The organism is Pseudophaeobacter sp. C1-32P7 (genome assembly GCF_041008775.1).
In the GTDB taxonomy this organism is placed as follows: Bacteria; Pseudomonadota; Alphaproteobacteria; order Rhodobacterales; family Rhodobacteraceae; genus Phycobacter; species Phycobacter gallaeciensis_A.
The window spans coordinates 1-57,671 of the sequence record NZ_JAXGFR010000006.1; the positions used below are offsets into that span (position 1 = coordinate 1).

General features: G+C 60.4%; 47 protein-coding genes (1 of these 47 running past the window's edge). 20 read left to right on the forward strand and 27 right to left on the reverse strand.

Annotated elements, in window-relative coordinates; genetic code table 11:
• The coding region (locus SM763_RS09995; RefSeq protein WP_490363258.1) for a transposase domain-containing protein at positions 1–93 on the forward strand (93 nt) is incomplete at its 5' end.
• Positions 94–126: 33 nt separating this feature from the next.
• On the forward strand, positions 127–1,710 hold the full coding sequence (locus tag SM763_RS10000) for a tetratricopeptide repeat protein (protein WP_368998421.1): 1,584 nt from the start codon (positions 127–129) through the stop codon (positions 1,708–1,710).
• Between the two features lie 196 nt (positions 1,711–1,906).
• On the opposite strand, the gene SM763_RS10005 is transcribed toward SM763_RS10000, so the two are convergent.
• The 13 genes from SM763_RS10005 to SM763_RS10065 form a co-directional block, all read right to left on the reverse strand.
• Entirely contained in the window at positions 1,907–2,185 is a 279-nt protein-coding gene (locus SM763_RS10005; protein WP_065272797.1) for a hypothetical protein, read from the reverse strand.
• 123 nt (positions 2,186–2,308) lie between these two features.
• Entirely contained in the window at positions 2,309–3,232 is a 924-nt protein-coding gene (locus SM763_RS10010) for a glycoside hydrolase family 26 protein (protein WP_368998422.1), read from the reverse strand.
• Positions 3,233–3,278: 46 nt separating this feature from the next.
• Complete coding sequence (locus SM763_RS10015; protein WP_368998423.1) at positions 3,279–5,099, reverse strand: glycosyltransferase family 2 protein; 1,821 nt, start codon at positions 5,097–5,099, stop codon at positions 3,279–3,281.
• Entirely contained in the window at positions 5,086–6,081 is a 996-nt protein-coding gene (galE, locus tag SM763_RS10020; protein ID WP_368998424.1) for a UDP-glucose 4-epimerase GalE, read from the reverse strand. The genes SM763_RS10015 and galE overlap by 14 nt, the downstream gene beginning before the upstream one ends.
• The gene (locus tag SM763_RS10025; protein WP_274833018.1) at positions 6,078–7,070 is read right to left on the reverse strand and encodes a UDP-glucuronic acid decarboxylase family protein; all 993 of its coding nucleotides are present in this window, start codon (positions 7,068–7,070) and stop codon (positions 6,078–6,080) included. The genes galE and SM763_RS10025 overlap by 4 nt, the downstream gene beginning before the upstream one ends.
• A gap of 791 nt (positions 7,071–7,861) precedes the next feature.
• Entirely contained in the window at positions 7,862–8,593 is a 732-nt protein-coding gene (locus SM763_RS10030; protein ID WP_065272802.1) for a proteasome-type protease, read from the reverse strand.
• Between the two features lie 36 nt (positions 8,594–8,629).
• Positions 8,630–9,427, reverse strand: coding sequence for a transglutaminase family protein (locus SM763_RS10035; RefSeq protein ID WP_368998425.1), 798 nt, complete (start codon positions 9,425–9,427; stop codon positions 8,630–8,632).
• Positions 9,428–10,369, reverse strand: coding sequence for an alpha-E domain-containing protein (locus tag SM763_RS10040; RefSeq protein ID WP_368998426.1), 942 nt, complete (start codon positions 10,367–10,369; stop codon positions 9,428–9,430).
• A 1-nt stretch (position 10,370) separates the two neighbouring features.
• Complete coding sequence (locus SM763_RS10045) at positions 10,371–11,795, reverse strand: circularly permuted type 2 ATP-grasp protein (protein WP_368998427.1); 1,425 nt, start codon at positions 11,793–11,795, stop codon at positions 10,371–10,373.
• Between the two features lie 259 nt (positions 11,796–12,054).
• Positions 12,055–14,112 (reverse strand): pyridoxamine 5'-phosphate oxidase family protein, encoded by a 2,058-nt coding sequence (locus SM763_RS10050; protein WP_368998428.1) that lies wholly within the window; start codon positions 14,110–14,112, stop codon positions 12,055–12,057.
• 48 nt (positions 14,113–14,160) lie between these two features.
• Positions 14,161–14,781, reverse strand: a complete 621-nt coding sequence (locus SM763_RS10055; RefSeq protein ID WP_274830219.1) for a glutathione S-transferase family protein — start codon at positions 14,779–14,781, stop codon at positions 14,161–14,163.
• 274 nt (positions 14,782–15,055) lie between these two features.
• A complete protein-coding gene (locus SM763_RS10060) occupies positions 15,056–15,907 on the reverse strand; it encodes a polysaccharide deacetylase family protein (protein WP_368998429.1) in 852 nt (283 codons plus the stop codon).
• Between the two features lie 44 nt (positions 15,908–15,951).
• Positions 15,952–16,569 carry a TetR/AcrR family transcriptional regulator gene (locus SM763_RS10065; RefSeq protein ID WP_368998430.1) on the reverse strand — a complete coding sequence of 206 codons (618 nt, stop codon included), beginning with the start codon at positions 16,567–16,569 and terminating at the stop codon, positions 15,952–15,954.
• 148 nt (positions 16,570–16,717) lie between these two features.
• On the opposite strand from SM763_RS10065, the gene SM763_RS10070 reads away from it, so the two are divergent.
• The 7 genes from SM763_RS10070 to SM763_RS10100 all read left to right on the forward strand — a co-directional run bounded on the left by SM763_RS10070 (position 16,718) and on the right by SM763_RS10100 (position 23,161).
• Positions 16,718–17,776: an ABC transporter substrate-binding protein gene (locus SM763_RS10070; protein WP_368998431.1), complete on the forward strand. Its 1,059-nt coding sequence runs from the start codon at positions 16,718–16,720 to the stop codon at positions 17,774–17,776.
• Between the two features lie 59 nt (positions 17,777–17,835).
• Positions 17,836–18,645: an ABC transporter permease gene (locus SM763_RS10075; protein ID WP_368998432.1), complete on the forward strand. Its 810-nt coding sequence runs from the start codon at positions 17,836–17,838 to the stop codon at positions 18,643–18,645.
• Positions 18,645–19,436 carry an ABC transporter ATP-binding protein gene (locus tag SM763_RS10080; protein ID WP_368998433.1) on the forward strand — a complete coding sequence of 264 codons (792 nt, stop codon included), beginning with the start codon at positions 18,645–18,647 and terminating at the stop codon, positions 19,434–19,436. The genes SM763_RS10075 and SM763_RS10080 overlap by 1 nt, the downstream gene beginning before the upstream one ends.
• Before the next feature lie 24 nt (positions 19,437–19,460).
• The gene (locus tag SM763_RS10085) at positions 19,461–20,228 is read left to right on the forward strand and encodes an SDR family NAD(P)-dependent oxidoreductase (RefSeq protein WP_368998434.1); all 768 of its coding nucleotides are present in this window, start codon (positions 19,461–19,463) and stop codon (positions 20,226–20,228) included.
• A complete protein-coding gene (locus SM763_RS10090) occupies positions 20,225–20,956 on the forward strand; it encodes an SDR family NAD(P)-dependent oxidoreductase (protein ID WP_368998435.1) in 732 nt (243 codons plus the stop codon). The genes SM763_RS10085 and SM763_RS10090 overlap by 4 nt, the downstream gene beginning before the upstream one ends.
• 15 nt (positions 20,957–20,971) lie before the next feature.
• On the forward strand, positions 20,972–21,943 hold the full coding sequence (speB, locus tag SM763_RS10095) for an agmatinase (RefSeq protein ID WP_368998436.1): 972 nt from the start codon (positions 20,972–20,974) through the stop codon (positions 21,941–21,943).
• A 234-nt stretch (positions 21,944–22,177) separates the two neighbouring features.
• A complete protein-coding gene (locus tag SM763_RS10100) occupies positions 22,178–23,161 on the forward strand; it encodes a cyclase family protein (protein WP_368998437.1) in 984 nt (327 codons plus the stop codon).
• A gap of 88 nt (positions 23,162–23,249) precedes the next feature.
• Here the strand turns inward: SM763_RS10100 and SM763_RS10105 are convergent, their stop codons facing one another.
• The 5 genes from SM763_RS10105 to SM763_RS10125 all read right to left on the reverse strand — a co-directional run bounded on the left by SM763_RS10105 (position 23,250) and on the right by SM763_RS10125 (position 31,412).
• Positions 23,250–23,816 (reverse strand): hypothetical protein, encoded by a 567-nt coding sequence (locus tag SM763_RS10105; RefSeq protein WP_065273753.1) that lies wholly within the window; start codon positions 23,814–23,816, stop codon positions 23,250–23,252.
• Between the two features lie 133 nt (positions 23,817–23,949).
• The gene (locus SM763_RS10110; RefSeq protein WP_065272813.1) at positions 23,950–25,284 is read right to left on the reverse strand and encodes an HlyD family type I secretion periplasmic adaptor subunit; all 1,335 of its coding nucleotides are present in this window, start codon (positions 25,282–25,284) and stop codon (positions 23,950–23,952) included.
• Positions 25,281–27,734, reverse strand: coding sequence for a type I secretion system permease/ATPase (locus SM763_RS10115; RefSeq protein WP_368998438.1), 2,454 nt, complete (start codon positions 27,732–27,734; stop codon positions 25,281–25,283). The genes SM763_RS10110 and SM763_RS10115 overlap by 4 nt, the downstream gene beginning before the upstream one ends.
• A 69-nt stretch (positions 27,735–27,803) precedes the next feature.
• Entirely contained in the window at positions 27,804–29,717 is a 1,914-nt protein-coding gene (locus tag SM763_RS10120; protein ID WP_368998439.1) for a hypothetical protein, read from the reverse strand.
• A 237-nt stretch (positions 29,718–29,954) separates the two neighbouring features.
• Positions 29,955–31,412, reverse strand: a complete 1,458-nt coding sequence (locus SM763_RS10125) for a hypothetical protein (protein WP_065272815.1) — start codon at positions 31,410–31,412, stop codon at positions 29,955–29,957.
• Between the two features lie 710 nt (positions 31,413–32,122).
• Here SM763_RS10125 and SM763_RS10130 point away from each other — a divergent pair.
• Positions 32,123–32,812 (forward strand): helix-turn-helix transcriptional regulator, encoded by a 690-nt coding sequence (locus tag SM763_RS10130; protein ID WP_082996106.1) that lies wholly within the window; start codon positions 32,123–32,125, stop codon positions 32,810–32,812.
• Positions 32,809–33,306 (forward strand): hypothetical protein, encoded by a 498-nt coding sequence (locus SM763_RS10135; protein WP_065272816.1) that lies wholly within the window; start codon positions 32,809–32,811, stop codon positions 33,304–33,306. Before SM763_RS10130 ends, SM763_RS10135 begins: the two co-directional genes overlap by 4 nt.
• Before the next feature lie 61 nt (positions 33,307–33,367).
• Here the strand turns inward: SM763_RS10135 and SM763_RS10140 are convergent, their stop codons facing one another.
• The 3 genes from SM763_RS10140 to SM763_RS10150 all read right to left on the reverse strand — a co-directional run bounded on the left by SM763_RS10140 (position 33,368) and on the right by SM763_RS10150 (position 36,156).
• Positions 33,368–34,516, reverse strand: a complete 1,149-nt coding sequence (locus SM763_RS10140; protein WP_368998440.1) for an aminotransferase class V-fold PLP-dependent enzyme — start codon at positions 34,514–34,516, stop codon at positions 33,368–33,370.
• A gap of 64 nt (positions 34,517–34,580) precedes the next feature.
• Positions 34,581–35,252 carry an amino acid ABC transporter permease gene (locus SM763_RS10145; protein WP_065272818.1) on the reverse strand — a complete coding sequence of 224 codons (672 nt, stop codon included), beginning with the start codon at positions 35,250–35,252 and terminating at the stop codon, positions 34,581–34,583.
• Positions 35,253–35,346: 94 nt separating this feature from the next.
• Positions 35,347–36,156 carry an ABC transporter substrate-binding protein gene (locus SM763_RS10150; protein WP_368998441.1) on the reverse strand — a complete coding sequence of 270 codons (810 nt, stop codon included), beginning with the start codon at positions 36,154–36,156 and terminating at the stop codon, positions 35,347–35,349.
• A 182-nt stretch (positions 36,157–36,338) separates the two neighbouring features.
• Here SM763_RS10150 and SM763_RS10155 point away from each other — a divergent pair, with 182 nt between their 5' ends.
• The 4 genes from SM763_RS10155 to SM763_RS10170 all read left to right on the forward strand — a co-directional run bounded on the left by SM763_RS10155 (position 36,339) and on the right by SM763_RS10170 (position 42,899).
• Entirely contained in the window at positions 36,339–37,001 is a 663-nt protein-coding gene (locus tag SM763_RS10155; RefSeq protein ID WP_274839757.1) for a GntR family transcriptional regulator, read from the forward strand.
• Between the two features lie 53 nt (positions 37,002–37,054).
• Positions 37,055–37,822 (forward strand): amino acid ABC transporter ATP-binding protein, encoded by a 768-nt coding sequence (locus tag SM763_RS10160; RefSeq protein WP_368998442.1) that lies wholly within the window; start codon positions 37,055–37,057, stop codon positions 37,820–37,822.
• 200 nt (positions 37,823–38,022) lie between these two features.
• The gene (locus SM763_RS10165; RefSeq protein ID WP_274839756.1) at positions 38,023–39,780 is read left to right on the forward strand and encodes a methyl-accepting chemotaxis protein; all 1,758 of its coding nucleotides are present in this window, start codon (positions 38,023–38,025) and stop codon (positions 39,778–39,780) included.
• 293 nt (positions 39,781–40,073) lie between these two features.
• Positions 40,074–42,899 carry a Hint domain-containing protein gene (locus tag SM763_RS10170; RefSeq protein WP_368998443.1) on the forward strand — a complete coding sequence of 942 codons (2,826 nt, stop codon included), beginning with the start codon at positions 40,074–40,076 and terminating at the stop codon, positions 42,897–42,899.
• A gap of 2 nt (positions 42,900–42,901) precedes the next feature.
• Here SM763_RS10170 and SM763_RS10175 read toward each other — a convergent pair whose 3' ends face one another.
• Positions 42,902–44,332 carry a sensor histidine kinase gene (locus SM763_RS10175; protein WP_368998444.1) on the reverse strand — a complete coding sequence of 477 codons (1,431 nt, stop codon included), beginning with the start codon at positions 44,330–44,332 and terminating at the stop codon, positions 42,902–42,904.
• A 3-nt stretch (positions 44,333–44,335) separates the two neighbouring features.
• Complete coding sequence (locus tag SM763_RS10180; protein ID WP_368998445.1) at positions 44,336–45,034, reverse strand: response regulator transcription factor; 699 nt, start codon at positions 45,032–45,034, stop codon at positions 44,336–44,338.
• 205 nt (positions 45,035–45,239) lie between these two features.
• On the opposite strand from SM763_RS10180, the gene SM763_RS10185 reads away from it, so the two are divergent.
• From SM763_RS10185 to SM763_RS10205, 5 genes are all read left to right on the forward strand, one after another.
• Entirely contained in the window at positions 45,240–46,496 is a 1,257-nt protein-coding gene (locus tag SM763_RS10185; protein WP_368998446.1) for an ABC transporter substrate-binding protein, read from the forward strand.
• A 112-nt stretch (positions 46,497–46,608) separates the two neighbouring features.
• The gene (locus SM763_RS10190; protein ID WP_065272826.1) at positions 46,609–47,481 is read left to right on the forward strand and encodes a carbohydrate ABC transporter permease; all 873 of its coding nucleotides are present in this window, start codon (positions 46,609–46,611) and stop codon (positions 47,479–47,481) included.
• A complete protein-coding gene (locus tag SM763_RS10195) occupies positions 47,474–48,361 on the forward strand; it encodes a carbohydrate ABC transporter permease (protein ID WP_274830197.1) in 888 nt (295 codons plus the stop codon). The genes SM763_RS10190 and SM763_RS10195 overlap by 8 nt, the downstream gene beginning before the upstream one ends.
• Before the next feature lie 10 nt (positions 48,362–48,371).
• The gene (locus SM763_RS10200) at positions 48,372–49,484 is read left to right on the forward strand and encodes an ABC transporter ATP-binding protein (protein ID WP_368998447.1); all 1,113 of its coding nucleotides are present in this window, start codon (positions 48,372–48,374) and stop codon (positions 49,482–49,484) included.
• Between the two features lie 440 nt (positions 49,485–49,924).
• Entirely contained in the window at positions 49,925–50,638 is a 714-nt protein-coding gene (locus SM763_RS10205) for a trypsin-like serine peptidase (protein ID WP_082996173.1), read from the forward strand.
• 165 nt (positions 50,639–50,803) lie between these two features.
• Here SM763_RS10205 and SM763_RS10210 read toward each other — a convergent pair whose 3' ends face one another.
• The 4 genes from SM763_RS10210 to SM763_RS10225 all read right to left on the reverse strand — a co-directional run.
• Positions 50,804–51,976: an HlyD family type I secretion periplasmic adaptor subunit gene (locus tag SM763_RS10210; protein ID WP_065272830.1), complete on the reverse strand. Its 1,173-nt coding sequence runs from the start codon at positions 51,974–51,976 to the stop codon at positions 50,804–50,806.
• Positions 51,973–54,417, reverse strand: coding sequence for an ATP-binding cassette domain-containing protein (locus SM763_RS10215; RefSeq protein ID WP_490363280.1), 2,445 nt, complete (start codon positions 54,415–54,417; stop codon positions 51,973–51,975). Before SM763_RS10215 ends, SM763_RS10210 begins: the two co-directional genes overlap by 4 nt.
• On the reverse strand, positions 54,414–55,712 hold the full coding sequence (locus SM763_RS10220; protein WP_425537256.1) for a TolC family protein: 1,299 nt from the start codon (positions 55,710–55,712) through the stop codon (positions 54,414–54,416). Before SM763_RS10220 ends, SM763_RS10215 begins: the two co-directional genes overlap by 4 nt.
• An 87-nt stretch (positions 55,713–55,799) precedes the next feature.
• Positions 55,800–57,671: the end of an Ig-like domain-containing protein gene (locus tag SM763_RS10225; RefSeq protein WP_368998451.1), read on the reverse strand. It continues 2,109 nt past the right edge of the window; only the last 1,872 of its 3,981 coding nucleotides appear in the window; the start codon falls outside the window, past its right edge; it ends in the stop codon at positions 55,800–55,802.

Genomic DNA, 57,671 nt, shown 5'->3' on the forward strand with positions numbered 1-57,671 from the left:
TATTTGAAGGCGACCCTGGAAGCCATCGCCGCCGGTCACCCGGCCAGAAGGATCGACGAGCTGCTACCTTGGAACTTCACCCCGTCAAGCTGAACAGGCGTGGGGTGGCGACAGCGCTTACTGAAATTGAACCGTTTAGAAAAGCCAATAGAGCGGCGCGTGTCCCCCGCTATCATAGGACCATACATTTGCCGCATCTGGATTCATTTGACAAAGGCGGCCTCAAAGGCGTCTAATAAAAGGGTAAATAGTGAGGGAAGGGAAATGTCCGTACGTCCTCCTCTATTGAAACGAATTGGCATCGGTCTTGTTGTAATTCTCAGCGCCACCGGGCCAGCCATTCACGCCCAAACAGCTGAGTTTGACGCCTTGCAAGAGGCTGCCGCAGACCCGGGCGCCGTTGACGCTCAACTCCAGCTTGGTGAAATCCTCCTTTATGGCAACAGGGGGCTGCCCCAGGACAAGGATCGGGGGATGGCGCTGATTTCACAGGCAGCGGCGGCCGATCACACGGCAGCGCAAGCGGTGTTGGGCAAAGTCCTGCTCGATGGCTTTTATGTCGAGGCGGACCCTGAAAGGGGAGTGCGCCTGCTGCGCACGGCCGCTGACAAGGGCAATCTGCTCGCAGAAGAAACGCTGGGGCAGGCGCTTTTGTGGGGCGTGGGAACACCTGCTGACCCGGGCAAGGCGCGCGACTATCTGAGCTTGGCAGCGCAGAAGGGAAGCCCGGATGCAATGCGCACCCTGGGGGAACAACTCATCAGTGGCCGGATCATGGAGCAAGACCTTGCCACCGGTGTGCAGTTGCTGGAACGCGCCGTGGATATTGGCGATGCTGAGGCCAAGGTGGCTCTGGGCACTTTATTGTTCTTTGGTGGCGACCTACCCAAAGACCGGCCCCGCGCGACCGCGCTTTTCAAAGATGCGGCAATGGCGGGCAATGGCGAAGGCCTGCTCCACCTTGGCGCGGATATGATGTGGCGTCAGAAAGACCGCAAGACCGCAAAGGCCCTGCTGATCCAAAGCGGGGAGCTGGGCACTGGCGCGGCCTGGGCGACCCTGGCTGAAGGGGCGATGTTTGGATACCTTGGGAAGGACCGGCGCGGGCAATTCGAAACCTTTGCCGAAAAGGCGCGTGCGGCAGGTGAACCCCGTATCGCCAAGCTGGAGGCGTTGCGACAGCTATACGGCATCAATATGCGCGCAAGCGGTCCAGATGCGATCGACATGCTTGAACAGGCGTCAGAGGATGGCAACCCCGAGGCGGCTAAATTCCTGATCCAGCTTGTCCGCGACGGTAACCGGCTCAATGTCAGAAAGTCACCAAAACAGGCTACAAAATATCTGGAGCGCTATTCCCACCTTCTTGACGAGGCCGATCGGGAGCGGCTGGAGTTTACCCTGAAGCTGGCGGGCACGCGGCGGTCGGACCGGTATGACGAATTTCTCGCAGAATTCAAAAGTCGACCAGACCTGAAGAGTACCGACTTTGGCATGGATATCTTTGCCAGCAACCCGAATTTCGCGATTTTTGTCCTGCAATCCAGGTTCAAACAACAAGGCAAGGCTGTTGGCCCCCTAGACGGGTATGCAGGGCCACGCACCCTGAAAGCTTTGTGGAATGCCTGCCGGACCTTGCCGGATACGGAACCCTGTCAGGATACCGTGATGCTGCCCAGAGTCATCGGAGCGCTGCTGGCTCAACGATAATGTGCAGGGGCCGGAGACCGGACTGACAGATGCTTGATTGACAGAAAAGGGTGCCAGATCCACTGGGGGCAGCCTGGCCGGGTCGTGCACCGCAGACCTTCCGTGTCGGCGGCAGACTTGCTCCGCAAAAGCGGAGAGGTCATCTTTTCTAAAGATGTTGGTTTAGATTCGACCGGGGATCGCGGCGATCACGGCTTTAGCCGCGATAGCAACGCGACTTCTGACCAAACCCTGCCGGAGAACAAATCCACGTGGCCCCGCCGCGCGTGCTCATCCACGAGGCCCGCCGCGCCGCCTGACGTGCACGTGCTTCGCGTTTGCTCACCTTCTTGCCATTGGCCATCCAGTTGAAAGCATAAACATTCTCGACGCTTTGCTGTTCTGCCTCGGCGGCTGCAGTCATTGGGATCGCAGTGATTGCCACAATAAACCCAACACTGAGCGTCGCAGACACCCAATCGGTCGCTGTCTTCATAAACATTGCTCGCTGCCCCTAGCTTGCTCCGGTGGTTTCCCCACCATTGATGCGCTAAATTAAGGCATGCTTATGGTTAAGCAATGGTTGATTTGTGGCTGCTTTGTGAGTGGCGAATTTTTGCTAGTTGCCAACCTCCTGAGCGTCGCCGATCACTCGGTTTTCCAGGCGCCAATCCGGCAAGCCATATCCATCTGGCCAGGGGTAGACCTCTTTCTGGTTGAAGTAGACCACACCGGACAACAGCGGTTTGTCGGGCTGTGGTTGCCGAACTTCCCCTTCCCATTGCGCCACGTAGGCGGCGCTGCCGACAAAGCCAAGCTCTGCAACGATGACCGGCTTGCCGAAAACTTCTACACGAGCATAGGTTTCGTCCAGCCACTGTTGGTACTTGCGCGCGCCGCCAAGAATATCGATCTCCCATTGCTCGAGACCGAAAATCGACAGGCCTACAATATCAACGTAGTCGTCACCGGGGTAATAATCCTCCAGACCGTCATCCCCTGCGGGCGACCAGACAACAGTGATGTCGGGGGCCTGATCACGGCAGATGTCAATCATTCGCTTGTACGAGGTGATATAGTCTTCCGGATCCCAATCTGACCAAATGAATTGGCCCTCATTGCGCTCCATTTCATGCGCCCACCGCACAGAGATTGGGCTTTGCAGATCCTTGAGCACCTGGCAGATGCCGCGCATATTGGCGTCATAATAGCCATTCAGGATGCCATTGCGCAGAAATTCCGGTGTGTTGCGTTCGTCCACGGTCCAGGTCCAGGGTTCGATCGTGACCATCAGGGCGCGCCCGCGTTCCAGCGCATATTCATCGGCATCCAGAAGGGAAATCAGCGACACGTCCTCCCAGGGCAGGAAGACATGCTCAATCACCGCATCGGGTTCGTCGCTATAATCTCCCTCAGGGTCAAATGCGCCATAGGGCATGTTGCCGGGCGGAAGAGGCGCAGCGGACAGGATGAGGGGAGATCCCGCGATTGCAATCGCAGCAAGTATGCGCCTCGCGCGAGAGACTGGTTTGAAACGTTTCATAGACCCGGTCCTCCTATACTGTGGTCACCGCACTGGGTTTCTTCGGTCACCACGCTGGGGTGCGTTCATCACCCCAGTCAAAATTAAACCTATATCCAAACGGATCTCGATGTGCGCTGCCAGCCCCTGCGACGTTGACCTGCACGTCGACGATTTGCACCGATTCAAGGCCAATCGACAGGGCATAGGCGCTTTCTGCTGCGCGGATCGTAAAGGCGCTGAACAGCAATGTCGCTGTGGTCGCCACAACCCCCGTCTGCACTACAACATCCCGCCACTGTAATCTGACGGGCCATCCGTTCTCGTAAAAATGTCTCAACACCGTCACGGTCAGTGTGGCGGTATAAAGGCTCCCGGAAAACAACGTCAGGAGATAAAAACCCTGCGCCTGTTCCAGATGTTCCGCCAGCAATACCGGTAGGATACACCCTAAAGCCAGAATCGCATAGACCGCCCAGACCTTGACCGGCAAACGGGTTGGCCCGGTATTGCCCTTGGGGGTGATCCGGAAATCGACAAAGCGCCCTGTTAGGCTGTCTCGTAGGGCTGAAATGCAGCCCCACAATACCCAGGGCCATTGCAGCATCAGGAACAGGGTCCGTTCCCAGCTGATAAGGGGGGCATCCACGGGGCGGAAAACCTTCAGCCGCCGCAGGGCGCTTGCCAGCAGCAGCAAGGCCGCGATTTGTGGCACCGCGTGGAGCAGATACTGAGGAAACGTGATTTCTGCGTAACGGACATCGAACACAACCGCGAAAATGGGCAGCAGGTACATCAGCAAGAAAGTCACGCCGAAGATGGGATAGAGCATCTGGCAGAACAGGAACTGCCATTTCAGCCGCAGTGGCAACTGTCGCAGATAGTGCGGCGTATGCACCAGCAACAGGGTCACCAGGCTGCGGGACCACTGGAATTCCTGAGTCGCAAGATCGGCCACCGTTGCCGGGCCGTCGCCGATGGCAATCGCATCCAGCGCATGCACCCCCCGCCAGCCTGCCGCATTGATCAGCATTGTTGTGGAATGATCCTCGGCCAGCTCAGGCCCCAATCCGCCAGCCTCCTGCAAGGCACGGGTCCGCACGGCGTAGTGGGATCCGATACACATCGGTGCAAAACCGGCGGTATAGCCCGCCTGCAGCACCCCGTGAAACGCTCCTTCGGTGTGGAGACGCGTGCGCGCCGCCCAGTTCCGGGAGGCGTTGGACGCACAGATGGATGGGGCGCTGACATAGCCCACATCCGCATCTGCAAAGGGGCGCAACATTTCGCGCAGGTAGCCCGGTTGCGGCACGTGATCAGAGTCTAGCTGGCTTACGATATCGTATTCCACGTAGCCCCAGTGATCGTAAAAATAGGCAAGATTGCCTTCCTTGCAGCGTGTGCGTCTTGGCCAGGTTGCCTGATGATACTCTTCCACTCCTTTGCGGCTGGAAATCCTCACGCCGTGACGGGCGCACCAATCTATGGTGTCGGCGCTGGGGTCTTCATCCGCGAGCCAGGTGTCATGCGGATAATCCTGCGCCAGCATCGCCTCAAGCGTGGCCTGCACAACCGCGAACGGTTCTGAGGGCGTCTTGGTCACGATCATGGCCACGCGGAATTGCCCAGGCTCTGGATCGGGCGCGCAGGAGCGAACTGCGCGCAACGCGAAATAGACGAAATAGCATTGCAGGAAGCTCAGCCAGCCCAGCAACCCGGTCACAAGGGCAAACCGCCAGGGAGATGCGATGTGCTCAGGCGAGAACCACCATGTCCAGAACCACAGGGTCGCGCCCGCCCATATCCCCAGCAGGGCCCAGAACAGCACCCGTTTGCGTCCCACGATTATACGGGACAGGTTGCGATATCGGGGGTCACGCTGCGACATTGCATTTCAGCCCGAACCACGGGGCCGCATCTTCAATGATCTGGTCCAGCGAAGACAGCTCGGCCCGGAACCCCAGCACCTCGGCGGCGCGGGACGGGTCTGCCGTCAGAGACGGCGGATCGCCTGCGCGACGGGGTTCGATCCGGACGGGCAATTTCTGTCCGGTCTTCGCCTCGATGGCGCGCACGATTTCAAGGATCGAATGCCCCCTGCCGCTGCCGAGGTTCAGCTTGATCGATGGCTTTCCCTGCATCAGGTGCTGCAGGGCCAGAACATGCGCCCTGGCCAGATCCGCCACGTGGATATAGTCGCGAATGCAGGTCCCATCGGGTGTCGGATAGTCATCCCCAAAGATCGAAAGGACCTCGCGTCGCCCCGACGCTGCCATCAGCGCAAGGGGGACAAGGTGGGTTTCGGGATCGTGTTGCTCGCCCAGCTCGCCTTCGGGATCTGCCCCCGCCGCATTGAAGTAGCGCAGGCAGGCAAATGTCAGATCCGTCACATGGGCGAGATCTTCCAGCATCTGCTCGCCAATCAGCTTGGTCCGGCCATATGGGTTGATCGGCCGTTGCGGCGTTGTCTCGACGATCGGCAATGTCTCCGGCACACCGTAGGTGGCACAGCTTGAGGAGAATACAATCCGCTTGATGCCGGTCGCGCTTGCAGCCTTCAGCAAGGAGATCATGCCGCCGACGTTGTTGTCGTAATAGGCGTTCGGGTGCTGAACGCTCTCTCCGACATAGGCGGAGGCTGCAAAATGCAAAATCGCGGTGATCTTGTGCTTTGAGATCGCGGCCGCAACCGCATCCTGGTCGCGTATATCGCCCTTTACGAAGGGGCCAAAGCGAACGGCCTCTGCGTGCCCGGTGGATAGATTGTCAAAGACAACGGGACGGTACCCTGCCATTTTCAAGGCCTTGCAGCTATGCGAACCGATAAATCCAGCGCCGCCCGTAACAAGGATTGAGGAAGCTTGGGTCATTGTCCTGCCGGTGCCTCCGCTTCCTGATCTGCCGCCAATCGCTCACGGTACCACTCGATTGTGGCTGCCAGCCCCTCGTCGAGGTTCACCTTTGGCGACCAGCCCAAGATCGTCTTGGCGCGGGTAATATTGGGTTTGCGTTGCCTGGGATCGTCCTGCGGCAGCGGCCGGAAAGTAACACCTGCCCGCGACCGCACCATTTTGACGACCTTTTCGGCCAACTCCAGCATGGTGAATTCACCGGGGTTCCCCAGGTTCACGGGCATCTTCTCATCCGAAGCCATCAGACGGATCAACCCATCGACAAGATCGCTCACGTAGCAGAAAGAGCGGGTTTGCAAGCCGGTGCCATAGACGGTCAGATCCTCGCCTTTCAGGGCCTGCACGATGAAGTTTGACACAACCCGCCCGTCTTCGGGGTCCATGTTGGGACCATAGGTGTTGAAGATCCGTGCAATCCGCGTTTCAACCCCATTGTGGGCGCCATATTCCCAGAACAGTGTTTCCGCCACGCGCTTGCCTTCGTCATAGCAGGCGCGGGGGCCGCAGGTGTTGACGCAGCCGCGGTAGCTTTCATCCTGCAGAGAAATTTCCGGATCGCCATAGACCTCCGAGGTGGAGGACTGCAATATCCGCGCCTTCTTGCGGCGGGCCAGCTCAAGCAAATTGAGCGCACCCAGAAAACAGGTTTTGCAGGTATGGACCGGGCCTTCTTGATATCTGTCCGGTGAGGCAGCACAGGCCATGTTGTAAATTTCATCTACAGGCCCTGATATATCTAACGGATCACAGATATCATGCTGGATGAGGCGGAAATGACGATGCTGTAAAAACGGTGCAATGTTGCATCTGTTTCCGGTTTGGAAATTATCGACGCAGATAATTTCGTGTCCTTCATCAATTAAACGTCTGCACAGGTTTGATCCTACAAAACCGGCCCCGCCGGCAATAAGGATAACTTTATGATTTCGTGTAACGACACGCGGCATGATACTGGTACGCAAATCCACTCCTCCCCAAGAAGTGTCAGAGAAAAAAGCAACAATCGGCATAAATGCGAAATGGAAGTGCGTGATATTTCCGACGGTTTGAACTTGCCAGTTCAGCTGTCTATACGACCTCCGGATAAGAAGCCTGCCATAGTCTAATAAAATTTTCAACAAAATAAGGAGATTGGTGCAGGCAGCCTCGGCTTCATACTGAATATGGTGTGGCTTTCCACTTTTTGCCAAATTTGTTCCCGTATGGATGGTTTAAATCAACGCGTGGTGGTGTCATTTATTACGAAATTTTCCGTAGGATTTAAGCAATTGACAGCTGCGTCAAAAAGGTCGCGTTAGCGATTCGATACCGCTTCAGATTAATTTGTTGGGTAAAGTCGAGTTTGCGCTTTTACTGTGATGTGGGCGCCGTATTTGTAATTTTGTCACGCATCCTGCCGATGGTTGTGGCTCGCCGCTGGGCAGGGCGCATAATCAATAGAAAAGCTTGCGACGAGTGCGGTTGCTGACAGGAGGGTCTTCGGCCTCTGTCGTATCAGTGCGCGCGCGCCGCCGATCCTTGAGCCTCCCCAAAACAATCTTGATCGCTGTTTGGCAGTACATTGCGCAGCAATGTCACGAAAGGGGGGGGCAGATGCGCGGTTTGTGGCCGCGCATGTTGTAATTCACGGGTGACGGGCCGCCTGAATCCTTGTGATCGGGAACAGGTTTTGGAGGTCATTCCGGAACCCTATGGATGGCGAATATGCACAGAATATGGGCTCAGGCGTTCGGGGGCCTTAGATCTTGTAGGCAGGCAACCCGTCCAAGGCCTCTTTCAGCGCTTGTCCCCAGCCCGATGAAATCGCCTGATAGGCCGGATCGTCGATTTCAATCCGGGAAATACTTGTCTGATCAAAGCTGTCGTTGTCATACACATGCACATCAAACGGCGGTGCGACGGAGAGGTTTGATTTGACGGTTGAATCGAATGAAACCAGCAAAAGCTTCAGCGCGTCCTCTGTCGACATTTCCGGTCCGAAGGCCCGCACGAGGATGGGTTTGCCGTATTTGGTTTCGCCAATCTGGAAAAATGGCGTGTCTTCGGAAATTTCGATGAAATTGCCTTCGGGGTAGACAAGGAACACCGTGGGCGCGCCGCCTTTGATCTGGCCCCCGACGATGACAGAGGCGCTGAAGGCATCCGACGACTGCTGCCCCTCAGGGGTGCTGTAGGAAATCACCTCGCGTAGGGTCGAGCCGACCAGACGGGCCACCTGGAACATGGTGGGCTGGTTCAGAATTCCGGGATCACGGTCATCGGCGGCTTCGGTACGTTCGCGCAGCAGGCTGATCAGAGCCTGTGTTGTTGCAAGGTTCCCCGCCGTCATGATCGTTATGCTGCGCTCCCCCGGGACGCCGAACGTGAACATCTTGCGCGTGGAGGCAAAGTTATCGACACCCGCATTGGTGCGCGTATCCGACATGAAAATAAGGCTATGGTTCAGCCGCATCGCCACGCAGTAAGTCATAGGGGGTCACCAACAGATCAAGATCGCGAAACTTTCTTACTGCTGCACCTGTAAAGATACAATGAGTGACTCCTCACCGTGCCCTATCCGCAGGCCTGAGATCGGCGCTGCATCATGGGCGTCGCGTCCAATGGCAAGCCGCACATAGCGCTCGTCCGGTGAGATCTGGTTAGAGACGTCAAAGCCGACCCATCCCAGCCCCGTGATATGGGCTTCAGCCCAGGCGTGGCTGGCATCCTGATCGATCCGGTCGTCCATGACCAGATACCCGCTGACGTAGCGCGCCGGAAACCCCAGCAGGCGAGCCGCGGAAATGAAGATATTCGCGTGATCCTGGCAGACACCGCTGCCCTGACCCGCAGCCTCTTCCGCCTTGGTTTCGGTGTGGGTTTCATTGAGCGTATAGGGCACGGCGCCAAGGACGGCCGCGGACAGCAGGTGCATCTTTTCCAGCTCGCTCCCCTGGTCCGGCACGCCATCTGCGATCGCTTTGATCAGCGGGCCAGCCTTGGTCAAAGCGGTGGATTGCTGGAAATACCAAAGCGGGGCGCGGCCATAGGCAGGGCCAAGAACCCCGGCTTTGTCCTCGGTGTCCACCTCGCCGCGGGCGGTTATCGTCAACCCGGTTGCCCCTTCGTCCGCGCAGATCAGGCTGACGCGGTTGCCGTGATGGTCACGATAGCTTGCCGCAACGCTGCCGTGCTCCACATCGATGTCCCAGTTCCTGACCTGTTGCAGGGGGCCGTCGACAGGTTGCAATCGAACCTGTTGCAGGGCGCCGGAGACGGGATGATCGTAGATGTAGGTGGTGTTATGGGCGATCTTGATGCGCATCTAACTGATGAACCTGTATTCTTGTTCGATCCTCGTACCGATGTCGGCGATATCGATGATCGATTGCGATATGAACTCGTGAAGCCCGTCTTCAAAGATGGATCCGATGTCGCGGTGCTGCAACCGTGCCTGCAAGGCACGCGCGGCTTTCAGACTGCCACTTTCCTCGCCTCCGGTCGGGCAGAGGGCCGCAAGATTCGAGGTGATGTTGCAGGCACAGAACGCCAGTGACCGGGGGAAGCGTTCATCGAGCAAAAGGAACTCTGCGATGCTGGCGGCGTTGAAATCATCGTCAAACGCGTGCCGAAAGGACCGGTGCGCCGAGACCGAGCGCAAGATCATTTCCCACTGCACATTATCGAGCCTGCTTCCGACGAAGGACGGCGATGGCAGAAGTGCGTGATACTTCACATTCACAATCCGCGCGGTGCTGTCCGCCCGTTCGATAAAGGTGCCAAGACGGCAGAAGTTATAGGGATCGTTACGCAGCATGGTGCCGTGCAAGGCCCCGCGCACAAGGGCAGATTGATGCCGGATCGCTTCAAGCGTCTGCGGCAGGTCCGCTTCGGAGACGGGTGTTTTCAGAAGGTCTGTCAGCACCATCCAGGTTTCGTTCACAGCGATCCAGACTTCCGTGGTCAGCGCGGTCCGGACAAGCCGCGCATTGTCCCGCGCCGCCTTGATCACCGACAGGACCGAGCTTGGGTTGCTTGGCTCCCGCAGCAGATAATCGCTGACGTTCTGGCTGCTGTATTCGAGATGCCGTGCGTCGAACCCCTGTTTTTGCGCAGCAGCGACAATGATCGACCGCCAGTCCGATGCCGGATCCGTGGAGCGCGTCAGGGCGATGCGGAACCCCGCTTCGATCAGACGCGCGGTGTTTTCGGCCCGTTCAAGCCCGCGGAACATCCAGTACAGACCGCCTGCAGTTTTTCCCAGCATATCAGCTCTCCAGGACCCAGGTGTCTTTGGTACCGCCGCCCTGGCTTGAATTGACCACAAGGCTGCCCTCGGTCAGGGCAACGCGGGTAAGACCGCCCGGCGTAATGTTGATCTCCTTGGGCGAAACCAGCGCAAAGGGCCGCAAATCCACATGGCGCGGGGCCAGGCCCTTTTCAGTGAAAATTGGCACGGTCGACAGGCTCAGCGTTGGTTGGGCAATATAGTTGGCCGGGCGCGCGATCAGTTTTTCCCGGAAGGCTTCGATTTCCTTCTTGCTGGCCGCGGGGCCAACCAGCATGCCGTGGCCGCCCGATCCGTGCACCTCCTTCACCACCAGGTCGGAAAGGTTATCCAGCACGTATTTCAGACTGTCCGGCTCAGAGCAGCGATGCGTCTCCACGTTCTTCAGGATCGCTTTTTCTCCGGTGTAGAATTCAATGATCTCAGGCATGTAGCTGTAGATTGCCTTGTCATCAGCCACCCCCGTACCCGGCGCGTTGGCGATGGTGATGTTGCCCGCGCGATAGATATCCATGATGCCCGGCACGCCCAGCATGGACTGCGGGTTGAAGGTCAGCGGATCAAGGAAATCATCATCGACCCGGCGATAGATCACATCGACGGTGCGATATCCGCGTGTCGTGCGGACCTTGATCCGCCCGTCGATGATGCGCAAATCATGGCCCTCGACCAGCTCAACGCCCATCTGATCGGCGAGAAAGCTGTGCTCGTAATAGGCCGAGTTGTGAATTCCCGGCGTAAGCACCACGACAAAGGGGCGCCCTTCGCAATTCGGCGGCGCCGAAGCTTCAAGCGAGGCGCGCAGGTTCTTGGGGTAGTCGCTGACCCGCTGCACCTTGATCTGGCTGAACAGCTCCGGGAACATCTGCAGCATCGTCTCGCGGTTTTCCAGCATGTAGCTGACCCCGGAGGGCGTCCTTGCATTGTCTTCCAGAACGAAGAACTCATTCTCGCCCGTGCGCACGATGTCGGTGCCGACGATATGGGTGTAGACGCCGCCAGCGGGAGTAAAGTCGATCATCTGTGGCAGGAAGGCATCGTTTTGCGCAATTACAGAGATCGGCACGATGCCCGCCCGCAGGATTTCCTGCCGGTTATAGATATCGTGCAGAAAGGCATTGATCGCCCGCACCCGCTGATCAACACCCCGGGCCAGAGTGGTCCACTCCCGGTTCGAAAGGATTCTCGGTATCAGGTCAAAGGGGATCAAACGTTCTTCCGCATCATCCTGACCATAGACATTGAATGTAATGCCGGTGCGTCGGAAAAATCGCTCCGCCTCTTCGGATTTCTGGGCAAGGCGCACAACGTCCTGCTGGTTGAACCATGCATGGTAGCGGTCGTAGGGACCCCGCACACCGTTTGAGCGACACATTTCGTCGAAAAATTTATCTTCACTCGTCATACTTAACCGTTGCCAGACACTTGGCTAAGCACAAGGCCTGACGACAGTGGCGCCTCTGTGGTGTCCCTATGATGCCTGTTTTTTGGGCGTGGGTGCGTGTTTATGGGCAGGCGCCAGATTGCGGCTCTGATCCCGCTGGGGTCTATTGGCTGAAAACAGACGCAACGCAAACCGACCGGCAGGAGCAGAGAATGACTGAAGACGAGCTGTCAAATGTCAGTCCAAAGGCTGTTGCAACTCCGCCATCATGCACCTCCGCTCACAAGTCGAGTTCGATTGTGTCAGAGCCTCTGGCCGGAACCGAGCAACAGAGCAGTGTTTCACCCGGCGGCGGGGTGATAGACGGGTCCGTTGTATAGGTGGTGGTGCCTCTTTTCAGCCGGGTGCTGCACATGCCGCAAGTACCCGAACGGCAGCTGAATTCCGGCGTCAGCCCATGGGCTTCGGCCATTTCCAGCAAGGATCCGTCTTCTGGTTGCCATGGCATTTCAAACCCGGATTTCGCAAAGCGCACGATCGCTTGCTCCGCGGCAGGTTCCACAGGCTGAGGTGCGGTGGCTTTCTTGCGGACGAGCGATGACGGGCCAAACGCCTCGGCAAAGATGCGGCTGTCTGGGACGCCCAGTCTCAAAAGGCTGTCATAAATCGCCTGCATGAACCCTTCGGGTCCACAAAGGTGGAAATCAAAATCGTCGAGCCACAGCGCCTGGCGCAGGATATCATCGTCGATGACGCCGGTTTTCCAGACCGGACCTTTCGCAGCGCCCTTGGCGGGCTTTTCCGACACCAGCGGCAGGTAGCGGATCTGTCCGCCAGAAGCCTGCGCCAGTTCATCCAACTCTCGTGCGAAGGCCTGGACCTTGGTGTTGCGGGCGGAATGCAGCACCGTGATTTGGCGGCGATGCCGGGTGCGCAGACCTTCGCGCAGGGCATGGCGCACCATCGCAACCATCGGCGTGATCCCGACACCGCCTGCGATCAGGACTGCGGGGCGTGTGGCAGAGGCATCCAGCGTGAAACCGCCGCGCGGCGCCTTTGCCTCCAGCTGGTGGCCGCTCTGGATTTTTTCGTGCAGGTGGCGGGAGACGCGACCCTGTTCCTCTTTCTTCACCGAGATCCGGTAGAAGGGTTCCCCGGGCGCAGAAGAGACGGTGTAGGTGCGCAGTAATGGGGTGTCCTCTCCGGGCAGCGGCACCCGCAGGGTCAGGAACTGCCCGGCCTCGAAAGGCAGAAGCGGCAGGCCATCCGCCGGTTCAAGGTAGAGGGACCGGATCTTCGCGCTTTCGTCCTCGATGCGGGACACCCTGAAGGCGCGCCAAGCGTTGCGGTGCTCTTCGGCCTTCTCGCGCGCATCTGCATCGGTCCAGGTGTCGGTCAACAGCGTGTTGGGGGAAAAGGCCCCTTGGCCTGCGCGGAAGGGCAGCGCATTCTCGGTCCAGAGGCCATGATGGAAGGTGAAACGCCAGCCGCGCTGCGCCCCCTGGAATGAGGAGATGACGGGATCATCCGCTTCCAGAAGCTCTACGGTTCCGGTCAGCTGCAACAGAGTCCCGGTCGCAAAATCCGGGATCAGCAGCCCAGCACGCGGGTTCAGCAGGAAATTTCCCAGCGTGTTGTAGTAGTTGTTCCCCGGAAATTCGGGAATGGTCAGCGTATTGCCTTCGACGTGGATGAAACCGGGTCGACCGCCGCGGTGGGAGACGTCTACCCCTTCTCTTTCAGGAGTGTCGCCTGCCGGAATGTGGCTGGAGACAAAGAAAGTATCGGCGGCTTCGATCAGCGACCGGACGCGTCCTTGCAGATCTATGATCGGCTCTGACTGACGCCGGACGTCTCGGATGTCAGCCGCTTCGAGCTGGCGAAGCTGGATATACTGCGGGCAATTGCCGAAGGACTGGTCCACCTTCAGGGTGAGCGCCTTTTCGGACAGGGAGGCGATGCGGCCATTGACCCGGTTGCGGCGGCGACTGTGCAGTTCGATCCCCAAAAGGCCCAGCCGGGCCCCGGTGCGCAATTCCGAATGAACGGGGTCGCCCTCAGCAGCGGACAGGCTGATCGTCAGATGCTCCGGATCGGGGGAGCGGATGAAGCCCGGGGCACCGGTCAGCAGGGTGGCCCAGGGCCAGCCCTCTGCGTCAACGGCACCTGCTGCGATAAAGGGCAGCTGAGCGTAAAACTCCCGGTGCTGATCTGGCATGAATGGGCGGATAACCCGGCGGCCGAAGACTTCCATGGCGGCGCGTTTACCTGTGCGGCGCTGCATTTCCTGTTCGCCTTCGTGGAAGGGCGAAGATACGTTTGAGACAGAAGAAGACATCGGACCCTCCGGGGTATCTGTTGTTGTGATATGGGCAGTGCCCGGGGGTTAGGCTGCGAGGCCGACCTTGGTCACGGGCATGGCTTTGAAGCCTTTCAGACCTTCGACATTGGCCAGCAGGCGCCGCAGGTTCGGGTAGGCTTCCAGCGAGATGCCACCTTCGGGCGCATGCGCGCTGTAGGAATAGATGGCGATGTCGGCGATGGTCGGCTCGGTGCCCACCAGGAATTCACGACCTTCCATATGCGCTTCGATCTTGCCAAAGGCGGTTGCGGCGGTTGCCGCGCAGAATTCTGCGTCAAACGGTGCGTTGAAGACGTTGATCAGACGCGCTGCTGCCGGGCCAAAGGCGATCTCTCCGGCGGCGAGGGTAAGGAACTTTTGCACTTCGGCTTCCAGAACCGGATCAGAGGGCAGGTAGGCCGGTGCATATTTACGCGCCAGGTAAACGAGGATGGCGTTGGAGTCAGCGATTACGGTGTCGCCGTCTTCGATCACCGGCACTTGCCCGGCGGGGTTCAGGGACAGGAACGGCTCTGCCTTATGGGCACCTGCAGCGAGATCGACGGTGATCATCTCGTGCTCAATTCCGGCAAGGTTTGCGAACAGCTCTACGCGGTGCGAATGGCCGGACAGGGGGAAGCCGTGAATGCGGATTGGTTGGGTCATGGTCTTTTTCCTTGGATACTGATGTTTCAAGTAGGCAAGGGGACTCTATTCTAGCGCTCTTTTGGCGATAATTGACTTTCTTGCGGAATTACTGTGTACATTTTGTGGATTAATTTATCGCCGAAAGGATGCGCTTAACCGCAAGCACAGGTACGGCTGTTGCGGCCCGGACCTCTTTCACGGTCAACTCTGGCGCACCACGACGACGTGGGGCCACCGACCGGCAAACCGGCGGCGCCCTTTCAAAATGGCTCACGTGGAACCGCGCCGGATTTTATCCGATCACTTCCGTTCTCAGAGTGTTGCTGTTGTCTCGCGCGTGCCCGGCGATCTGCTCCAAGGGCGCGAACCACACATCGCCCCGTTCCAGAACCGCCTCGAGCTGACGCTCCATTTCGCGCCAGCGCGCCAGGCGACCGGTCAGGAAGGGATGCAGGACCGGCATCCAGAACCCTCCCGCTTCGTACATCGCCTCGAATTCTTCAAAGAACGGCGCGATCCCCTCGCGCGGGCCGCGCACCGGCATCAGGTAGTCGATCTCGGCAAAATGTGCGAAGGGCGGCCAGTCGTCGGTCCCCCAATGCGGCGGCATCTCGATGATGCTGCCTGTGCCTGTTTTGACAAGATAGGGCAGTTCATCCGCCATCATCGAGCTGTCGTATAGGAATTCATGCGCGATCAGCCGGTCCACCATCGCAGGCGTGATGCTATAGACCGGCGCGCGATAGCCGCGCGGTTTGCGGCCCGTCAGTTTGACATGCACCTCTAGGGCGCGTTCGAACAGTTCCGCTTCTTCGGCATCGGAATGCCCCATCGGATCCTCATGGCGCCAGGAGTGATGGCCGATCTCATGCCCGCCTTCAAGAATGGCCTCGACCGTCTTTGGGTAATTTTCCATCACCCAGCCCGGCATAAAGAAAGTCTGGGTCAGGCCAAGTCGGCGATAGGTCTCCAGAATACGGGGAACCGCCACCGTCGGCCCGTAGCGCCCCATGGAAATCGGCTGGAGCCGCAACTCTGCATCATCGCGGCAGGCATCCCGGATCAGGGAATCGGCGTCGATATCAAAGGTGATTGCGGCCGCACATGTCTTGCCATGGGGCCATTTGATGGGATGTAGAAACATGTGAATCCTTGTCTGGTCTTGCCGTACGCCGGACTATCCGCCGGTCAGGACGTTGCGATGTGGAGCGAAAACAGCGCCTCAAGATCGCGGCGGAATCGGCGCGCGATCTCATCACTGTTGATGTCGTCCGAACTGATGAACTGGATGAAGCGAGCGTTCTGAAGGTGGAACAGCGCCTTGCCCAAACCTTCTGCATCGACCGAGGACGGCAGGTCCCCCGCCTCTTGCAGGGCCTTGATTCTGCGCACCAGCACCTGCGCCAGTTCCTGATCCAGTTCAAAATAGGTCTGGCTGAGCGGCGATCCCCCGTTGAGAGTCACCGCAGAAATCACCTGACGCCAGATCTCCTTTTCCAGGTTGGACATAGCGTGATCAACGATGGTCGATGCAAACTTCGCCGCGATTTCGATCAGGTTGCCCGATTCTTGGGCAAGTTCACGGTCGAGCCGGTCGATCAGCTGCGCGTCACTTTGCGTGACCATGGCAAGAAGAATGCCGGCCTTGGTGCCGTAATACTTGTGCACGGTGACGCCGGACACCCCGGAGGCATCTGCGATCGCTTCGATCGTCGTCTTTTCAAACCCCTGTTTTAAAAAGAGTTTTCGGGCGGATTCGACGATGCGCCTTTGACGGTCTTCTTTCTGTCGTTCTCTCAAACCCACGGTCGGATACTCCGGTTTTCTGCTGCTACGGGGCCATCTAATCAAACACCGCATAGGTTAGTCCACTTAAAAAATTAGTTGCATTAAGTTTTTTACGGGATACGCTTTTTACCAAGTTGCACCCGAAACCGAACAACGAGGAATAGCCATGCGTTCTTTTACTAAACTCGCTTCAGCTGCCGCGGTGGCACTGGGCCTGGGGGCAGGTGCTGCCGCCGCTGATACAGTCAAGGTTGGCGTCTGCGTTTCCTGGCCGGGCTACGCGATGCTGGAGGTTGCCCGCCAGAACAACCTGATCCCCGACCACGATCTGGAGATCACCATCTTCGAAGATCCGCTGGGCGGGCACGCTGCCCTCGCGGCGGGTCAGCTCGACGTTTACGGCTGCACAGCGGATTACACCCCGCTGACCGTCGACCGTGGCACCGATGTTGTGAACGTGGCCTTCCTCAACCCCTCTTACGGCGTCGACCACATTATCCTGGCCCCTGATACCGAGGCCGCGGACCTGCCCGGCAAGAAGGTTGCGGCGCCGCAAGCCTATATCGGTCACCTGTTGATGGGCATCTGGCTGGACACGCTGGGCGTTACCCCGGATCAGGTCGAATGGGTGAACCTCAATGCAGACGAGGCCGTGGGTCCGATGCTGTCGGGTGATCTGGCGGCGGCTTATATGTACGAGCCGTGGATCTCCAAGGTGCTGGAGGCCAGCCCTGGATCGAAAAGCGCCGTCAACACCGCCGACCCTGAGGTCCTGAAGACCGGGATCTTCATGGACGCGCTCTATATGAACAAGAACTTCATCGCCGAAAAACGCGATGTGGCGCTGGCCGTTCTGAAAGCGCGCTGGGATGGTCTGGGCTACTGGAACCAGAACGTGGCCGAGACAAACAAGGCGATGGCAGAGTTCCTGCAATGGCCGGAAGAGGACATCGGATATGTCATCGGCACCAACGGCAAGAGCTTTGAAGGCGGCATCTACATGCTAGACTTCGATGAATCCGCGCAGCTCTGCGGTGTTCTGGACGGCGAGCCGCCCTTTGGCATGGCTAATGGTTCCATGGTGGATTCCGTTGCGCTGACCAATGACTGGTGGGTTAAGCTGGGCCTGATGGACAAGACTGTCGATGCCGCTGCCGGGATCGACTGTAGCCTGATGGGTGATCTGGCCGCTTCTGGCTACCGTCAGTCGCTGACCGCCAACTAATGCCACGCGCAGAAGCGCCTGTCGGTGCTTCTGCCCCTTCCGCCACAGGAGGTAATCCGGTGCCCTCGCCAACCCGCTCCAAACGCTTTCTGGAAATCCGCATGCCGGTCACCCGGCGCCAGCGCATGCTGTCTGCCTTTGGCATATGGGCCGTATTCTTTGCCGTCTGGACCATCGCTGCGGCCACCGGTCTGGTGAATGAGCTTCTGGTCCCTTCGCCGCAAAAGGTGTTCAGCGCCACCTATGATCTCTTCGCAGCGCGCGATTTCGCCAGCGATGTGCTCGTCTCTATCACCCGCGTTGTGGTGGCCTTTGCCATGGCCTGCGCCGTTGCAGTGCCGCTGGGGGTGATGATGGGCACCTTTGCCTCGGTCGAGGCAATCTTTGCCCCCTTTGTCTCCGCCTGGCGTTACCTGCCCGCGCCGTCCTTTATCCCGATCCTGCTGATGTGGTTCGGCACCGGTGAGGCGCCCAAGCTGGCGCTCTTGTTCATCGGCGTCATCTTCTTCCTGATCACCCTGATCATGGATCACACCAAGAACGTGCGCAAAGAGCTGATTGAAACCGCTCTGACATTGGGCGCAGACCGCTACGTCGTTGTGTTGAAAGTGGTCTTCCCCGCCGCGCTGCCGGATATCGTAGTGGCAATGCGGCAGATGCTGGCGATGGCCTGGACCTATCTGGTGATCGCCGAGATCGTCGCCTCAACCACCGGCATCGGCGCCATGATGATGCGGGCGCGCCGCTTCCTGAAAACCGATGAGATCCTGGCCGGGATCATCGTCATCGGTGCCCTTGGCCTGCTGTTTGATCTTCTCTTTGCCGCGCTGCACCGCGGCCTGTTCCCCTATCTCAAGGAAAAACGCTGATGACCGCAACGCTGGTTGATATCTCGAACCTGTCCAAGGCGTTCGACATCGGGCGCGGGCAGAAACTTCAGGCGGTGCAGGATGTGTCATTCTCCGTCGAGAAGAACTCCATCTGCGTGCTGCTTGGCCCGTCTGGCTGTGGCAAATCCACCATCCTGCGCATGATTGCTGGGCTTGAAACCGCAACCGAGGGCGAGATTGTCGTCGGCGGGCGCAAGGTCGACGGGCCGGGGCGTGACCGGGGCATGGTGTTCCAGGCCTACACCTCCTTTGACTGGCTGACGGTGCGCAAGAACGTCGAATTCGGCATGAAGATCAACGAGGTGCCCGCACAGGAACGCCGTGAACGCGCCGAGCATTTCCTCAATCTGGTTGGCCTGTCCAAATTCGCCGATGCCTATCCGTCGCAGCTGTCCGGTGGCATGCGCCAGCGCGTGGCCATTGCCCGCACGCTTGCCAATGATCCCGAAGTGTTGCTGATGGATGAACCCTTTGGCGCGCTCGATGCAGAAACCCGCTGGCTGATGCAGGAGCTGATGATCGATGTGGCGGAAAAGACCAACACCACCATGGTGATCGTCACCCATGATCTGGAAGAGGCGATCTTTCTGGCGGACAAGATCGTTTTTCTGTCGAGCCACCCGGGCCGCCTGAAGGAAGAGATTATCCCGGCTTTCAAGGATGGGGCGCGCATCGCGGACAAGGAACGCATCGTACGCCTTGAGGGCTACGGTGCGCTGGAAGAAAAACTGATGCGGCTGATGCGCGAAGAAGGGCACCGGGATGAATAAGCCAAACACAGACGGAGGCGCAGCATGAGCGTGAGTTTCGATTTCTCCGGCACATCCGTTCTGGTCACAGGCGCCAGCAGCGGCATCGGCTACGGCGTGGCGATGGGCTTTGCACGGGCAGGGGCCGACCTCACGATCCTGTCGTCGAGCGATGCGATCTTTGACGCCGCCAAAGAGATGCCTGGCAAGGTGCAGGCGATCAAATGCGATATCTCGGATGCCGCAGCGGTGACACAGGCGCTGGCGCATATCGAGAAACTGGACGTGCTGATCAACAATGCCGGGCTGGAGCGCCCGACGCCGCTGACCGGCAAGAACCCTGAGGGCAACGCCACCTTTGAACAAATCGTCGGGATCAATATCACCGGCACCCAGAATGTGACCGATACTCTGGTGAACCGGATCAGCGACGGCGGGCGGATTATCATCACCGCGTCCATCTGGGCCAAGACCGCCGTGGGCGGGTTCTCGGCCTATGTCGCCTCCAAACACGCCAATGTGGGCCTGATGCGCACCTGGGCGCAGGAGCTGGGCCCGCGCGGCATCCGTGTCAACGCTGTCTGTCCGGGTTGGGTCAAGACCGGACCTGCGATGAACTCCCTGCGGGAACTGGCTGAAACCAGCGGCCAAAGCGAAGAGGAATTGTTGCAGGAAATCGTATCTGCACAGGCCATCGACGGGCTGATGGAACCGGCGGATATGGCCGCGACCTATATGTTCCTTGCCAGCGATGGCGGCGCGAATATCACCGGGCAGGCGATCAACGTCGACCGGGGCGAGGTGATGGCATGAGCCTGCAAGGCCAGACCGCGCTAGTCACTGGCGGCGCGCGCGGTATTGGCCGGGCGATCTGCCTCGCGCTTGCCGATCTCGGCGCGGATGTCGGGTTCTGTCACTATGACGATCCCGAAGCCGATGCGACTTTGGCCGCCATCAACCAACGCTCGCGCGGTTTTGCCATGAGCGCCGATGTCGCCGATGAGCAGGCAGTCGAGGGTTTTTTCGACGCGGCCTGCAAGGCCCTTGGTGCGCCCGACATTCTGGTGAACAACGCGGGGATCCTGCGCGAAAGCCCATTGGCCGAAACCAAGGCTGCGGATTTCGACCGGGTCATTGCGGTGAACCTGCGCGGCAGCTTCCTTGCCTCGCGTGCCTTTGTGCGCCGAACGGACTGTGGGCGGATCATCAATATCGCCAGTGATCTTGGCCTGCTGGGACGCGAAAACATGCTGGCCTATACCGCCTCGAAAGGCGCCATCATCACCATGACCCGGACGCTGGCGCGCGAACTGGCGCCGGGGATCCTGGTCAATGCCGTGGCGCCGGGCTCGACGGAAACGGATATGACCAGCCCCCAGAACATGAGCCCCGAGGCCATTGCCAAGGATCTCGACACACCACTTGCGCGCTTTGGCCAACCGCGCGAAATCGCCGATATGGTCGCCTTTCTCGCCAGCCCGCAAAGCGGTTTTATCACCGGGCAATGCTTTGGCGTCAACGGCGGCAGCGTCATGCTTTGATCAAGGATACCTCCCATGACTGACCCTTTCTTCCACCCGGTTTCCGGTTTTGATGTGCCGCGCTTTGCCGGTGTTCCGACCTTCATGCGCCTGCCGCACCTGTCGCTTGATGATCCGCGCCTGATGGACGTGCAGGTCGGCCTGATCGGCACCCCCTGGGACAGCGGCACGACCAACCGCCCAGGCCCACGCCACGGACCGCGCCAGCTGCGCGACATGTCGACGATGATCCGGGCTCAGAACGGGGCCACCGGCGTGCGCCCCTTCGAGATGGTGAACTGTGCCGATCTGGGCGATGTCGGGCCGAACCCGGCGGACCTGCACGACAGCATGGACCGGATTACCCAGTTCTACGATCAGGTCGTGGCCGCCGGTGTCCTCCCCCTGACCGGCGGCGGTGATCATCTGTGCTCGCTGCCGATCCTGCGGGCCCTTGGCAAGAGCGCACCCCTGGGCATGATCCATTTCGACAGCCACACGGACCTCTTCAAGGATTACTTCGGCGGCACCCAATACACCCATGGCACACCCTTCCGCCGCGCCATCGAAGAGGGCCTGTTGGATCCCAAACGGGTGGTGCAGATCGGCATTCGCGGTACCACCTACGACAGCGAAGACCGTGACTTTGCCGATGCGGTGGGCGTGCGGGTGATCGCGATCGAAGAGTTCCACGCCCGCGGCCCAGAGGATGTGATGGCCGAAGCCCGCGAGATCGCAGGTTCGCAGCCGACCTATGTCTCCTATGACATCGATTTCGTTGATCCGGCCTTTGCGCCGGGTACCGGAACGCCCGAGGTCGGCGGGCCGAACTCCTATCAGGCCTTGCAGGTGGCCCGGCTGTTGAAGGGGGTGAACATCGTGGGTGCCGATCTGGTGGAGGTTTCGCCGCCCTTCGATCAAAGCGGCGCGACCGCCTTTCTCGGGGTCTCCATCATGTTCGAGATCCTGTGCAACCTGGCACTGGCTCTGGGGGAAAACTCAGAATAACTTGGAGAGAGACAGCGCATCGCGGATTTCCAGATGGCATGTGGCCCCGTGAAATGGGTGCCACAGAGCGATAGGAGAAGTGGAGCGCTGTTTCTGCTGCATGCAATGTGACGCAATCTGCTGGGTCACCATTGCTGACGTGGTATCAACACTCAATTGCAAAGCGCACGGTTTTTCGCATCAGGCACCCAGGGGATGCTTTTCCGAATTCGAAAAGCACCTGAGGAGACCGCAATGCGCTTTACAACTCTACTGGCGGCCACGCTTGGCCTTGCCATGGCCGCGCCCGGCTATGCCGGTGACAGTATCCCCACCGTCGGCACCAGCCCCTGGGGGCCCAAGGATGAACTTGGCGCCTTGAACCTGATGACCGAAGACACTCGGGCAGCGATCCTGTCCCGTGTTGCGGGGGGGCAGGTTTTCGACCTTTCCGTCGAGTATTTCATCGGCATGCCCGGCTGGCACGCGGCGGGCGATCCCCGGTACCAGTTCTGGATGACCCATACCCCGCGCGGTGCGGCGATTGATGACCCGCTGGGCGTTGGCCGGGATATCGGCGAACACGTCAGCTACACCGGATCGGCGGTGTCGATGTATACCCATACCGGCACTCATATCGACGCCCTGAACCACTTTGGCCTCAACGGTGAGATTTTCAACCATTTCAGTGCGGATGAACATCTGGGCGATACCGGTTGGAAGGTCACCGGCGCAGAGACGATCCCCCCCATCGTGGCCCGTGGCGTGCTGATCGATGTCGCTGCGGCAAAGGGTGTGGAGATGCTGTCCGAAGGCTACCGCGTTACCCAGGCGGATCTGGAGGCCGCGCTGGAGGCGCAGGGTGTTGCCTTGCAAAAGGGCGATGTGGTCCTGATCCGGACTGGACGCATGCAGGTCTACGAAGAGGCTGACCAGTTCTCGCACAACCCGCCGGGTCTTGGCATGGAAGCGGCACGTTACCTTGCCGAAAAATCCGGTGCGATGATCGTCGGCGCCGACAATCTGAGCTTTGAGGCCTTCCCGTCAGAGGTCGAAGGCAATTACGTGCCGGTGCATACCTACCTTCTGTCGCAGGTGGGCGTTCCGATCATCGAACTCGCCTATCTGGAAGAATTGTCCGCCTCCGAGGTTTACGAGTTTGCCTTCGTGGCAGGCTCGCTCAAGCTGCGCGGTGCGGATGCGGCTCCGTTGCGCCCGATTGCAATGCCCCTGCAATAAGGCGCCGGACGGGCGGCTGGAGGTCAGAGGTCAGCCGCCCAACATTGTTTTTTGGATCGCCGCCCATCAGGTGTGGGGCTCGGATGGCTCAGCCTTGCTCGGTCATGCGGTCCGATCTTTGCGCATGCCGTTCCGCCACACGCGCCCGGGATGCGGCAAGATGTGCCCGCGCAGCGCGAGCCCGGTCCTGTAGCCTGTCATCAGGCACTTCAGGTGGGAAGCCGCACAGAACGTTGAAGCCTTTGTGGTCAGTAAACGCCCACTGAGCTGCCAAAAGCTGGTAGCATTTCAGATCCCAACCCTCTTCATCCGGTTCAAATCGGATACGCCAGTTGCCCCGTACCTGAACCGGCAGGCGCAGCCGCCGTATCTGCATCATGGCCTCGTGGCCGTTTGTCGCCGTGCGCAGCCCCTGTTCCCGCAGTTTCTTGATCCGATGCAGCAGGCCTGCTGCCTCAGGTTTGCGGCGGCCGGCAAAAAGCACTTCGATCTCTGCGTCGGGTCTGACGATCCCCTTGATCAGCAGATCTCCCCGGTTGTTGCGGTTGACCACGGGGATCAGCTCCACAGGCACATCGCGCAGCTCGCGCTTGAACAGGCCGGCGTCTTCGCTTTGCGGAGTCACGTGCTTTTGTTCTAGGCGTCTGTTCGTCATGCGGAGGTCCGGGCGCTGGTTCATAGGGCAGACAGGGCGATAAATGCTATCGTCCTGCTTTCACCCGAAGATTTACCGCGCGCCGGTTAACAGGGCATTGAAAACAGTGTCTTTCTGCGACCAAGCCACGGGATCATTGCTCCCGGAATGCGCGTGACATGCTGTCCTTCACCGGTTTGATCAGATATTCAAAGAAGGTCCGCTCCTCGGTTTCGATCATGATGTCGGCAGGCATCCCAGGCACCGGCGCGAAGTGCGACACCCTCGCATATTCCGCTGACGACAGATCAATATGGGCGACATAGACCTCGCGGGCGATGCCCTGCGAGGTGTCGGTGATGGAATCCGCCGACAGGTAACTCACGTGACCGGTCAGCATCGGCGTGGTGCGCCGGTTCAGCGCCGAAAGCCGTACCGCCGCGACCTGTCCGACGCGGATACTGTCGATATCAGTGCGCGGCACCAGGGTTTCGATCAGCAGGGGTGCATCGGCGGGCAGGATCTCGGCGATGGGTTTGCCGCTTTCGATGACGCCGCCAGAACTGTGGTAGTAAAGGCGCACGATGGTGCCGTTGACGGGCGCCACAACGGTCGAGCGGGACAGCACGTCCTTGGCCTTGCGGGCCTTTTCGCGGATCGTGTCCAACTCGGCCTGCACGGCCTGCAGCTCATCCAGCGCCTTGCGCCGACGTTCCGTTGTCAGTTTTTCGATCTCCAGCTCAAACTTAAGCCGGGATCGTTCTATTTCTTCAACCTCTGATTCAATCCGTGCGATATGGCCGTCTGTCTCCAGCATCGCGCGGCGCACATAGTTGAATTCGGGGCGCCGGATCAGGCCGCGTTCCAGCAGGGCTTCCTTGTCGCTTAGCTCTTCGCCGAGGTTCACGCCCCGCGCGCGATAAGCGGCCAGCTGCGCCTTGTAGCCCTTGCTGCGGATTTGAAGCGAGGCGATACCATTCTCCAGAATCTCCAGCTCCTTTTGCTGCATGTGCCGGGCCGAGGCAAAGGATAGCCGCTGATCCTCAACGATTTGGGCCACCTGCTGGTTCTCTTTGGCCAGTTGCAGAAGGCGGGGGGAGAACGTGACCTCCTCCGCCTCATCATATTCGGCCCGAACCCGCGCTTCGGCGGCCTCAAGCCGCGCCTTGCGGAACTCCATTTCGCGCAGGTCGGCCTGGGCCGCGGTCTGTTTCAGCTGGATGATCTGATCGCCCTTGCTGATGCGGTCGCCCTCGGAGACAAGGATCGCCTCGATGATGCCGCCTTCCAGGTGCTGGACGATCTTGTTCTGGCCGGTGGCGACGAAGCTGCCCTGCGAGATCACCGCCGCCGCCAGTGGTGCGCGGAAGGCCCAGGTGCCAAATCCGCCAAAGGCGATGGCAAAGAGCGCGATGCCAAAGATCACATGCTTGCGGATCGAGCGGGGCACCTCGTGGTGCCATTCCATGAGATCGACGGTCTGTGTCATTGCGCGTTCCCCCCTTGTGTGGGCGTGGTGCCCCCTTCGGGACCACGGGCGTTGCCTTGCTGGAAATTGGCCAGCTGCTTCAGCACTTCATTGCGATGCCCCATCAAGGCGACATTGCCGTCCGACAGCAGCATGATCTTGTCGACAACGCTCAGCAGCGTTGGTTTCTGGGTGATGACCACCACGGTGATCTTGTTCTCCTTGGCGTGCTGAATGGCGCGCGCCAGCGCCTGATCACCCGCGACATCCAGGTTCGAATTCGGCTCGTCCAGAACCAGAAGCCGCGGATTGCCAAAGAAGGCCCGGGCCAGGGCGATACGCTGTTTCTGCCCACCCGACAGGGGCGATCCATCCGCTGCCACCATGGTTTCATAGCCCTGCGGCAGTGACGCGATCATGTTGTGCACGTCGGCCAGTACCGCAGCGCGGTGGATCTGTTCGTCGGTGGCATCATCGCGCATCCGGGCGATGTTCTGTTTGATGGAGCCGGGGAACAGCTGCACGTCCTGTGGCAGGTAACCTATGTTCTCGCCCAGCTGGCGCGGCTCCCAGTTTCGCAGATCCATCAGATCAAGCCGGACATTGCCCGAGGTCGGCAGGATCGACCCCACCAGCATCTTGCCCAGCGTCGTCTTGCCCGCGCCGGAATTGCCGATCACCGCCAGCGTATCGCCGGGTTCCAGAGAAAATCCGACAGCATTCAGCACCACCTGTTTGGTGCCGTTCGGGACATATAGCAGCCGCTCCACATCCAGCCGACCTTGCGGATCGGGCAGGCGCAGCCGTTCGAACTGATGGGCAGAGCGGGTGAGAAGGTTGGAAATCCGACCATAAGCCGAGCGCGACAGCAGGAAGGCGTTCCAGCCTTCGATGGCGCCTTCGACCGGGGCCAGCGCCCGACCGGCAATGATCGAGGCAGCAATCACCATGCCGCCGGTAATCTCCCCGGCAATCGCCAGATAGGCGCCCCATCCCAGCATGCCGACCTGCGTCAGTAGCCGCACTCCGCGCGACAGGGTGGCAGACATCACGTTGCGGTCTTGCGCGCGGACCTGCGAGGTCAGCGAAGCCGCAGTGTCGCGGCCCCAGATGGTGACCGCCTCAGGAATCATCGCCAGCGCGTTGATGATCTGGCTGTTCCGGGTCATGGAATCGAGGTGCATATTCGCTTTTGACTGCGCCAGGTTCGCCTCGGCAAAGGGGCGCGCGGTCATTTTCTGGTTCACGTTTGCGATCACCAGCAGAACGATTGCCGTTCCCGCAACGATATAGCCCAGATGCGGATGCACCAAAAAGATCGCGACCATAAAGATCGGCGCAAAGGGCACGTCGAGAAAGGACATCAGCGTGCCGGAGGTGAGGAAACTTCGCACCTGCTGCAAATCGCCCAAGGCCTGATACTCGCGCCCGGATCCATGCAGCGAGGCATGCGCCGCCGCGCTCAGGATCGGCGCGCCAAGGCGGGCAGCCACCTCGACCGCGGTGCGCATCAGCATGAAGCGTCGCACCGCGTCAAAGACTGACTGCAGGATCACCGCGCCGGCAATCACCAGCGTCAGCATGATCAGCGTATCCACCGAGCGGCTGGTCAGCACGCGGTCGGAGATCTGAAACAGATAAAGCGGGATGGCCAGCACCAGAACATTGGTGGCGCAGGTCATCAGCATCACGAAGCCCATATTGCGCCGGACCGCCACGACGCCTTCGCGCAGGCTCTTTTCGTAGTTCTGTGGTCCAAGCCGCCGGTGGAACCGTGCAGGCCCGCCACCGCCGCCATTGCCGCCTCCGTTGCCGCCATTGCCGCCGCCATTGGCAGGGGGCTCTGCGGCGTCGTCCTGCTTGCGCACACGGGTATTGATCTGCCCCTCCAGCGTTGTCCCGCCCAGCCCGCGGGCCGGTGGGGTCATGCGGCCTTCCTCGGGGGCTTTCTGTTTCGCTCTGGCAGTCTGTAAGGCTTGAGAGAACGGCCCGGCCTTGGGGGCTGGCCGGGGTTTGGAGGAGGGCGTGGTTTCGGGCGCGACTTCCGGGTCGGCAGCCTTCATCGTCTCAGGTGTGATCTCGGCCTCTGCCGGGGTAGGTTGCGGCATTGCGAGAGAGGGGGGGCTATCGCTTGCGGCAGGTTCGTGGCCCGAATTGGGAGGCGCCGGTTCCTCGGTGGGTCGGCGCATGTGGCGTTCCAGGCAATAGGGCGCGGGATCCGGTTTGGCCTCCGGCTGCTCCGGCCCGAACCGTTCCAGCTTTTGCTGGTCTTGATCGTCGGTGACCAATGTCAGAGTGCTTGTTTGCTCTTCCTGTTGCGGCGCCGTGGCTACGGTGTGCGGGAAGCCTGCGGTTCGACCAGATTTTAGTGAGGCTGCGGCCTTTGCCTGCAAGACCTGCAGATCTTTTTGGTTGTCGATTGCTTCTTCTTCCTCGGTGCCGCAGCGTGCATCGTATTTGGTAATTTTCATGACACTCCCCCTGTGTTTCGTCCCTGTTTCTCGTCCGTGTGTTCGTCCCTGGTCTCAGTCCCTATTGGTTCAGGCCAGCATCGTCTGCATGACATCCAGATGTGCGGGCGCATCGTCTTGAACCGCGGTTGACGCGGCTGTGTGATCCGCATCCGCGGCGTTTCCGGTGGCATTCAGATCGGTCAGAAAGGCAACCGCTTCGCTTGCCAGTGGCGCTTCGGGGCCGGGCGCAAGACGCACATCGGTGGGCGGCGCATCGCCGGAAATCAGCTGGGCCTGGTACAAGACCGCGTCGGAAAACACCGATCCGCCCGACATCACATGAGAAGGCAGACCATTGTCGAAGATCGTGGCCAGATTTACGGTCGCATTGGCGCCCGTGCTGACCATCGCCGCATCACTCGGAGCCTCAGGGGGCTCGGGGCCGTCCGGGGCGTTGGGAATGTCGATCAGGTCGCTGTCGGAGAGGACATTGATCTGGGTGACCTCGCGCATCTGGATGAGGTCGCCGCCGACATAAAGGACGCTCAGCACCTCCTGCGGGGCCCAGAGGCCGCTGGTCAGAACCGGCGACAGGTCGGGCGCTTCGGGGTCGAACCCATCCAGCAGAGCGCGGAAGTCCCCGGTGAGGGCGCTGATCTGGTCTTCTCCGGTATGGGTGATCGACGCGCTGTTGATCAGCGCGTTGTCGGAGCTTTGACTGGCTGCAGCGGGTTGAGAAGCCGGGGTCGGTGCGGGATGGGACAGCCAGAAATCTTCATCCAGCAGGATATTGGTCTGCGAAATTATGTTTTGCGAAATCATGTCGCCGGCAACAAGGATCAGGTCGTAGGCCTGACCAAAGGTGCCGGTGAAGTTGAAATTGATGGCTTGGTTTTCACCGGTGGACAGGGTGGTTTCGCTGCCGGAGGTGGTGAAGGAGACCGTATCCTCATCCCGGATCATATTGATCTGGTGAATCCAGTCATAGGTGATCAGGTCGTCCTCGACACAGGCGAGGGTCACCGGGCCGGGCAGACTGCCCGCGCCGCCGGTTCCGGGCGGGGCGGTTTCTGTCGGCTGTCCGTCAAAGCTGGCTGCGTTGATCAGCTGGTTGTCCTCTTCGGGCCGCGCAGCGTCATCCCGCAGCACGTTGACCTGCGAAATTACATCCAGGCTGGCCACGTCGCCCCCGACCGCGATGACGGCCGCATCGACGCCACCGCCGCTGATTATCGCTTCGTTGAGAGCGAGGTTCTCACCAGTGGTCTGGGTTGGGGTGTCGGCCGCCTGTGGTGTTTCGTCCGTTTCTGTTTCGGCATCGGGTTGCAGGGGTTGCGGCAGTGCGTCCTGCCAGGCGGGTAGCTCCGGCTCTGCCTCACCGTTCACTGTCACACCCTGCAGGGATGTGCCCGTGGCGATATGGACTGTAGCGGCTGGTGTCTGCGCCGCAGCATCATCGGCGCGGTCGAGGATCTGCGTGATGATCGTTTCGCCCACCTCGGCCGGGCTTGGCAGGTCGTTTTCCTCTGCCAGATCGTCAGATTGACTGGAAAACTGATCGGTAGCGAGGGTGACGGCCTCAGGATCCAGCACCTGCAAGCGCGCGGCCAGAACTTGCAGCTCCATCAGGTTCTCGCTCTGAGTCTGCACGAAGCCCTGAGCGGTTTCTGCGGAGATGTTCAGATTGTCCTGATCCACCAGCGTGTTCACCTGCAATGTAACATGTACGGAAGCGCCCGGCGGCGGTGCTGCATGGACTGGCGGCAGAGCGCCGCTCGGCCCGGCAGCACTGGCCTGCTCCAGCGGAGGCGCCAAGGCGCCTGACGGCAGGTGGACATCAGGCGGTGCCAGAGAGGTTTGCGGAAGAGGCTGCGGCGCCTGGGGCGCGGGTGTCGGTGCCGGAAGGCTGTAAGGCGTGGCATCCTGAGCCTGCGGGGCGTACCCCTGTGGGCCGTAGACGAAATCGCGGGCTGCGGAGTGTTCCTGCAGCAGGTCGAGCATCTGTTTCTTTTGTTGGAACCGGAAGCTGCTATATTCAATACGTGAATGTGTATTTTCGGTAACCGTTTGAAAGAGGCCGATAAAATATGCGATCGCTTCTGTCGTCTTGTCCATAAACATGGCGGACGCTACCGATACGGAAAAAGAGTTTCGGGGCAAGCCCGCGCGATAGATACGCCGCGCGGGCCGGTTTCTGGTGGGGTGCCGACACGTTGTCCGACACCCCCGGCTGTGGGGTCAGCCGTCGTCTTCGCCGGTCAGGGTGTAGGTCGAGTTCAGATCGTGACCGACGGTGGTCATGTCCACGGTATTGCCAAGGACATTTGCACCCATGGTGATCGACTGGTTGAACGCCGTGGTGTCCAGGATCGCATCTGCCGAGGCATAGGATTCGCCTGTGACGAAGCCGTCATCCCCGTTGTGCGATCCCCACATGCCGCCGCTGCCGCCGCTGCCGCCGTCACCACCGACGGCCATCGCTGCGTCGCCGCCGATCACCGAGGAATGGGCCGCGCCTGCAGTGGTGCTGCCACCAACCGCGCTGCCGGTTGCGCCGCCTGCACCACCGGCTGCGCCGGCTGCACCAGCCGCACCAGAGGCTGCGCTGGAATGTGCGCCCGCAGCGATCCCGCCGCCTCCGGCCATGGCGCCAGAGCTGGCCGCCGCAATCGCCGCAGCCGCATCGCCGCCTTCCAGGAAGTCAAGCAGGCCAAGGTCAATACCACCTTCGACCGCTGATGCACCTGCAGCCGCGCCACTGGCCGCTGCACCGACACCGACGCCAACATTCACGCTGGTGGCATCGGCCGCGCCGCTGGCGCCGCCCTGAGCAGAGGCTGCGCCGCCGCCGCCGCCATCACCGGATTCGACATCGTCGGATTGCGACCAGCCGCCAAAGGCTGCGCCAAGCGCGTCACCGCCGCTGGAACCGGCGTCTCCGCCGCTGGAGCCGCTGCCACCTTCGGCCGCGATGCCTTCGTCAGCCTCTGCCGAGCCACCGGTGGCACTGCCATTCTGGTTGAAGCCGGCGCCGGAATTGGTGACATCCGGATCATGCAGCGAGTCGTTGTCATTGAGCTTGTTGTTCATGACGTTGACGGTGCCGACATCATTGCCCGGGCCGTTGAGCGCATTGTTGAGCAGGTTTTCCAGGTTCACGTCATCGCCGATGTCGTAGTGCATATCGCCGTCTTCGGTCATCAGCACATCACCAATCGAGGAGCCACCCTGCACGTCGATGTCGGCAAAGTCGTCATCGTTGGGCATGTAGCCTTCCATATCGATATCGATATCCACGTCCACGTCCGTATCGGTGGTGTGGGAGCTGTCGGTGGCCGTGCGACTGATATTGGTGTCGCTGTTGGTCGTCGTGGTGTTGTTGTTGTTGGTGTTGCTGTCCGTATTGGTGTTGGAATCGACGTCCTCGTTGTAATCGTAATTCCAGTTGCCATTGGCGTTACCGTTGGCGTTGCCGTTCAGGCTCGCGTTGCCATTGAGGTTCAGGTTGCCGTTGCCATTACCGTTGAGGTTGAGGCTTTCCTGGGACTGCGCCTGACCCTGACCTTGGCCCTGGGCTTGCCCCTGACCTTGTCCTTGATCCTGGTCCTGGGTTTGTTCCTGATCGCCGTTGTCGTTATAGGTCACCGGGCTGTTGTTGAACCATCCGAGCGCGGTTTGATTGTTTTTGATAGACATTGCTTTGGGTCCTTTGTCGGTTTGCCCGCTGCGACCGTCAGTCATCTCTAAAACGGCCATCTCCGGGCGGTTGAGTTCAGCCGGGCATGTGTGTCCAGCTGGCTTCGGGGAACGCCGCCTTCAGCAGGCATTGGCATTCCGGGCGCTGCAATAAGCGCTGGACCAGAGTGCGCGTGGACCGGGTGAAAAAATAGCTGGATGAAATATTAATGCTCGAACCGGCGTGGTTTCTTTCCGCTTAGAACAAATGGGCAAAGTTTGTAGTGGGATTCGGAAAGTTGGGCAGGGGGCTACTACCGATTCGGTCTATTTCAGCAGAAGCAAGCCCTTTCCGAAAAGGACCCAGGTCAGCGGCTGTCAAGAGGATGGTCAGCGTCGCGTCGACTGAAAAAATGTTAGTTAATATAACGTTAAGATTTTCCTGATGCAGGGCGCTCGGCCCCGGGCAGGCGGCTTCGCGTTAAGTCTAAAGGTTAATATAAATTAGAATTTCACCTCTTGGTTCGATTTGTGTAATGTTTATTCAGAGGTGGTCGCGCCTAACAGCGCCGGGGGGCCATCCCGATGGGGGAAGCTGACATTACCGGCGACAAAAACCGCACCCTTGCTGTTGAGGATTGCGACAGACACCCGATGTAAAAATATTGCAACATTTGAAGCCGGACTGTTGAGCAGTCGGTCCCGACCTCGATGGGTTGTGGAGTAGTGTTATGAGTGTAAAGTCTATTACGATCCTAGGCGGGGGGGCGACCCTGTCCGAACAATGTGCCCGTGTGATCAAGCAGGAATATGCGGGTGTTCAGCTTATTCGGCTGAAGAGCATCGACCAGTTGAAGATTCTCGAACATTCCGAGGGCATGACTGTTCCCGGTCCAACCTCCCTTGCGCTTGTCGAGCAGGAGGTCATCGAAGAGGATATCGAAAAGGGCCTTGAGGCCGTCAAACTGCTGGCTCCGAAACGGGTGGTTCTGGCCTATCACGACGATGATGTCGCGGCCGAGTTCTACCGGCACGTGCGCGGACGGCAGGAGCTAGGCCGTTTCGGGTTCCTGCCGATGAACCTGCAGCTTGATTGCTGGCTGTCGATGCTGCGGCTGCTGATCCTGGACCAGGGCTGCGTTCCGAACGCGCTATTGGCCAAGGTGCGGCCCCAGGCATCTTCCCGGGTGAGCGAGCAAGTCACCGGCGGCTGCCGCTGCGCCGACGCGAACCTCACTCCGCGCGAGAACGAGATCCTGCGTCTTGTGGCGCGGGGCAAGCAGAACAAGCTGATCGCGGCCGATCTCGCGGTTTCGGAGCACACGGTGAAACTGCACATGCACAATATCATGAAGAAGCTGGGCGTGCGGAACCGGACCGAGGCTGCCGGGCTATACTTTAGTGAGGCTAGGACCGGATGACTCTGGCGGCCGATCAGAACTTTTCTCAGTTGCTGATGTTGATCGGTCGCCTCAACTACACCTGGACCAATACCGAAAGCCTGTTCATCCATCTGATTGCGGGGCTGACCGATACGGATACCGAAGCGGCGCTGATCATCTTTCTGACGCTCAACACCACCCGCGCCCGGGTCGAACTGGTCGAGCGCCTGGTCAAGCTGGAGCGCTGTGACCGAGAACTGCGGGGGCGGGTGCTGGAGGCGACCAAGCTGATGATGCGCCAGTCGGCCCTGCGGAACAGGTACAATCACTGCATCTATTCCTTTGACAAGGACGCGGGCATGGCGCGGACAATTCTGATGCGCATTTCCGACCGCAAGGACCGGCTGAAGATCGGGCAGACAAGTGATGTCGATGATCGCGCGATAGAAGAGATCGAACGCACGATCGCCACGCTTCAGGACGTTAACAGCACCATCTGGAAGATCGTTCAGGATTACGGGTTTCCGACCTGACAGGGCCGACCAGGGCCGCCGCCGCGCCCGTGGACACCGCGGCGGTGAGGCGTGTGTGGTGTCAGGCGGCCTTTGCCAACAGGCTGCCAAGCGCTTGCAGGGCACGCGAAACGCCTGCTTCGGTGGTGATGGTTCCCGGGGACATGCGCAGGATCTGACCGCGTGCATCCATATAGATCTGCTGGGCGCGTAGCTGCTCCAGCACCTCCGGCGCCGGGGTGTCCTGCGGCAGGGAAACCATCAGGCTGCCACCACGCTTGTCAGGATCCAGCGGGCTGGCAAGTCTCAGGCCAAGAGAGGTGAGCCCGTCGCACAGCTGCTGCGACAGGGCGCGGTTATGTGCCACGAACGCGGCATCGTCCTGCTGCATCCGCCATTGCAGCGCGGGCAGGCTGGCGACCGCAGGCAGGCAGGAGGGGGTGCCGTTGTCGAAGCGGCGCGCATCCGGGGCAAAGGAAAAGGCATCCAGTGCCCAGGAGAACGGGTTGTCCTGCGAAAACCATCCACGCAGGTCTGGCTCACACTGTGGCAGCAGGCCTTCATCCACGTAGATAATACCGGCGCCTGGCGTGCCACAGAGCCATTTGAGGCTGGTAGAAATCACGAAATCGGCCTTGGGTTTGGCCACGTCATAAGGCAGCAATCCGGCGCCTTGGGTGATATCGACGCCGATCAGGCTGCCCATCTTGCGGCCATGGGCAGCCAGACGTTCAATGTCGCTGCGGTGTGAACTGGTGGAGCTGATCCAGGTGAGCAGGGCCAGACCGACGTTTTCGTCCCATTCGGCCAGAATATCGTCATCCTCGACCCAATGGGCGCCTTGCCGCATGGCAACGGTCTGCAGGTCGAACTCGTAACGCTCCGAAAGACCGCTGAGCAGGAAATGCAGCGACGGAAAGCCATCCTCGGCCACCAGGACCTTTTTGCCTTTCAGTGTTTCGGCAGGCAGGGCACCGATCACCGACATCAGTGCGGCGGTCACGTTTTCGGCCGTGGTAAGGGTGCCTTGCGGCGCCTTGATCAGTTGTTCCCAAAGGTCAATGAACTGCTGGCGCTTGTGCAGGATCTCGCCCCATTGTCCGTCGTCGAAGGCGGCCCAGGTCTGGGCAAAATCATTCAACCCGCGGGACAGGTCGGCCTCTTTTTCGGGGTAGTGGCCGATGGAATGATACAACAGGTAGGCGTCGCCGCCGCCGGAAACTGCGGACATGGTCTTCTCCGTGGAATGGGATTGGGCGCCGGGGGCGCCGGGAGTGGGATGGCTCAGCCGGGGATTAGCGGTAGCCACGTTTATAGTGTTGTTCGAGCCAGCTGGTGAACCGGACCAGAGGCCACAGGAACGCGGCATAAATGGCGGCAGCCAGCAATAGCGGGGTCGGGTTGGCAAACAGCGCCTGCGCATCGGTTGCCTGTTTCAGTAGGTCATCCATCGCCACCACCGAGGCCAGCGAGGTGTCCTTGATGATCGCAACACAATAAGACGCCAGCGGCGGGATCATCATGCGAAAGGCCTGCGGCAGCACGACCTTGCGCATGGTGGTGAGAAACGAAAGGCCAAGCGCCTCGGAGGCTTCGAACTGGCCCTTTGGTACCGCTTCGATGCCCGCGCGCACCACCTCGGCGGTATAGGCGGCCAGCACCAGTGACAGGGCGATGGTGGCCGCGACGAAAGAAGAAAAGACGATCCCGGCAAAGGGCAGGGCGTAGTAGACGAGGATCAGCACCACCAGCACGGGGATCGCGCGCAACAGGTCTATGTAAAAGGTGGCCAGCAGCCGGAAGGGTTTCGCGGCATAAAGCCGGACCAGACAGATCAGCACGCCAAGGCTGCCACCCACCACAATTGCGGAAGCGCCCAGAAGAAGCGTGTTCAGCAGGCCGCGCATCAGGATGGGAAAGGCGCGCTGCATCACGTCCAGATTGAAGAAGATATCGAAAATTTCCATGTGATACTCTGCTGTCTGTAGGACGTTGGGCCAAAGGGTTGGTCCGGCAGGCGCAGCGAGGGTGGGCGATCCCATCCCCCGCTGCGCCCAACGTTTAGTCTGCCGAGGTCGGGACCGGCAGTGGGGTCACGGTCAGGCTGTCGGCCTTGGGCGCAACGTGGAACCATTTCTCGTAAAGCTTCGCCATGGTGCCATCGGTCTTCATCTCTGAAATCGCGTCGTTGAAGGCCTCAAGGCGTTCCGATCCCTTGGGCATCATGATGGCGAATTTGTCGCCGGTCGGGATCTCGACCGCAATGGACAGGCCGGTCATGTGTTCCTGATTGAAGGCATAGCGCAGGCCGACGATGTCATTGACGGCCGCGTCGATACGACCGCTGCGCAGATCCGTCAGCATGTTGGCGGTGCTGTCGTAGCTGGAATAGGACGCATAGCCGATTTCACCTTCGCGCTCTTTCAGCCAGTTTTCAGGGAAGGAGGTCGCGATGGAACCGACCCGCTTGCCGCCAAGGTCCGCAACGCTGGCGATGCCTGCGCCGTCCTTGGTCCCCACACCCAGGGCGCCGGAAAAATAAGGCTGGGTAAAGGATTGCGCCTCAAGCCGTTCGTTGGTGATGGTGAGCGAGGAAATCACCGCATCCACCCGGCGCGATGCGGTAGCGACGAAAAGCGCCCGGAAGTCGAGACCGCTGATCTCGGCTTCGGCGCCGATGCGAGAGGCGATTTCGTTGATGATGTCGACCTCGAAGCCTTCGAACTTGCCGTCTTCGTTCTTGTACTCCCAAGGCGGGTTGGCCGGGTAAGAGCCGATCTTGAGCGTCTCCTGCGCGGTTGCCGCAAGGCCGGATACCGCGACCAAGGCCGCTGCGGCCAGTCCGGTAAGCATTCGAGTTTTGAAAGTCATGGGAAACCCCCCTTGTTGAAGCAAGCTGCGCGGTTGATTGGGCTCCGCGCTTATCGTCTACGGTAGTCAGAATCAGTATACGGCTTCAAGCTTTTATTTTAAGTATAAACCTTTTCAGGCCTTATATGGCTGTGTATAAAGGGATTAGTTTGTTGTTTCTGTATACGAAAGTAGGGGCTCACATGTCGGATACACCCAAGCGGCACATGAAGGATGTGATCTATGATGCCTATCTGGGGCGCATTCAGCGCGGTGAGCTGACCCCCGATGACCGTCTGGTGGATACCGCCATTGCAGCGGAGTTCGAGGTGTCGCGGATGCCGGTGCGCGATGCCCTGATGCGGTTGACGCACGAGGGCTATCTGGCAAGCACCACCCGGGGCTTCACCCTGCCAACGCTGGAGCCGCGACAGATTCTGGAAATCTTTGAATTGCGACGCCTGTTGGAGCCCCGGGCTGCCGCACTCGCCACGCATGAGCTGACGGCTGATGATTTCGAGCGGATGCAGCAGGCCGTTACCCTGTCTGAAAGCACGCTTGAGACAGGAGACATAGAGGCGCTCTACCGTGCCTCCGAGGATATCCGGCGGACCTGGGTCATGGCGGTTCCGAATGCCGAGCTGCGCGACACGATCCAGCGCTACATGGTGCAGATACAGGCGGTCCGCATGGCAACCCTGCGCGACACCCAGGCGCACCGGGTACTGGTCGCCTTTCACCGCCGCATGCTGGAGACTTTCAAGAGCCGCAGGAGCGCGGATGTGGAGCTCTTGCTGACGCGCTTCGTGCTGGCCGGAGAAGACAGTTACCTGCGGGTGTCGGGCAATGAGGCGGGCACAGAATGAATCACCGGCGCCACAGTGCGCGCCGTATTTCAAGGGCTTTTCAGGGGCAGAGCATGACCAATCAGACACTGACCAAGACACGTGAAGATGCCGTGATCCAGATTTCCGGTCTCGACAAATGGTATGGCGACTTTCACGTGTTACGGGGGATCGACCTGACGGTGAAGAAGGGTGAGCGGATCGTCATCGCTGGGCCATCAGGGTCGGGTAAATCCACGCTGATCCGCTGCATCAATCGGCTGGAGGCCCATCAGGAAGGGCAGATTGTCGTCGATGGCACCGAGCTGACCTCGGATTTGAAGAATATCGGGCAGGTACGGTCCGAGGTTGGTACGTGTTTTCAGCACTTCAACCTGTTCCCGCATATGACGATCCTGGAAAACTGCATTCTGGCGCCGATGTCCGTCAGGGGCCTGTCGCGGGAAGAGGCCGAGGCCACTGCCCGCAGTTTTCTGGCAAAGGTGCATATCGAGAACCAGGCAGAGAAATATCCCGGGCAATTGTCCGGTGGTCAGCAGCAGCGGGTGGCCATCGCCCGGGCCCTGTGCATGCGGCCCCGCGTGATGCTATTTGACGAGCCGACGTCGGCCTTGGACCCTGAGGTCATTAAGGAAGTTCTGGACACCATGATCGAGCTGGCAGAAACCGGAATGACCATGGTTTGCGTAACCCATGAAATGGGATTTGCCCGGCAGGTGGCGGATCGGGTGATCTTCATGGATGAGGGAAAAGTAATCGAGGAAAACACGCCAGAGCTGTTTTTTTCTGCGCCACAACACCAACGGACCCAGGGTTTCCTCAACCAAATTCTTGGCCATTGATGGGGGGGCGTCCGGTTGCTCAGAAAACGGAATGAATGCGGAAAATTGAACCTGTTTTCCTTTTGATTCACCTTTCCAGAGGGGCGGGGGTAACCGGACATACATTAATTTTACCTAGCGTGAAGATCTCCAGGGCGTGTGTTGTCCTGCAACAGCACGGCTATGAGCGCTCTGTGAAGGCTCCAAATAGGTAAGTAACTATGCACCGTTTCTCTCTGCGCACTCAGGTTTTCTTATTGGGCGGCACCTTTGTTGCCATGCTTGCGGCCATTGCCGTGACATCCTGGCTCGTAAGTAACCGTCTCACCGAAAGTATCTATCAATCCCGCCTCGTGGTCGCTCAGCTGAAAAGCCTGGACGACATGAAAGAAGATATCGAACAGGGGCTGGCCGATCTTCTGGCCTATACCGGCGGCGATAATGCCGGTCTGGCCGGTCTGCGCGGCAACATCGAAGAGGTCGTTGCCGAAGTCGAAGCCGCCAAAGGTCGTTTCGTCGATGTTTCCATCGCCAGCGCACGGCAACCGGATGTCTTCAAGACCGTGATGACTCTGACGCCGACCTTGGACAGCTTTGCCGCAACGACCGCGGCTCTTGAACGGGCTGCACCCGAAGAACGGCGGGATCTGGCCTATGCCGAGATCGTTCCGGCCATTGCCCTCCTGCGTGATACCGTGAATGGCCTGCAGGACACGATGGGTGAGCGCACACAGGCGGTCGAAGCCGAAATCACTCAACTGATTGAGCGCAGTCGGCTTTTGCAGCTCGGTATCAGTGTTGCCGCTATGGCCGGTGCTCTGTTCATGGCGCTGGTGTTCGGTGTGCTTCTTAGTCGTCCCATCGTCGAAGCCGCTCGTGCGGTGAAGCGGCTGATGGACGAGGATTACAGCAGCGAAATCGCGGATACGCATCGCGGCGATGAAGTCGGGGAGATTGCCCGCAATCTTGCCGGGCTGCGTGACCGGCTTGCCGAAGCGCAGGTGACCGAGCAGAAAAACCAGCACGAGAATGCACGCCGGGTGGAATTGTTCCAGATCCTCAGTTCGTCGATGGCGCGACTGAAGGGGGGTGACATGCAGCAGCGCATTCCCTCTGGCGACTGGGTCGATCTGGGTGAAAGTTATGAAATGCTGTGCATCGACTTCAACGATCTGGCCTCGGCGCTGGGCGATCTTGTCGAGGAATTGCGGATCAGTGCCGGCGCTGTGGATCAGAACGCCCGCAGCCTGTCCTCGATGTCCGATGAAATGTCCCAGCGTGCCGAAACCCAAGCCGCTACTCTGGAAGAATCCGCTGCCGCGTTGGAGCAGCTGTCGGCCAGCGTACAGTCGGCTGCAGAACAGGCACAGGCTGCTGATCAGCAGGCCAAGGCCGGGCGCACCCGCGCCGAAAGCGGTGGTCAGGTGATGCAGGAGGCCAAGGCGGCGATGAGCTCGATCGCGGAAACCTCGGAAAGCATCACCAAGATCATCACCGTCATCGACGATATCGCCTTCCAGACCAGCCTGCTTGCGCTCAACGCTGGCGTCGAGGCTGCGCGGGCGGGTGAAGCGGGCCGCGGTTTCGCTGTTGTCGCCTCCGAGGTGCGCGGCCTGGCCCATCTGGCGGCCAAATCGGCCAATGATATCAAGGAACTCGTCGGCAGCAGCGCTAAGCAGGTTGCAGAGGGCGAACGCCTGGTAGAGGCAACCGGTGACACGCTGAGCGAGATCGTCAAGAGCGTCACCGAGGTTTCTGAGCTGGTGTCCTCCATCGCCTCCTCTGCCACCGAACAGGCCTCGGGCCTGCAGGAGATCAACGTCGGCGTTGCACAGCTGGATCAGGTCACGCAGCAGAACGCGGCCATGGTCCACGAAACGATCGGGGCAAGCCAGAAAATGCAGAGCGAATCCTCGCGTCTGACCGACCTGTTGCAGCGTTTTGCGGGCACTTCGGACGCGGAACAGCAAGCGGCCTGAGCGTCGGCTTGGCGATGCGAGCCTTGTTAAAGCGAGACACCCCGGCAGCTGCGCAGGCTGTCGGGGTGTGTATTTCGGGGAGGCGCCGCAAGCGGCATCTCAGAACCTGAGATGAGCTGGATCTGCCCCTACGCAGTGCCGATGGATACTGAGCCGAATACAAAGACCTTGGCGCTGATTTACGTTTTTTTACCGACATGTCTGTAGATGTTGCCGCTGGTGCTACTGCGGACCTTTGTAAACCGTTTCCTGTACTGCCTCTGACCCGAACCGCATGAGAATGAGAAAACACCATGGCTGAACCAGACTGGTTATCCGACCTCGTTGCATCCCTTGCCGGCAGTAAGGGCAACGACCACATGGGCGGCACCACCGGCGATGACACACTGAGTGCCGATCTCGGTGACGATACGGTCGCCGGTGAAGAGGGTGATGATGTCATCGACGGCGGTGGCGGCGACGATATTATCTTTGGCGACATGGGTGACGGTTTCGACCAGGGCATCGATGCCAGCCCGTTGGAGCTGAAGCTCAGCAACCTTCAAAGCGTGTCTCACGATGGCTGGACCGGTTCTTCTGGCGACAACGCCGTTTTCAGCGACATCGCAACCCTGGAGGACGGCAGCACGGTCTGGGGTAGGTTGGTTCTGGTCGAGAAATCCAACCCGAACATGTGGGTCGAATTCGGCTATGCAGAGGGCGCAGAGGTCTTGCTGGACGGTGATCAGCCGGGGGACCGGGCGACCTTCCGCCTGGAATTCTTTGACCCGGTAACCGGCGACCCGATCTACCTGAATTCGACTGCGACATTCAACGATGTGGATGACAACAGCTACGCGGGCGATGCCGAGGCGGTCATCATTGATGGCAACAGCTTCACCTCCTTCGGGGTGTCGGCGGATTCCTCGCTCAACACCGCGATCGATGGAAATATGGTCACCGCGACCGGGACTGAGCTGAACGATTACACCGATCAGGACGCCTGGTTCTCGGCCGGATTCGAAGACCGTTCCTCGATCGAGTTCACCCTGCAAACGCGCGACGGCCTGGCCGGTTTCACACTATCGGGTGATGTGATCGACGATGCCGTCGTCACCACCATCGAACAAGGCAATGACACGGTTCTGGCAGGTGATGGTAACGATGTGGTCCTTGGCCAGGGGGGGGATGACTCCCTGTTCGGGGAGGAAGGACATGACAGGCTTGATGGCGGGGCTGGCAACGATTTCATGGAAGGTGGGATCGGCAACGACACTCTGATCGGCGGGGATGGTGCGGATACGCTGGCCGGTGGCGATGGCGACGACTATATCGAAGGTGGTCTTGGCAACGATTACATGACGACCGGGATCGGCAATGACACGCTGATCGGTGGCGAAGGCGATGACACGCTTAAGAACTCGGCCGGGGATGACAGCCTTGTCGGCGGCGTTGGCAACGACAGCATCGTTGCGACCGATGGCAACGATACCTTGGAAGGCGGAGAGGGCAACGACACCCTTTATGGTGGCAATGACAACGACAGCCTTGACGGTGGTACCGGTGACGATTCCATGGATGGCGGCACCGGCAACGACACGCTGATCGGTGGCGATGGCGCGGATACGATCGCGGGTGGTGATGGCGACGACTACATCGAAGGCGGTCTTGGCAACGACTACCTGACCACGGGTCTTGGCAATGACACGCTGATCGGCGGCGAGGGCGACGATACGCTCAAGAACTCGGCCGGGGATGACAGTCTTGTCGGCGGCGTCGGCAACGACAGCATTGTTGCAACCGATGGCAACGATACGCTGGAAGGCGGCGACGGCAACGATACGATGTACGGTGGCAACCACAACGACCTGCTTGTAGGTGGCGCCGGGGATGACATGATGTTCGGTGAGGCCGATGCGGATGTCTTTCAGATGTCCGACGGCTTTGGCAATGACACCCTCACGGGCGGCGAGGCCGGGGTTGACTACGACACAGTCGATATGTCGGCTGTCACTACGGGCGTTTCGGTCACCTACACCGGCAATGAAGCCGGGACGATTACCGACGGCGCCGACACGATTACCTTTTCCGAGATCGAAGCGCTGACCCTGACGGATCAGGCCGATGTGGTTGATGCTTCGGCGGATGCCAGCGGCGTGAAGATCGATTCCGGCGCGGGCGATGACACCATCAAGATGGGTGCCGGGGATGATTCCATCACCAGCGGCGCCGGCTATGACCAGATGGTGCTGACCACCTCGGGCGGCGTCGATACCATTGGCGACTTCGACATGGGGGACGATGACAGCGACTCGTTCTTCAACGACCAGCTTGATGTCTCTGAGCTGACCGGTGGCACCGGGCCGGATGGGGCCATCCGCACGATTGATGTCACCGTCACGGATGATGGGTTCGGCAACGCGCTTTTGTCTTTTCCGGGCGGTGAGAAACTGGTGCTGAGCGGCGTTGCTCCCGGGGCTATTTCAACCCATGCCCAGCTGATGTCGGCGGGCATTCCCTGTTTCACGCCCGATGTCCTGCTGGCCACCAGCCGCGGCGCTGTGCCTGCAGGACGGATCCGGGTGGGCGATCTGCTGCAGACCGCCGACAACGGTTTCCAGCCGGTGATCTGGGTTGGCAAACGGGAGCTGAGCCCGGCCGAACTGGCGCTGCGACCGGAGTTGCGCCCTTATTGCCTGCGCCCGGATGGCTTGCTGCGGCCAGAGCGGCCGATGCTGCTGTCGCCGCAACACCGCCTGCTGGTCAACCGCCGCACCTTTGGCCAGGAGACACCGTTTGGCGAAAGCTTCCTGTCGGCGAAATTGCTGGCGGAGGTCGACGAGAATTGCGGCCAGCTCTCAGAGGTGACGGGACCGGTCACCTATGTGCATTTGATGACCGAGCGGCACGAGGTGATCTTTGCCGAAGGCATCGCGACCGAAACCTTCTGGCCTGGCCCCGAAGCGATCCGCGGGCTCTCTGCCGAGGATCTGCGCGAACTGCTCTATCTCTTCCCTGAACTGGCCGCCGTGCACGGGCTGACGGGTGAAGAGGGCCGCGGATATGTTCGCACCGGTTATGGAGATCTGGCACGCCAGTCTCTGAAGAGGCGGGACCTGCAACACCTGCCAGCCGCCTGATGTCACTCTGGCAGGACTGGTCCCCGCATCAGTCGCAGGGTTGCCTTTAGCCCGGTCCGGGTATTCTCGACGAAAAGCTCCCCATTGTGCAGCTCGGCGATTTCCTGGGCAATCGCCAGTCCCAGCCCAACGCCGCCACCGCCGATATGCCCGCGGGAAAACGGGCGCAGCATGGCGGCAATCCGGTCCGGCGGGATGCCCGGCCCGTCGTCCTCGACAATGACGTCAAGCGCCTCGGATCCGGCTCCCGAAATCGACACCGAGACCTCGGTGCCATAGGTCAGCCCGTTGTCGATCAGATTGCTGAGCGCGCGGCGCAGCTTGTCCGGCTGCCCTTGCATCAGGCTTTGCCCGCCGGTGTATATGTCCACCGGAGCGCTGCGGCCAAAGACGGTGGGAACCCCCGGCAGACGCAGGGGGGGCTGACCTAGAAACCGCACCGCACGCCCGGTGTCGCGGTAATCATCCACCAGGCTTTCGACAAGGCTGGAGAGCGCGAACTGGTGGCTCTGCTCGCTTTGGTGGCGGATGCTCAGCAGATCAAGGGCACCGTCGATGATGCCGGAAATCTCGTCCAGATCGGCGCTGAAGCGCTGGTGCAGCTCTTCATCCTCCAAGAGCTCGCTGCGCAGGCGCAACCGGGTGACGGGCGTGCGCAGATCGTGTGAAATCGCCGCCAGTCCGCGCACCTTCTGAGCCTGCTCCTCGGCAAAGCGTTCCTTCAGCAGATCAATGCGGTCGCGTACCTGAATGGCCTCACTTGAAGCCAGTGGCGGCAGCTTTGCTGGATCGCGCCGGGCCAAAAGCCGGAAGGGCGCCGCAAGGTTCAGCGCCAGCGGGATGATGGCGGCCATGCCCAAGAGGAAACCCGCAAGCCCGATCAGCGCCACCTTGGTTTCTTCCAGACGCGGACGCCACAGGCTGGGGGCGGCAATCGACAGCACCGTTCCGTCAGATTGGAACAGCGACAGGGTGGCGCCGCTGTCCTGACGGGTGATCGCGCGCGAGAGGTCGCCCAGACGCCGTTCGGGCGATTGCGGTTCACTGGCCGCGCGCAGGATGTCCGGCAGTTTCGGCGGCGTGTCGAACACAGCTGCGGCACGCAGGCGGTGACCATCGAGGATCAGGATCAGCGGCACCGTATGGGCGGCCTCGGCGGTAAAGCCGCTGGGCGTGCGCTGCCATTCATAGGGCGGCAACGTGCCCGACGCTGCACCATCGGACCCACTTGCCTGCCGCAGGATCTGCAGCATCGCAGGCCCCGAGGTTTCGGCGATCAGCAGTGCGGCGCGGCGGTCAAAGATGCGGTAAGAGGTCCAGCCCGCCACCACGATCCCGGCCACAAAGGACAGCGCCACCAACAGCGGCAGGCGCTGGGCCAGCGATCCGGGCAATTGCCCCAGACCCTGGATCAGGAGGGAGCGCAGCCGCATCCGTCAGCCGCTGACCGGCGCCGAGAACTGATAACCCCGGTTGCGCACGGTCTTGATGAAATCCGCGTCCGGCGCCGCGGCCGAGAGTTTCTTGCGCAAGCGGCTGATCAGGATATCGACGCGCCGGTCCTCGGGGCCAAGCTCGACACCAAAGATGTCGCGGCCGATCACATCGCGCGACACCGGATCGGGCAGGGCGGAAATCAGCGCCGTGATCAGCTGGTACTCGGTCGAGCTGAGCGGCACCAGCATGCCCGCGGGGCTGTGCAGCTTCTGCCGCGCGCAATCCAGCATCCAGCCGGAAAACCGCACCTGTCCCGTGAGCATGCTACGCTCGCCGGGTCCCTTGCTGCGCCTCAGGAGCGCGTTCATCCGCGCCAGCAGCTCGCGCGGATTGAACGGTTTTTCCAGATAGTCGTCTGCGCCCAGCTCCAGCCCGATGATGCGTTCGGTGTCGCCTTTTATGGCCGAAAGGATGATCACCGGCACCTCGGATCGTTCGCGCAGCCAGCGGCACAGCGACAGCCCGTCCTGTCCCGGCAGCATGACATCGATCACGTAGATGTCGAACTCCTGCGGCGCCAGTTCTTGCGCGGCTTCGGCGGAGGCAGAGACGCAGCAGTCAAAACCGCGGCCTGAGAGATAGGTGGACAGAAGATCGGAAATCTCGCTGTCATCTTCGACGATATGCACGCGGGGCACGGGGCAGGGTATCCTTGGTCGTATGTCGGAGCCACCATCATAGCGGGACCAACGGCAGGGTATGTAACAGTTTGTATCGTATCGGTCCTGACTGTGTGGAAGAACGCAACAAATCGCAACAAATTGAATGGACCGCGCGGGCACAAGGTCCGGTAGAGTGAGCCATCAGGTGCCTGAGGAGACAGGCACGATCTGGGAGGATATTATGAAAACAGTTGCAAAGGCGCTTTTGGGCGCTGTTTCGATGCTGGCCGTGACCGTTGCCGCGCCCGCGATGGCTGAACCCAAGGCCGAGGTGCTGCATTACTGGACATCCGGAGGTGAGGCAAAGGCGGTTCAGGCGCTTCAGGAAGCTTTCAAGGCGCGCGGTGGCACCTGGGTGGATGCGCCGGTTGCAGCCGGTGGCGGTGATGCGCAGGCTGCAGTGCTGCGCGCCCGCGTGCTGGCAGGCGATCCTCCGGCAGCGGTGCAGATCAAGGGCCCGAACATTCAGGAATGGGCTGAGGCAGGCGCGCTTGGCGATCTCAACGCTGTTGCCGAAGCGCAGAACTGGGACAAGGTGCTGCCCGAAACCATCCAGAACATCGTCAAATATGATGGTCAGTACGTGGCCGTGCCGGTCAACGTGCACCGGGTCGATTGGATCTGGGCCAACCCCGAGGTTCTGGCCAAGGTCGGCGCCGATGTGCCCACCACCTGGGATGAATTCAACGAGACCGCAGAAAAGCTGAAGGCTGCTGGGATCATTCCGCTGGCCCATGGCGGTCAACCCTGGCAGGATGCGACGGTCTTCGAAACCGTGGTTCTGGGCGTCGGCGGCATTGATTTCTACCAAAAGGCGCTGGTTGATCTCGATATGGAGGCGCTGGGATCGGACACGATGGTCAAGGTGTTCGACCAGATGCGCAAGATGCGCGGTTACGTGGATCCCGATTTCCCGGGTCGCGACTGGAACCTGGCGACAGCCATGGTGATGCGCGGCGAGGCTGCGATGCAGATCATGGGCGACTGGGCCAAGGGCGAATTCGCCGCTGCGGGGCTGGAGCCGGGCAAGGATTACATCTGCGCGTCGACCCCGTCCGATGGCGGTTACCTTCTGAACTCTGACAGCTTTGCCATGTTCAACGTCAGCGGTGACGACAACGTCGAAGGGCAGGCGCTGCTGGCTGAGCTGATCCTCGGCACCGACTTCCAAGAGACCTTCAACCTTTACAAAGGATCGATCCCGGCCCGCACCGATGTGCCGCGTGGCGAATTCGATGCCTGCGCGATCAAATCCATGGACGACATGGTCTCGGCGGCCGAAGGCGGCACGCTGATGGGCTCTATGGCGCATGAAATTGCGCAGGCCGGCGCCATCCGCGGTGCCTTCATCGACGTGGTGACCGCGCATTTCAATTCGGACATGTCCTCAACCGAGGCGACCGAAAAGCTGGTGAAAGCCATCAAGCTGGCGATGTAAGCCACTGCGCTGCATGATCTGCTGCGCGGCCCCGACAAAACTGGGCCGCGCAGCGTCACCTCCCGCAGTCTAGCGAAAGAATTCCGTTGTGACCCGTCCCTCTGCCACTGTGATGGACCGTTTGGCACGCCTCTTGCCGCAGATTGTTGTGGCGCCGGGGTTTGCGGCGATCCTGTTCTTTGTCTACGGCTTCATCCTTTGGACCGGCTATATGTCGCTGACCAAATCGAAGATGCTGCCGAATTATACCCTGACCGGGGTCCGCCAGTACGAACGGCTGTTCCAGATGGACCGCTGGTCGGTGGCCATCGACAACCTGTTCGTTTTTGGCGCCCTTTTCATCATCGCGGCCATCGTCATCGGCTGCCTTCTGGCGGTATTGCTGGACCAGAAGATCCGCGCCGAAGGGTTCATCCGCACGATCTACCTGTATCCGATGGCGATTTCCTTCATCATCACCGGTACTGCCTGGAAATGGATCATGAACCCCTCGCTGGGGCTGGAAACCGTGGTGCGCAGTTGGGGCTGGGAGAGTTTCCGGTTCGGCTGGATCGTCGATGAGAACCTTGCGGTCTACGCGCTGGTAATGGCCGCCGTCTGGCAAAGCGCCGGTTTCGTGATGGCCCTGTTCCTGTCTGCCCTGCGCAGCGTCGATCAGGACATTATCAAGGCGGCCAGCCTTGATGGCGCTTCTCCCTGGCAGATCTACCTGCGCATCATCCTGCCCTCGATGCGCCCTGTTTTCATGAGCGCGGTGGTGATCCTGGCGCATCTGGCGATCAAGAGCTTTGATCTGGTTGTGTCGCTGACCGGGGGCGGGCCGGGCTACGCCTCCACCCTTCCGGCCAACTTCATGTACGAAATGACATTCCGCCGCAACGAGATCGGGGTCGGCGCGGCTTCGGCCATGGTGATGCTGGCAACGGTTGCCGCGATCATGGTGCCCTATCTCTACTCCGAGCTGCGAGGCAAGAAACATGTCTGATCACCTGAGCCTGTCCACGGCCCGGCCCGGCCAGCAGATGCTGCTGCGAGGGCTTCTCTGGGCCGTGCTGATCCTGTTCGCTGTCTGGTTTCTGCTGCCTGCCTATGTGGTGGTTGGTACCTCGATGAAAGAGCTGGAAGAGATCCGCAGCGGATCACTGCTGGCCCTGCCGCACGAGTTGAACTTTACCGCTTGGCGCCACGCCTGGAGCGAGGCCTGCATCGGCGTAGAATGCACCGGGCTTGAACCCTATTTCTGGAACTCCGTGCGGATGGCCCTGCCTGCGGTGGCGATTTCGACCCTCTTGGGGGCGCTGACCGGATTTGCCCTGACCAAGTTCCGCTTTCGCGGCGCCAATCTGGTGTTTGCCCTGATCCTGTTCGGCTGTTTCGTGCCGTTTCAGGTGGTGATCCTGCCGATGGCGCAGACGCTGGGGCGGCTTGGCATCACCAATACGGTCTACGGGCTGATCCTGGTGCATTCGGTCTATGGCCTGGCCTTCACCACGCTGTTCTTCCGCAATTATTATGTCACCATCCCGGATGAGCTGGTGCGTGCGGCCACCATCGACGGAGCCGGGTTCTTCACCATCTTCTGGCGGATCATTCTGCCGCTGTCGCCGCCGATCATCGTGGTCTCGGTGATCTGGCAATTCACCCAGATCTGGAACGACTTCCTGTTCGGGGCCAGCTTTACCACCGGCGGCGCACAGCCCGTCACCGTGGCGCTGAACAACCTGGTGAACACCACCACCGGGGTCAAACAATACAATGTGGACATGGCGGCGGCGCTGATCACCGCAGCTCCCACGCTTTTCGTATATATCGTCGCGGGCCGCTACTTCGTGCGCGGACTTACCGCTGGCTCGGTCAAAGGATGAGGATAGTCACATGGCGTCTCTGACAATCAACAACGCGGTCAAGCGGTACGGCACGGTCGAAGTCCTGAAAGGCGTGTCGATCGATCTTCAGGATGGAGAGTTTCTTGTGCTGCTTGGTGCCTCGGGCTGCGGGAAATCCACGCTGCTGAACATGATCGCCGGGCTGGAAAGCGTGACTGAGGGCGAAATCAGCATCGGCGGGCGCGTGGTCAACGATGTGCACCCCAAGGACCGCGACATCGCCATGGTGTTCCAGTCCTACGCGCTTTACCCGACCATGACAGTGGCACAGAACATCGCCTTTGGACTTGAGATGCGCGGCATGCCCAAGGCTGAGCGCAAGGAGCGGGTGTTGGAGGTCGCGAAGATGCTGCAGATGGATCACCTGCTGGACCGCAAACCCGGTCAGCTATCCGGCGGTCAGCGGCAGCGGGTTGCCATGGGCCGGGCTCTGGTGCGCGATCCCGAGGTGTTTCTGTTTGATGAACCGCTCAGCAATCTGGATGCCAAGCTGCGGCTTGAGATGCGCACCGAGATCAAGCGCCTGCACAAGCGGCTGAACGCCACCATGGTCTATGTCACCCACGACCAGATCGAGGCGCTGACCCTTGCCGACCGGATTGCCATCCTGAAGGACGGTGAGGTGCAGCAGCTGGCCAGCCCGGCCGAGATTTATGAGCAGCCTGCGAATATGTTCGTGGCCGGACTGGTCGGCTCGCCGCCGATGAACTTCATCGAGGTGGTGCCGCAGCCTTCGGACCGCGGTCCGGTGGCGGAAATCACCGTGCGGGCACAAGGTGCGGACCAGACTGTTCTCTTGGACCTTTCCGCCCATGCGGCGCAGCTTGAAGGGCGGATGGGGCAGAAACTGGTTCTGGGGCTGCGTCCCGAGATGATCAGCCAATCATCCGTCGCGGCCGCGGGACAGGTGGTGCCCTGCGAGATCGACGTGACCGAAGCGACCGGTGCCGACACGCTGTGTGTTCTGGCCTGGAACGGGCAGGAAGTGCTGGCGCGCGGGACGTCCGGTTACGCCATGATCCTTGAGGGCACCATGGACTTTGCCATCAGCCTGGAGCGGGCGGTGCTGTTCGATCCGCAGACTGGTGCTCGCCTCGGTTGATTTTTCCCTGCAGCGCCTCCCGCCGGTCCATGTTGCGATATCTTAACGCAATGCGGCGGGGGCGTGGCACGACCGCCTGAACCTGGCCCGTTAAACGGGGTGGAAGCGGGCCAAGATTCGCCACATTCCCCGCGATTCACCCCCGGATTCGGGACTTTATTGACAAGAAGTTTCCTCCCAACCCCTTATTTCACGCCCTATAGACGAAGAATTCACTCATATTTTTTGGGCGTTTGACTAAAATTTTCGGACAATCCGCAAGCTTTGTTAGGCTTTTCCAAAGGAATTGTTCATGCTGAAGAGGGAAAAGCCGAGGGGTTAAGGGTTTGTTTACCGCGTCATATTCTGTCCATCATTTCGTCCAGTCCACGCAAGATTGAGCCGCATTCCAGCCGCAGGCCTCCAACAGGATGCAGGTGTGGAAAGTGGAGTGGATGACAATGAGACTAAGAGCTGCGATAGCGGCGGTCTGCCTGTCTTTCGGGCTGTCCGGCGGCGCCGAAGCCGATGAGCTTCGTCCAAGCGTCAATTCGATGCCGGGCTGGGAGGCCGTAGGCCGTCTCAATATTGCCGGGCGAAATATGTGCACCGGATCCCTAATTGCGAATAACCTTGTGCTGACGGCGGCCCATTGCCTGTTCGATCCGTCAACAGGGCGCAGGGTAGACCCCAGGACAATCAAGTTTGAAGCTGGCCTGAACGGACAACGGGTGAAGGCGTCGCGAACTGTAACCAAGGCGGTTCTGCATCCGGGTTACCGGACCGGCAACGGCGGCGTGGCGCAGATCGGCAGCGATCTGGCGGTGCTGCGGCTCAATAGCCCGATCAGTGCCCGCGAAATCCGGCCTCTGGACCTGTCGTGGCATGCCGACCGGGGGGACGTGGTCGGGGTTCTGTCCTATTCGCATACCCGGGCGACCAGACCCAATCTTGAGCGTGGATGCCAGGTGCTGGCGAAACAGCACCAGACGTTGGTGATGTCCTGCCGGGTTGATTACGGCGCCTCAGGCTCTCCGGTGTTCGAGGTTACCGCAGGTCACGCGCCACGACTGGTGTCGGTGATTTCATCAAAGGCGGCCATCGGATCCAGACGGGTGTCCCTCGGCTCGGTTCTGGACGGCACGCTGCGGACTTTGATGCAACGGGCCGGTTGATCCGGAAACCGTGCCTGCACGCGAAAAGAAATTTCGCGTATGCCCGCCTGCAGAACGAGGTCGGGACTTGCGCAGAGGGAAGACCGGCTAGGGCAGGTCACCTATGGGACAGATGGTCCCGAAATATTTGATCCATAAAGATATGCGCGGTAAGGCGCCGTAGTCTCAGGGCTCGCGAAACGCTTCACGTGATTTGTAGAGCGGTTTGAGAAGGTAATTCAGCACAGTCTTGGAGCCGGTCTGAAGTTCTGCCGTTGCGCGCATGCCGGGGCGGATCTCGATGGATTGCTGGCGCTGGGTGAAGCCGGATCTGTCGACCCGTACAGTCACCCGGTAAAACGGTTCTGCCCGCGGGTTGCGATCATCCTCGAAGGTATCCGCCGAAACAAAATCCACTTTCCCCTTCAGCGCGCCATAGATCGTATAGTCATAGGCCGACAGTTTGATCGTGGCGTCCTGGCCGGGTTGCACGCTGGCGATGTCCTTGGGGTTCACACGGGCTTCGACGAACAGCTCTTCACCCAGTGGGATGATCTCGAAAATCTCTTCACCGGGGCGCACCACGCCGCCGATGGTGGTCACAGCCAGGCTGTTGACGATGCCCGACATCGGCGCGGTGATGATGGTCCGGTTCAGCTGGTCCTGCGCCAGACGCAGCTCCTGGCGCAGCGAGGCCAGCTTACGCAGGGCTTCGGAGTATTCCTCGGCCAGGTCCAGCTCGTTCTGGGTGCCGATTTCATTGTATTTGGCCGCGGCATCGGTGGCCGATTTCTGCGCCTTGTTGACCTCGGTCAGGGCCACGATGTTGGTTTTGTAGAGCCGTTTGAGGTTCTCCAGCTCCTCGTTCAGCTGGGTCATGATGGCATGCGCGCTTTCCCGGCGGCTGTTGAAATCCGTCTGGCGCGCCTTCAGCAGCGCGCGTTCAGAGGCCAGAATCTCAGGAGATCGCTGGGTCAGATGGGCCGGGACATTGAACTCAAAAGCGCCACTCATCTCTGCCTCAAGCCGGTATTGCTTGATCTCCAGCGCGTCGATCTGCTCCTGCAGTTCGTCAGCGGCAGCACGGAATTTTGTGTCCTGCAGCTTCCCCAGCACCTGACCGGCCTGCACCACGTCGCCCTGGCGGACGAACAATTCGCCCAGAATGCCGCCTTCGAGGTTCTGTACGATCTGCGCCCGGGATGAGGATACGACCTGGCCTTCACTGCGTACGATTTCATCGACCGAGGCAAAGGCCGCCCAGGTGAGGAAGATCACCAACGCCGCTCCAACCAGATGAATGATCCGGCTTGAACTGCGCGAGCTTTCCATCAGGTCAAAGTGGCTGGTGGCTGTCATTTCTTATCTCCCGCCGCAAGATGGGCAAGTACTTGATCGCGGGGGCCGTCCACGACCATGCGCCCGGCCTGCAGGATCAGGGTCCGGTTGGTCAGCGACAGGATCGGCATCCGGTGGGTCGCAATGACTGCTGTGCGGCCCTCCAGCCAGCTTTCCAGGCGGCTGACCATGGTGCGCTCCAGCGTCTGGTCCAGCGCCGCCGTCGGTTCATCCAGCAGGACAACCGCAGGGTTTTGCAGCCACAGGCGTGCCCATCCGATGGACTGGCGCTGGCCGATCGACAGACCGCCGCCACCATCGCCGATTTCCAGATCCAGCCCCTTGTGGTGGCTGCGCACAAAGGCGCCGAGTCCGGCGAAATCCAGGGCCTCCATCAGGCGGCTGTCGTCGCGTTCCAGCTGGCCAAGGTTTAGGTTGTCGCGCAGGGTGCCAGCCATCAGGCGCACATCCTGGCTGAGATAGCCGATGTTGCGGCGTAGATCGCGCGGGTCGATCTGGCTGATGTCGGTGCCATCGACCATCACGCGGCCTTTTTCAGGTGCGTAAAGACCGGACAGCAGCTTTAGCAGAGTGGATTTGCCGGAGCCGTTGACGCCAAGGATGGCGACACGTTGGCCGGGCAGGATCGCCACGGCGGGCACGTCCAGCGTCGGAGCGGCATCGGGATCGTAGCGGAATACCACTTCGCGCAGGTCGAACCGGCCCGTGAGGGTATCGCGGCGCAGATAGCTGCGCTGGCTGTCGTTTTCCTGGGGGGCGGTGGCGATAGCCTCCAGCCCTTCGAGGGCGGCCTTGACGTTGCTCCAGCGCGCCAGCGTGCCGGCAAACTGCGTCAGCGGTGCCAGCGTGCGGCTGGTCAGGATGCCGGTGGCGATGATGGTGCCAACGGTGAATTCCCCGGCAAACACCATCAGCGTGCCCAGCACCACGGCGACGATATAGGTGGCCTGTTGCACACCTTGAGACCAGTAGGTGAGGGCGCTGGACAGGCGGCGCTGCTCGGTCGAGGAATGGGAGGACAGCACGTTCAGTTCATCCCAGAGCCGCAGAACCCGGTCCTCGCCGCGCTGGGTTTTCAGAGTGTCGAGTTCGGTCACCACCTCGTGCAGCAGGCGCCCGGCCTTGGCATTGGCGCCTTGGGTCTGACGGGTCAGGGCGATCATGCGTTTCTGCATGAAATAGGCCGGCAGCAGCATCAGCAGCCCGCCCAGCACGATCACCCAGACAATCGGCCCAGCGATCGAGGAAACCAGCAGCAGGAACACCGCGATGAAGGGAATGTCGGCCAGCGTCGAGATGGTCGAGGAGGTGAAGAATTCACGGACCGAGCCGAAATCGCGCATCGCGGCAAACAGGCCTGAGGGCGGCAGGGGCTTCTTGTCCGAGCGCATGCCGATGATCCGGCGCATCAGGCTGTGTTGCACCGAGAGTTCGATCTGGCGGCCTGCGGTATCCGTCAGCCGGGCACGGGCCACTTTCAGAAGCGCCTCCAGCATGATGGCCAGAAAGGCGCCGATGGCGAGAACCGACAGCGTTGCATGGGATTGGTGCGGCACGACGCGGTCATAGACCTGCAGCGAAAACAACGCGACCGAGACGGCAAGCACGTTGGCCACCAGCGAGCCAAGCATGATTTCGCCCACCTGGCGGCGATATTTGGGGAATTCGCCCCAGAACCAATGGCTGTTTTCCAGCTGCGGGGTATGGCGTGCGGCCATTTGCGACGCGGAGGCACGGGCAGTCAGAACCTGTCCCGTGAAATAGGGGCTGAAGTCGCCAAGAGGTACTTCGGTGCGATTGTCGGGGCAGCTGGTGTCATAGATGGTCAGAAACTGACCGGTCTGCTCCAGGACCAGAACGCATTGCCCGCCTTGCATCATCGCCAGAGCGGGCCAGAGGCCGGGGGTGATTTTCTTCGTCTTTTGCAGCCGGGCCTTGAGCCCTGCAGAGCCGAGCGCCTTGGCGAGAACATTGGGCGAGGTGTCGCCCTTGCCGTCGCGCCAGAGGAAGCTGGCAATATCGCTGGTCTGAGTTTCGGCGCCTTTGAGGGCGGCAAGCGTGGAAATCAACTCGGCCCGGTGCCGGATCTGCTCATCAGCACCGGCGGCCGGTGCTTTGGTTGCCTGTTCGGCGGCACCATCTGCATTTCCCGGGGCGATCTCCGGCTGCAGCGGCGCATCTTCAGCAGTGTCGCCCAACGGCGCGGGGTCAGGGGCGCCGGTTGCGGCGATCTGCATGTCTTCGGGGTGCAGCGGCAGCGGGTCGGCTGCCGGTTCCAGCGCAGGGCTGACAGTCATCGGCTCCGGTGCAGAGGCGGTGAAGGGGGAAGGGGACAGAGATGCAGACAGCTCCGGAGCAGGGGAGATCGGCACCGGCTGTGCCGGGGGCTCTGCGTTGGCCGCCTTCTTGGGTCTTCTGAATTTTCCGGGGAACCTGATCATATTTTAGTCCCATCTGCCAACAGACCCATATCCCGCGACAGTTCCAGCTGGATCAGGATGACTTCGTATTTGGCTTCGATATGTGCCTGTTCGCGGCGTATCAGCTCTTCGTAGATGGAGACGACCTCCATCACTGGGCGCTGACCGGCTTCGTATTGAGATTTGAACAGCTTATAGGTTTCGCGGCTGGCACGGGCGAGGGCAGCGGTTTCGCTTTCTTGCCGGATATACGAGGCAAGACGCTGCATCTGCCGGGAATAGGTGCGGCGGGCGTCTTCCTGGGCCTCGCCAATGGTGCGGCGGGCGGCTTCCTTGCTGGCTTCGAGCGCCTTAAGCGCGGCAGGCGTGCCAAGGCCAAGAGGTGTCGCCAGATCAAGGGTCAGACCGGCGCCGGACCCATCGGTGGTGGCGTTCCCGGCAGCAGCGATCTGCGGCAACAGGCCCGCGCGGCCAGCCTTAGCCTCGGCAATGGCGCGATCGGCTTCGGCTTGGGCTTTCAGCACGTCCAGAAAGGCGGTCTGTTGCGGCGGGGTACCAAGATCCATACGGGCAGGTTTTTCCGGGAACCTTTGACCGGTCATGGCCTGAAGCTCGGCCCGCGCGGTGGCGGCGGCGTCCTGCGCGGTGGCCCGCGCCGTGCGCAGCCCGCTGATCTTGCTGTCCACCACGTTGAGATCGGACTGATCGTTCAGCCCGCCATCGACACGGCCTTTCACGATGCGGCGGAACTCGCTCATCTGGCGGATGGCGCGGTCCAGATAAGCGGCCTTTTCGTCGCCGCGCAGACCTGCAGAGTATAGACCAACTGCAGTCTGGACCCGCGTGTTGATGTCGATTGACAGATTGACCGCTGCGACCTCGACGTCGGCGGCGGCAAAGGCGCGTTCTGCCTTGCGGCGGCCATTGTCGAATAGGATCTGTTCGATCAGGATCCCGGCCACCAGATCGCCAAGGTCCGTCAGGCTGACAGAGGGACCGATGGTGGGCAGCCAGTTCTTGGATTTTGCCTCGGCGCGCAGTTTGGCGCTGATCAACTCGGCTTCGGAGGCGCGGGAGGACGCTTCGATCGCCGCATCCCCAACCCGGCGATAGACGCTGTTGGGTTCCAGCAGGGACTTGCGCTGCATCAGGGCCGAAATCACCTCGGAGCTGTTCTCGCCCTCGGTCTGCGCAAAATTGCTGGAGGTTCCGGCAACGGCATCGTCACCGCCGCCCAGAAGGAACGGCGATTGCTCTGCGCAGGCCGACAGGCTGCACAACAGCGCAATCATCCCAGCGGATCGTCCCAAGTGCATCCTGCCCTTTGCCCTTCTTCTGCGTCGCCGGTTTTCGGCTTGTCGTTGGTTCCGGCGGCAGGGAAAACCCGTCGCCGGAACATGTCGTCAGATGAGAACGTTGACGTCCTGGTCCACCAGCAGTTTGGTGCCATCGTCACCGACGGTGTAGACGTTGTAGATCTGTCCATCGACGGCCTCGACGCCTGCGGCCGATGCATTGGCAACGGTCAGCGTGTCATCCGCCCCGCCATGCACGGTCAGAGTGTCGGAATTGCCCGACAGCGCCTTGATGTCGGCCTCGGTCAGGCTGAGCGAGACGTCGGAAGCATAGTCGAGGTTCAGAGCATCGATATTGAACTGCGGTAGCCCCGCATGATCCAGCGCGCCGCTGTTGGTCGCATTGTCCTCCAGAACGACCAGCGTGCTGGACGCGTTCTGAGCGCTATCCTCGCTAGTAATCACCAGATGGGTGCCGTCCGACACTGGGGTCGAGAAGGTGAACTCGGTTCCGAACACCGGGTCCTGATCGACGCTTGCGGTGGGGGCTGTGACCGAACCATCGCTATTAAGGGCATTCACCGTGTAGCTGTCGGTTGCGCCTTCGGTACTGATCCGGCGCACATCGCTGCTGGAGAAGGTCACGGCATCCACATCCGGCGTAGTGTAGCTGGTGTCGACCGTGAAGCTTTCGGTCAGGGATTGGACGTTTCCTGCCCCGTCCGTCGCGGTGATAGTTGCTGTCGCGGTATAATCGCCGTCGGGCAGGTCTGCACCGGCGATATCGGCGCTCCAGTTGCCGGCAGCATCCACCGTCGCCGCATGGGTGACGCCTGCGATCGTGACCTGAACGGTGGATCCCTGTTCCACGGTGCCTTGCAGAGTGACGCCCGCCGCGCGTTCGGCGAGGTTGATGATATCGTCGGCGGTCTGGTCCGGGGCAACCGTCAAGGGGTCGACCAGCGTGTCCAGCGCCACTGTATCCGTTGCGCTGGCGGTATTTCCGGCGCTGTCGACAATGGAGGCAGTGATCGGCAGTTCTGCGTTGCCTTGTGGGATCTGACCCGCCAGAAAAGTGGTGCTCCAGTTACCGTTCACATCCGCAACAACCTGGTTACTGGCGGCGCCAAGCCCGACGGTAACCAGCAGGCCAGGTGTGGCGGTGCCGCTGATCTCGACACCGTCCGCACGCTCGGTGGCGTTGATGATATCGTCAAGCTCTACGGGATCCGGCGATAGAGTGACAGTGCCAGCCACCGTATCCACCCGCAGGACTGAAGACGCCGATGCTGTGTTTCCGGCTGCATCTGTGGCTGCTACGGTCACGGCACTGTCGTATTCGCCGGGGGCGATGGAGCCCGCTTCAAAGGTTGCGCTCCAGTTTCCGGAGGCATCTACCACTGCGGCGCGGGTGATACCGGCAAGGGTGACGGAGACCTCGGAGCCGGGTTCCGCGACACCGGTCAGGGTGACACCGGCTTCGGCCTCGGCGGCGTTGACGATATTGTCACCGCCTGCCTGTCCCGGATCGATTGTCACTGCGGTTTCGGTATCGATGCGCAGGGTGCCGGTGGCGCTGGCCGTATTACCGTAAATATCTGTTGCAGTAGCGGAAATCGGGGCATCATATTCACCGCCTGCGATTTCGGAGGGGGCATAATCCACGCTCCATTGGCCATCGGCATCGGCAACGACGGTTTTGGTCTGCCCCTGGAAGGTCACTGCGACCGAGGCCCCGGCTTCGGCGGAGCCGGAGAGGGTCACGCCGTCAGCGATTTCCTCGGCGTTGAGGATGCCGTCGCTTTTTGCACGGGCGGTGTTCAGGGTGACACTGGTTTCCGTGTCGATATGCAGGGTGCTGCTAGTGGAGGCGGTATTGCCCGCGGCATCTGTGGCGACAGCGGTCACCGGGGCGTCATATTCTCCGCCAGTGATCTCGGACGCGGCGAAATCTGCGCTCCAGGCGCCGGTGCCATCTGC

Bases quoted from the DNA above. Each gene is read 5' to 3' on its own strand.
- SM763_RS10205 (WP_082996173.1), top strand. From the start codon at position 49,925: ATGAGACTAAGAGCTGCGATAGCGGCGGTCTGCCTGTCTTTCGGGCTG.
- SM763_RS10190 (WP_065272826.1), top strand. From the start codon at position 46,609: ATGGACCGTTTGGCACGCCTCTTGCCGCAGATTGTTGTGGCGCCGGGG.
- SM763_RS10045 (WP_368998427.1), bottom strand. From the start codon at position 11,795: ATGACGAGTGAAGATAAATTTTTCGACGAAATGTGTCGCTCAAACGGT.
- SM763_RS10175 (WP_368998444.1), bottom strand. From the start codon at position 44,332: ATGCGGCTGCGCTCCCTCCTGATCCAGGGTCTGGGGCAATTGCCCGGA.
- SM763_RS10085 (WP_368998434.1), top strand. From the start codon at position 19,461: ATGAGCGTGAGTTTCGATTTCTCCGGCACATCCGTTCTGGTCACAGGC.
- SM763_RS10130 (WP_082996106.1), top strand. From the start codon at position 32,123: ATGAGTGTAAAGTCTATTACGATCCTAGGCGGGGGGGCGACCCTGTCC.
- SM763_RS10055 (WP_274830219.1), bottom strand. From the start codon at position 14,781: ATGACCCAACCAATCCGCATTCACGGCTTCCCCCTGTCCGGCCATTCG.
- SM763_RS10150 (WP_368998441.1), bottom strand. From the start codon at position 36,156: ATGACTTTCAAAACTCGAATGCTTACCGGACTGGCCGCAGCGGCCTTG.
- SM763_RS10185 (WP_368998446.1), top strand. From the start codon at position 45,240: ATGAAAACAGTTGCAAAGGCGCTTTTGGGCGCTGTTTCGATGCTGGCC.
- SM763_RS10215 (WP_490363280.1), bottom strand. From the start codon at position 54,417: ATGATCAGGTTCCCCGGAAAATTCAGAAGACCCAAGAAGGCGGCCAAC.
- SM763_RS10165 (WP_274839756.1), top strand. From the start codon at position 38,023: ATGCACCGTTTCTCTCTGCGCACTCAGGTTTTCTTATTGGGCGGCACC.
- SM763_RS10220 (WP_425537256.1), bottom strand. From the start codon at position 55,712: ATGCACTTGGGACGATCCGCTGGGATGATTGCGCTGTTGTGCAGCCTG.
- SM763_RS10040 (WP_368998426.1), bottom strand. From the start codon at position 10,369: ATGCTGGGAAAAACTGCAGGCGGTCTGTACTGGATGTTCCGCGGGCTT.
- SM763_RS10005 (WP_065272797.1), bottom strand. From the start codon at position 2,185: ATGAAGACAGCGACCGATTGGGTGTCTGCGACGCTCAGTGTTGGGTTT.
- SM763_RS10100 (WP_368998437.1), top strand. From the start codon at position 22,178: ATGCGCTTTACAACTCTACTGGCGGCCACGCTTGGCCTTGCCATGGCC.
- SM763_RS10155 (WP_274839757.1), top strand. From the start codon at position 36,339: ATGTCGGATACACCCAAGCGGCACATGAAGGATGTGATCTATGATGCC.
- SM763_RS10080 (WP_368998433.1), top strand. From the start codon at position 18,645: ATGACCGCAACGCTGGTTGATATCTCGAACCTGTCCAAGGCGTTCGAC.
- galE (WP_368998424.1), bottom strand. From the start codon at position 6,081: ATGACCCAAGCTTCCTCAATCCTTGTTACGGGCGGCGCTGGATTTATC.
- SM763_RS10015 (WP_368998423.1), bottom strand. From the start codon at position 5,099: ATGTCGCAGCGTGACCCCCGATATCGCAACCTGTCCCGTATAATCGTG.
- SM763_RS10025 (WP_274833018.1), bottom strand. From the start codon at position 7,070: ATGCCGCGTGTCGTTACACGAAATCATAAAGTTATCCTTATTGCCGGC.
- SM763_RS10105 (WP_065273753.1), bottom strand. From the start codon at position 23,816: ATGACGAACAGACGCCTAGAACAAAAGCACGTGACTCCGCAAAGCGAA.
- SM763_RS10070 (WP_368998431.1), top strand. From the start codon at position 16,718: ATGCGTTCTTTTACTAAACTCGCTTCAGCTGCCGCGGTGGCACTGGGC.
- SM763_RS10115 (WP_368998438.1), bottom strand. From the start codon at position 27,734: ATGAAAATTACCAAATACGATGCACGCTGCGGCACCGAGGAAGAAGAA.
- SM763_RS10200 (WP_368998447.1), top strand. From the start codon at position 48,372: ATGGCGTCTCTGACAATCAACAACGCGGTCAAGCGGTACGGCACGGTC.
- SM763_RS10090 (WP_368998435.1), top strand. From the start codon at position 20,225: ATGAGCCTGCAAGGCCAGACCGCGCTAGTCACTGGCGGCGCGCGCGGT.
- SM763_RS10210 (WP_065272830.1), bottom strand. From the start codon at position 51,976: ATGACAGCCACCAGCCACTTTGACCTGATGGAAAGCTCGCGCAGTTCA.
- SM763_RS10110 (WP_065272813.1), bottom strand. From the start codon at position 25,284: ATGACACAGACCGTCGATCTCATGGAATGGCACCACGAGGTGCCCCGC.
- SM763_RS10120 (WP_368998439.1), bottom strand. From the start codon at position 29,717: ATGCTCGACCTGCTGCAGGAACACTCCGCAGCCCGCGATTTCGTCTAC.
- SM763_RS10170 (WP_368998443.1), top strand. From the start codon at position 40,074: ATGGCTGAACCAGACTGGTTATCCGACCTCGTTGCATCCCTTGCCGGC.
- SM763_RS10050 (WP_368998428.1), bottom strand. From the start codon at position 14,112: ATGTCTTCTTCTGTCTCAAACGTATCTTCGCCCTTCCACGAAGGCGAA.
- SM763_RS10145 (WP_065272818.1), bottom strand. From the start codon at position 35,252: ATGGAAATTTTCGATATCTTCTTCAATCTGGACGTGATGCAGCGCGCC.
- speB (WP_368998436.1), top strand. From the start codon at position 20,972: ATGACTGACCCTTTCTTCCACCCGGTTTCCGGTTTTGATGTGCCGCGC.
- SM763_RS10195 (WP_274830197.1), top strand. From the start codon at position 47,474: ATGTCTGATCACCTGAGCCTGTCCACGGCCCGGCCCGGCCAGCAGATG.
- SM763_RS10060 (WP_368998429.1), bottom strand. From the start codon at position 15,907: ATGTTTCTACATCCCATCAAATGGCCCCATGGCAAGACATGTGCGGCC.
- SM763_RS10010 (WP_368998422.1), bottom strand. From the start codon at position 3,232: ATGAAACGTTTCAAACCAGTCTCTCGCGCGAGGCGCATACTTGCTGCG.
- SM763_RS10160 (WP_368998442.1), top strand. From the start codon at position 37,055: ATGACCAATCAGACACTGACCAAGACACGTGAAGATGCCGTGATCCAG.
- SM763_RS10135 (WP_065272816.1), top strand. From the start codon at position 32,809: ATGACTCTGGCGGCCGATCAGAACTTTTCTCAGTTGCTGATGTTGATC.
- SM763_RS10125 (WP_065272815.1), bottom strand. From the start codon at position 31,412: ATGTCTATCAAAAACAATCAAACCGCGCTCGGATGGTTCAACAACAGC.
- SM763_RS10035 (WP_368998425.1), bottom strand. From the start codon at position 9,427: ATGCGCATCAAGATCGCCCATAACACCACCTACATCTACGATCATCCC.
- SM763_RS10030 (WP_065272802.1), bottom strand. From the start codon at position 8,593: ATGACTTACTGCGTGGCGATGCGGCTGAACCATAGCCTTATTTTCATG.
- SM763_RS10140 (WP_368998440.1), bottom strand. From the start codon at position 34,516: ATGTCCGCAGTTTCCGGCGGCGGCGACGCCTACCTGTTGTATCATTCC.